This window comes from Stenotrophomonas sp. YJH_SMC_8 (assembly GCF_059371315.1).
In genome coordinates, this window is the sequence record NZ_JCAFUL010000001.1 from 281034 (window position 1) to 338396 (window position 57363).

Annotated in this window: 49 protein-coding genes, 1 other RNA gene and 1 riboswitch (2 of these 51 running past the window's edge); of the genes, 36 read left to right on the top strand and 14 right to left on the bottom strand. The window is 67.0% G+C overall.

Translation table 11 applies throughout. From position 1 onward, the window contains the following. On the bottom strand, nt 1–254 hold the 5' portion of the coding sequence (locus AC5P88_RS01250; protein ID WP_033834854.1) for a hypothetical protein. The gene continues 112 nt to the left of window position 1, outside the view; 254 of the gene's 366 nt are visible here — the first part of the coding sequence; its start codon is at nt 252–254; its stop codon lies beyond the left edge, outside the window. 457 nt (nt 255–711) lie between these two features. Between AC5P88_RS01250 and AC5P88_RS01255 the strand changes: the two genes are divergently transcribed. The 12 genes from AC5P88_RS01255 (at nt 712) to bcsZ (ending at nt 19929) form a co-directional block, all read left to right on the top strand. Continuing rightward, complete coding sequence (locus AC5P88_RS01255) at nt 712–1251, top strand: fimbrial protein (RefSeq protein ID WP_033834853.1); 540 nt, start codon at nt 712–714, stop codon at nt 1249–1251. An 85-nt stretch (nt 1252–1336) separates the two neighbouring features. Next, nucleotides 1337–2065: a fimbrial biogenesis chaperone gene (locus AC5P88_RS01260; RefSeq protein ID WP_049402407.1), complete on the top strand. Its 729-nt coding sequence runs from the start codon at nt 1337–1339 to the stop codon at nt 2063–2065. Between the two features lie 92 nt (nt 2066–2157). Next, a complete protein-coding gene (locus AC5P88_RS01265; protein ID WP_495224151.1) occupies nt 2158–4722 on the top strand; it encodes a fimbria/pilus outer membrane usher protein in 2565 nt (854 codons plus the stop codon). Beyond that, nucleotides 4713–5750 carry a fimbrial protein gene (locus tag AC5P88_RS01270; RefSeq protein ID WP_049402403.1) on the top strand — a complete coding sequence of 346 codons (1038 nt, stop codon included), beginning with the start codon at nt 4713–4715 and terminating at the stop codon, nt 5748–5750. Before AC5P88_RS01265 ends, AC5P88_RS01270 begins: the two co-directional genes overlap by 10 nt. Nucleotides 5751–5963: 213 nt before the next feature. Beyond that, entirely contained in the window at nt 5964–7502 is a 1539-nt protein-coding gene (locus AC5P88_RS01275) for a BcsE family c-di-GMP-binding protein (protein ID WP_111113687.1), read from the top strand. After that, complete coding sequence (bcsF, locus tag AC5P88_RS01280; RefSeq protein WP_033836073.1) at nt 7499–7678, top strand: cellulose biosynthesis protein BcsF; 180 nt, start codon at nt 7499–7501, stop codon at nt 7676–7678. Before AC5P88_RS01275 ends, bcsF begins: the two co-directional genes overlap by 4 nt. After that, a complete protein-coding gene (bcsG, locus tag AC5P88_RS01285) occupies nt 7675–9306 on the top strand; it encodes a cellulose biosynthesis protein BcsG (RefSeq protein ID WP_495224068.1) in 1632 nt (543 codons plus the stop codon). The genes bcsF and bcsG overlap by 4 nt, the downstream gene beginning before the upstream one ends. Next, a complete protein-coding gene (gene bcsR, locus AC5P88_RS01290; protein ID WP_495224069.1) occupies nt 9306–10247 on the top strand; it encodes a cellulose biosynthesis protein BcsR in 942 nt (313 codons plus the stop codon). Before bcsG ends, bcsR begins: the two co-directional genes overlap by 1 nt. Continuing rightward, nucleotides 10247–12871 carry a UDP-forming cellulose synthase catalytic subunit gene (gene bcsA / locus AC5P88_RS01295; RefSeq protein WP_495224070.1) on the top strand — a complete coding sequence of 875 codons (2625 nt, stop codon included), beginning with the start codon at nt 10247–10249 and terminating at the stop codon, nt 12869–12871. The genes bcsR and bcsA overlap by 1 nt, the downstream gene beginning before the upstream one ends. Next, nucleotides 12868–15231, top strand: a complete 2364-nt coding sequence (bcsB, locus tag AC5P88_RS01300; protein ID WP_495224071.1) for a cellulose biosynthesis cyclic di-GMP-binding regulatory protein BcsB — start codon at nt 12868–12870, stop codon at nt 15229–15231. Before bcsA ends, bcsB begins: the two co-directional genes overlap by 4 nt. After that, nucleotides 15231–18812, top strand: a complete 3582-nt coding sequence (gene bcsC / locus AC5P88_RS01305) for a cellulose synthase complex outer membrane protein BcsC (RefSeq protein ID WP_495224073.1) — start codon at nt 15231–15233, stop codon at nt 18810–18812. Before bcsB ends, bcsC begins: the two co-directional genes overlap by 1 nt. Further along, nucleotides 18796–19929: a cellulose synthase complex periplasmic endoglucanase BcsZ gene (bcsZ, locus tag AC5P88_RS01310; RefSeq protein ID WP_495224075.1), complete on the top strand. Its 1134-nt coding sequence runs from the start codon at nt 18796–18798 to the stop codon at nt 19927–19929. The genes bcsC and bcsZ overlap by 17 nt, the downstream gene beginning before the upstream one ends. 60 nt (nt 19930–19989) lie before the next feature. Here the strand turns inward: bcsZ and AC5P88_RS01315 are convergent, their stop codons facing one another. Continuing rightward, nucleotides 19990–21306, bottom strand: a complete 1317-nt coding sequence (locus tag AC5P88_RS01315) for an NCS2 family permease (protein WP_005408048.1) — start codon at nt 21304–21306, stop codon at nt 19990–19992. Between the two features lie 83 nt (nt 21307–21389). Then, nucleotides 21390–23054, bottom strand: coding sequence for an energy-dependent translational throttle protein EttA (gene ettA / locus AC5P88_RS01320; RefSeq protein WP_005412220.1), 1665 nt, complete (start codon nt 23052–23054; stop codon nt 21390–21392). A gap of 253 nt (nt 23055–23307) precedes the next feature. Between ettA and AC5P88_RS01325 the strand changes: the two genes are divergently transcribed. From AC5P88_RS01325 to ribD, 8 genes are all read left to right on the top strand, one after another. After that, complete coding sequence (locus AC5P88_RS01325) at nt 23308–23784, top strand: RcnB family protein (protein WP_106549192.1); 477 nt, start codon at nt 23308–23310, stop codon at nt 23782–23784. Nucleotides 23785–23955: 171 nt separating this feature from the next. Then, nucleotides 23956–25473: a hypothetical protein gene (locus AC5P88_RS01330; protein WP_495224077.1), complete on the top strand. Its 1518-nt coding sequence runs from the start codon at nt 23956–23958 to the stop codon at nt 25471–25473. 142 nt (nt 25474–25615) lie between these two features. Beyond that, nucleotides 25616–26869: a serine hydroxymethyltransferase gene (gene glyA, locus AC5P88_RS01335; protein WP_010481990.1), complete on the top strand. Its 1254-nt coding sequence runs from the start codon at nt 25616–25618 to the stop codon at nt 26867–26869. 66 nt (nt 26870–26935) lie between these two features. Beyond that, complete coding sequence (locus tag AC5P88_RS01340) at nt 26936–27409, top strand: hypothetical protein (protein ID WP_495224079.1); 474 nt, start codon at nt 26936–26938, stop codon at nt 27407–27409. 6 nt (nt 27410–27415) lie between these two features. Beyond that, nucleotides 27416–27832: a hypothetical protein gene (locus AC5P88_RS01345; protein WP_495224080.1), complete on the top strand. Its 417-nt coding sequence runs from the start codon at nt 27416–27418 to the stop codon at nt 27830–27832. A gap of 27 nt (nt 27833–27859) precedes the next feature. Then, nucleotides 27860–28309 (top strand): hypothetical protein, encoded by a 450-nt coding sequence (locus tag AC5P88_RS01350; RefSeq protein WP_447386544.1) that lies wholly within the window; start codon nt 27860–27862, stop codon nt 28307–28309. Nucleotides 28310–28460: 151 nt separating this feature from the next. Then, on the top strand, nt 28461–28982 hold the full coding sequence (gene nrdR, locus AC5P88_RS01355; RefSeq protein ID WP_004143350.1) for a transcriptional regulator NrdR: 522 nt from the start codon (nt 28461–28463) through the stop codon (nt 28980–28982). 161 nt (nt 28983–29143) lie between these two features. Then, a complete protein-coding gene (gene ribD, locus AC5P88_RS01360) occupies nt 29144–30229 on the top strand; it encodes a bifunctional diaminohydroxyphosphoribosylaminopyrimidine deaminase/5-amino-6-(5-phosphoribosylamino)uracil reductase RibD (RefSeq protein WP_106549196.1) in 1086 nt (361 codons plus the stop codon). Between the two features lie 83 nt (nt 30230–30312). Here ribD and AC5P88_RS01365 read toward each other — a convergent pair whose 3' ends face one another. Together AC5P88_RS01365 and AC5P88_RS01370 are read right to left on the bottom strand one after the other, a co-directional pair. Further along, nucleotides 30313–31197, bottom strand: a complete 885-nt coding sequence (locus AC5P88_RS01365) for a hypothetical protein (RefSeq protein ID WP_106549197.1) — start codon at nt 31195–31197, stop codon at nt 30313–30315. 153 nt (nt 31198–31350) lie between these two features. Beyond that, entirely contained in the window at nt 31351–31971 is a 621-nt protein-coding gene (locus tag AC5P88_RS01370; protein WP_106549198.1) for a hypothetical protein, read from the bottom strand. A gap of 187 nt (nt 31972–32158) precedes the next feature. Continuing rightward, a riboswitch (FMN riboswitch) is annotated at nt 32159–32304 on the top strand. Between the two features lie 74 nt (nt 32305–32378). Between AC5P88_RS01370 and AC5P88_RS01375 the strand changes: the two genes are divergently transcribed. The 9 genes from AC5P88_RS01375 (at nt 32379) to AC5P88_RS01415 (ending at nt 42383) form a co-directional block, all read left to right on the top strand. Beyond that, entirely contained in the window at nt 32379–32981 is a 603-nt protein-coding gene (locus AC5P88_RS01375; protein ID WP_111111055.1) for a riboflavin synthase, read from the top strand. Then, on the top strand, nt 32978–34078 hold the full coding sequence (gene ribB / locus AC5P88_RS01380) for a 3,4-dihydroxy-2-butanone-4-phosphate synthase (RefSeq protein WP_495224082.1): 1101 nt from the start codon (nt 32978–32980) through the stop codon (nt 34076–34078). Before AC5P88_RS01375 ends, ribB begins: the two co-directional genes overlap by 4 nt. A gap of 283 nt (nt 34079–34361) precedes the next feature. Beyond that, nucleotides 34362–34829, top strand: a complete 468-nt coding sequence (gene ribH, locus AC5P88_RS01385) for a 6,7-dimethyl-8-ribityllumazine synthase (RefSeq protein WP_010481977.1) — start codon at nt 34362–34364, stop codon at nt 34827–34829. Next, nucleotides 34826–35305 (top strand): transcription antitermination factor NusB, encoded by a 480-nt coding sequence (nusB, locus tag AC5P88_RS01390; RefSeq protein WP_495224083.1) that lies wholly within the window; start codon nt 34826–34828, stop codon nt 35303–35305. Before ribH ends, nusB begins: the two co-directional genes overlap by 4 nt. Nucleotides 35306–35778: 473 nt before the next feature. After that, nucleotides 35779–36741, top strand: coding sequence for a thiamine-phosphate kinase (thiL, locus tag AC5P88_RS01395; RefSeq protein WP_495224084.1), 963 nt, complete (start codon nt 35779–35781; stop codon nt 36739–36741). Between the two features lie 501 nt (nt 36742–37242). After that, the gene (locus tag AC5P88_RS01400) at nt 37243–37980 is read left to right on the top strand and encodes a fimbrial biogenesis chaperone (RefSeq protein ID WP_495224085.1); all 738 of its coding nucleotides are present in this window, start codon (nt 37243–37245) and stop codon (nt 37978–37980) included. Between the two features lie 111 nt (nt 37981–38091). Next, entirely contained in the window at nt 38092–38589 is a 498-nt protein-coding gene (locus tag AC5P88_RS01405; protein ID WP_495224087.1) for a CS1 type fimbrial major subunit, read from the top strand. Between the two features lie 61 nt (nt 38590–38650). Further along, a complete protein-coding gene (locus AC5P88_RS01410) occupies nt 38651–41161 on the top strand; it encodes a TcfC E-set like domain-containing protein (protein ID WP_495224088.1) in 2511 nt (836 codons plus the stop codon). Nucleotides 41162–41195: 34 nt separating this feature from the next. Further along, the gene (locus AC5P88_RS01415; RefSeq protein WP_495224089.1) at nt 41196–42383 is read left to right on the top strand and encodes a hypothetical protein; all 1188 of its coding nucleotides are present in this window, start codon (nt 41196–41198) and stop codon (nt 42381–42383) included. 309 nt (nt 42384–42692) lie between these two features. Here AC5P88_RS01415 and AC5P88_RS01420 read toward each other — a convergent pair whose 3' ends face one another. The 5 genes from AC5P88_RS01420 to AC5P88_RS01440 all read right to left on the bottom strand — a co-directional run bounded on the left by AC5P88_RS01420 (nt 42693) and on the right by AC5P88_RS01440 (nt 47860). Continuing rightward, the gene (locus AC5P88_RS01420) at nt 42693–43103 is read right to left on the bottom strand and encodes a hypothetical protein (RefSeq protein ID WP_495224091.1); all 411 of its coding nucleotides are present in this window, start codon (nt 43101–43103) and stop codon (nt 42693–42695) included. Nucleotides 43104–43781: 678 nt separating this feature from the next. Further along, the gene (locus AC5P88_RS01425; RefSeq protein ID WP_495224093.1) at nt 43782–45167 is read right to left on the bottom strand and encodes an FAD-binding oxidoreductase; all 1386 of its coding nucleotides are present in this window, start codon (nt 45165–45167) and stop codon (nt 43782–43784) included. Then, complete coding sequence (locus AC5P88_RS01430) at nt 45164–45781, bottom strand: metal-dependent hydrolase (RefSeq protein WP_495224094.1); 618 nt, start codon at nt 45779–45781, stop codon at nt 45164–45166. The genes AC5P88_RS01425 and AC5P88_RS01430 overlap by 4 nt, the downstream gene beginning before the upstream one ends. Next, nucleotides 45781–46149 carry a YraN family protein gene (locus AC5P88_RS01435; protein ID WP_495224095.1) on the bottom strand — a complete coding sequence of 123 codons (369 nt, stop codon included), beginning with the start codon at nt 46147–46149 and terminating at the stop codon, nt 45781–45783. Before AC5P88_RS01435 ends, AC5P88_RS01430 begins: the two co-directional genes overlap by 1 nt. Further along, entirely contained in the window at nt 46139–47860 is a 1722-nt protein-coding gene (locus AC5P88_RS01440; RefSeq protein WP_049459446.1) for a penicillin-binding protein activator, read from the bottom strand. The genes AC5P88_RS01435 and AC5P88_RS01440 overlap by 11 nt, the downstream gene beginning before the upstream one ends. Nucleotides 47861–47941: 81 nt before the next feature. Between AC5P88_RS01440 and rsmI the strand changes: the two genes are divergently transcribed. Continuing rightward, nucleotides 47942–48760 (top strand): 16S rRNA (cytidine(1402)-2'-O)-methyltransferase, encoded by an 819-nt coding sequence (gene rsmI / locus AC5P88_RS01445; protein WP_106549210.1) that lies wholly within the window; start codon nt 47942–47944, stop codon nt 48758–48760. A 222-nt stretch (nt 48761–48982) separates the two neighbouring features. On the opposite strand, the gene AC5P88_RS01450 is transcribed toward rsmI, so the two are convergent. Both AC5P88_RS01450 and AC5P88_RS01455 read right to left on the bottom strand, forming a co-directional pair. Then, nucleotides 48983–49852: a nucleotidyl transferase AbiEii/AbiGii toxin family protein gene (locus AC5P88_RS01450; RefSeq protein WP_495224096.1), complete on the bottom strand. Its 870-nt coding sequence runs from the start codon at nt 49850–49852 to the stop codon at nt 48983–48985. Beyond that, a complete protein-coding gene (locus AC5P88_RS01455) occupies nt 49849–50508 on the bottom strand; it encodes a type IV toxin-antitoxin system AbiEi family antitoxin domain-containing protein (protein ID WP_258179474.1) in 660 nt (219 codons plus the stop codon). Before AC5P88_RS01455 ends, AC5P88_RS01450 begins: the two co-directional genes overlap by 4 nt. A gap of 195 nt (nt 50509–50703) precedes the next feature. On the opposite strand from AC5P88_RS01455, the gene rnpB reads away from it, so the two are divergent. After that, nucleotides 50704–51055: RNase P RNA component class A (rnpB, locus tag AC5P88_RS01460), an RNA gene on the top strand. Nucleotides 51056–51197: 142 nt separating this feature from the next. Here the strand turns inward: rnpB and AC5P88_RS01465 are convergent. Both AC5P88_RS01465 and AC5P88_RS01470 read right to left on the bottom strand, forming a co-directional pair. Further along, nucleotides 51198–51668, bottom strand: coding sequence for a DM13 domain-containing protein (locus AC5P88_RS01465; protein WP_106549213.1), 471 nt, complete (start codon nt 51666–51668; stop codon nt 51198–51200). Between the two features lie 101 nt (nt 51669–51769). Continuing rightward, nucleotides 51770–52546 (bottom strand): NRDE family protein, encoded by a 777-nt coding sequence (locus AC5P88_RS01470; protein ID WP_106549239.1) that lies wholly within the window; start codon nt 52544–52546, stop codon nt 51770–51772. Nucleotides 52547–52869: 323 nt separating this feature from the next. Here AC5P88_RS01470 and mraZ point away from each other — a divergent pair, with 323 nt between their 5' ends. The 5 genes in view from mraZ to AC5P88_RS01495 are tightly spaced (at most 14 nt apart) and all read left to right on the top strand, a layout consistent with a single transcriptional unit that may run on beyond the window. Next, complete coding sequence (mraZ, locus tag AC5P88_RS01475) at nt 52870–53316, top strand: division/cell wall cluster transcriptional repressor MraZ (protein ID WP_004143635.1); 447 nt, start codon at nt 52870–52872, stop codon at nt 53314–53316. 14 nt (nt 53317–53330) lie between these two features. Continuing rightward, nucleotides 53331–54299 (top strand): 16S rRNA (cytosine(1402)-N(4))-methyltransferase RsmH, encoded by a 969-nt coding sequence (gene rsmH, locus AC5P88_RS01480; protein ID WP_010481940.1) that lies wholly within the window; start codon nt 53331–53333, stop codon nt 54297–54299. Further along, nucleotides 54296–54559 (top strand): cell division protein FtsL, encoded by a 264-nt coding sequence (gene ftsL / locus AC5P88_RS01485; protein WP_005408074.1) that lies wholly within the window; start codon nt 54296–54298, stop codon nt 54557–54559. Before rsmH ends, ftsL begins: the two co-directional genes overlap by 4 nt. Continuing rightward, nucleotides 54556–56400 (top strand): peptidoglycan D,D-transpeptidase FtsI family protein, encoded by a 1845-nt coding sequence (locus tag AC5P88_RS01490; RefSeq protein ID WP_106549214.1) that lies wholly within the window; start codon nt 54556–54558, stop codon nt 56398–56400. The genes ftsL and AC5P88_RS01490 overlap by 4 nt, the downstream gene beginning before the upstream one ends. After that, nucleotides 56397–57363, top strand: partial view of a UDP-N-acetylmuramoyl-L-alanyl-D-glutamate--2,6-diaminopimelate ligase gene (locus AC5P88_RS01495; RefSeq protein ID WP_106549215.1) — the 5' portion only. Its footprint extends 542 nt past the window's final position; 967 of the gene's 1509 nt are visible here — the first part of the coding sequence; its start codon is at nt 56397–56399; its stop codon lies off the right edge, out of view. Before AC5P88_RS01490 ends, AC5P88_RS01495 begins: the two co-directional genes overlap by 4 nt.

Sequence of the window (57363 nt, forward strand, 5' to 3'; positions counted from 1 at the left end):
GACACCGACAGCTTCTGCCCCTGGCGCTTGCCATCGCGCAGCGTTGCGGCCTGGCCATCGGCCAGCGCCGTCACAGCCACCGTCGAGCCCTTGGCGGATGGCGGGCAGGCCGCCAGGCTCAGCTCGCCCTGGGACAGGTTGGTCGTGCAGCCCGGTTCGACGATGCGGCCGCTGAAGCGGATGCTGCCGCTGCTGGCCTGGGCCACGGCACTGATGGACATCAGGGCCACGCACAGCAGAAGGGAGGTTCTCATGGCACGTTCTCTGGTTCGGTGTGTCCTAGTTAGCGACAGCTTCGATCAGCCTTTAATAGGACGATTCCGAATCTGCTAGGCCCATCACCAAGAAAGAGTGATGCGCATCAAAGAAGCCGATTTCCACCTGAAAAAGGCCTGTTTCCGTGCATGCCGAACGCGCCACCCGAAGCGTCATCCAAGGTCGTTTCCGACCTGATCCGGCGACCGTCAAATCCCCGCACCTTTGAGGCCATCATTTCGCCTAACACGTCACATTTGTAGCGTCAATGAATTGGCGTTCAGAAAAATAATGAGACTTTCATCACACTTGTGCATATACTTGCGTCACGGATTCAGGGGAACGTATGTCCGAATCCGGCCACAGGTGAGACGCAAGGATGGGTCTTGTTCGCCCGGCAGTGCTCCTTGCTTCCTCCTCTACTTCCATCTCTTCAGTAGGGTTAGGTAAAAGCGAATGCACAAGATCAACCTCATCGCCGCTCTGATGCTGGCCGCCGCTCCGCTGGCCGCCAACGCCGCCGACGGCACCATCACCTTCACCGGCAAGGTGACCGACAAGACCTGCACCATCTCGACCCCGGGCGGCAAGGACTTCGCCGTCAACCTGCCGACCGTGTCGAAGAACACGCTGGCCGCCGCCGGCAACGTTGCGGGCCGTACCCCGTTCGCGATCAACCTGACCAAGTGCAGCGCCGGCAACGTCGCTACCTACTTCGAGCCGGGTTCGACCGTTGACTTCAACACCGGCCGCCTGCTGAACCAGGCCTCGGCCAACGCTGCCACCAACGTGCAGCTGCAGCTGCTGGGCTCGAACAACCAGGTCCTGCCGATCAAGGCTGCAGGCGCTGGCCAGGCCCAGACCAACTCGCAGTGGGTCACCGTCGGCACCGACGGCTCGGCCGACCTGAACTACTACGCCGAGTACTACGCCACTGCCGCCGCCACCCCGGGCGACGTCACCAGCAGCGTCAAGTACACGATCATCTACAACTGATCGCAGCCGTACCCGCATTGGCCGGCGTACGCGCCGGCCAGTGCCTCGCGGCCTCTGGCCCCATACCTCGAGCGTAGTACTTCCGATGAAAGCATTCTTTCCCCGGGCGCTGCTGCTGGCAGCGTTCACGCTGCCCTTCTGCCAGAACGCTCTGGCCGGCGTGGTGGTCAATGGCACGCGGGTGATCTACCCGGCGCAGGCGCGCGAAGTCACCGTGCAGGTCGACAACGTCGGCGACTCGCCCGCCCTGGTCCAGGCCTGGATCGACAGTGGCGACGCCAACCAGACCGCCGATACCAGCGACGCCCCGTTCGTACTGACGCCGCCGATCGCGCGCGTCGAACCGGGCCGCAGCCAGGCGCTGCGCGTGATCTTCTCCGGCGCGCAGCTGCCGACCGACCGCGAGTCGGTGTTCTGGCTCAACGTGCTGGACGTGCCGCCGTCGCCGGACAACGCCGACAGTGGCGACCAGAACTACCTGCAGGTCGCGTTCCGTTCGCGCCTGAAGCTTTTCTACCGGCCGCAGGGCCTGAAGGGCGTCGCCAACGACGCGCCGGCAGCGCTGCGCTGGACCCGTTCGGGCGACCGTCTGCGGGTGGAAAACCCAAGCCCCTTCCACGTCACCCTGGCCGAAGTGCATGCCGTGACCGGCAGCACTGAAAAGGCTGTCGAGGACAAGGGCGCAATGGTCGCGCCGAAGCAGAGCCTGGAGTTCGCCGCACCGGCGGGCACCGACCAGGTCCGCTTCATCACCATCAACGACTACGGCGGCCGGGTGGAACACACGATCCGCCTCGGCAGCACCGGGGGCTGAACGCGCCGCGCTGGCCCACGGCCCGCGCATCCCGCCACCGCCGCCGTGCGGCGAACTGAAGGAATGTCAGTGTGATCGGAAACAGATTGACATTGTCGATCCATCAGGCGCTTTGCCTGCTGGTTGCTGGCGTGGCCTGCCCAGGATGGGCGCTGGCTGCTCCGGCCAATCTCGGCGAACAGGCGCTGATGGCGCAGAGTGGTGCGGCCAATGCGCGTGCCCCGGAATCGGCCCAGTTCAACTCCAGCTTCCTGTCTGGCCAGGCCAAGCAGGTCGATCTGGCGGCCTTCAGCAACGGCAACCCGATGGTGGCCGGCAACTACCGTGTCGACGTCTACGTCAACGGAGCCTGGCAGGGCCGCCGCGACCTGCAGTTCAAGGCCGATGCGCAGGGCCGCGTAGACGCCTGCCTGCCGCTGCCGATGCTGGAAGAAATGGGCGTGGACAGCGAGGCCGTGCTGTTGCAGCAGGACCCGTCCGTGCCGACCGACAAGACCACTTGCGTGCCGGTCCAGCAGCGCATGGCCAATGCCTATGGTGTCTACGACAGCGGCAACCTGCGCTACGACCTCAGCATCCCGCAGGTGTTCCTGCGCCGCGAGGCGCGTGGCTACGTCAACCCGGCACTGTGGGACCGTGGCATCAATGCCGGCTTCGTCGGCTACAGCTTCAATGCCATCGACAGCGACAGCCGCGTCGAAGGCGGCCAGCGCAACCGCAGTGCCTACCTGGGCCTCAACGCGGGCCTCAACCTGGGCGGTTGGCAGTTCCGCCACGACTCGAACCTGACCTGGTCCGAGGGCGACGGCCGCCATTGGCAGAGCATCGCCACCTATGCGCAGCGCGGCATCCCGCAGGTGCGCGGCATGCTCACCATTGGTGAGGCCTACACCACCGGCGAGCTGTTCGATTCGATCGGTTACCGCGGCGCCAGCCTGGCCAGCGACGACCGCATGCTGCCCGATTCGCTGCGCGGTTACGCGCCGGTCGTGCGCGGCATCGCCGAGACCAACGCGCGCATCGAAGTGCGCCAGAACCAGCAGCTGATCTATTCCTCGACCGTATCGCCGGGCAGCTTCGTCATCGACGATCTTTATCCGACCGGCTATGGCGGCGACCTGGAAGTAAGCGTGATCGAGGCCGATGGCCGTCGCCGCGAGTTCAAGGTGCCGTTCGGTTCGGTGCCGCAGATGCTGCGCGAAGGCGTGTCGCGCTACTCGCTGACCGCAGGCCAGGTGCGCAACAAGCTGCTGGCCGATGAGCCGTGGCTGGTGCAGGGCACCTACCAGCGCGGTATCGGCAACCAGCTGACCCTGTACGGCGGCAGTGCACTGAGTGATGGCTACCTGTCGCTGCTGTACGGCGTCGGCCTGTCCACGCCGGTCGGCGCGTTCGCCGCCGACGTCACCCATGCGCGTACCTCGTTCGACCACTACGGCAACCACACCGGTGCCAGTGTGCGCCTGAGCTACAGCAACATGATCGGCGAGACCGGGACCAACCTGACCCTGGCCGCCTACCGCTACTCGACCGAGGGTTTCTACAGCCTGCAGGACGCACTGTACGGTCGTGATTCGGACAAGCGTGGCATCGATCCGACCACCCGCGGCCGCCAGCGCAGCCAGTTCCAGGTGACGCTGAACCAGCCGCTGGGTCGTCGCGGCGGCGCGCTGTACCTGACCGGTTCGGTGCGCGACTTCTACGATCGTCCCGGCACCTCCAAGCAGTACCAGGTTGGCTACAACAACGCCTGGCGCTCGGTGAACTACGGCTTCTCCGCGCTGCGTACCGAAGAGGGCGTGCTGGGCCGTTCCGATACCCAGTACCTGCTGTCGATGAGCGTGCCGCTGGGCCGTGGCACCCACCCGGTGTCGTTCAGCGCCGACCTCGGCGTGCGCGACCGCGATGGCTACGACAACAGCCGCGTCGGCATCACCGGTTCGGCCGGCGTCGACAACAACTTCAGCTATGGCGCAGCCCTGTCCGACTCGCGCGAGGGTGGCACCACCGCGGTCGGCAACGTCGAATACCGCAGCCGCTACTCCGCGTTGAACGCCACCTACAGCCACTCGCGTGATTTCCGCCAGGCCTCCGTCGGTGCCAACGGCAGCGTGGTCGTGCATCCGGGTGGCTTCACCTTCACCCCGCAGCGTGGCGACACCATGGTGCTGGTGGAAGCGCCGGGCGCGCGCGATGCCATCGTCAGCAACGCACCGGGCCTGCGTGTCGATGGCCGCGGCTACGCGGTGGTCCCGTACGTGTCGCCGTACCGCCTCAACACCGTCACCCTCGACCCGCAGGGCATGGCCCACGACGTCGAACTGGAGAGCACCAGCCAGGCGATCGCGCCGTTCGCCGGTGCCATCAGCTACCTGCGCTTCGATACCCGCAAGGGCAACGCGCTGCTGATCCAGGTACGCAACCCTGATGGCCGCACCATGCCGTTCGGTGCACAGGTCAAGGACGAGCAGGGCCAGCCGGTGGGCATGGTCAGCCAGGGCGGCCGCCTGTACGTGCGCAGTGAAAAGAACCAGGGCCGCCTGCTGGTGGAGTGGGGCGCAGGTGCCGACCAGCGCTGCACCGTCGATTACCAGGTTCCGGCGGACGCCGATGCGTCCAAGACCGGCTTCATCCCGCTGGAGGCAGCATGCCGATGATTTCTTCCCGTGGTCGCAAAGTGCTGGCCGCAATGGCACTGCTGGGCAGTGTGTTGATGGCGCAGCAGGCCAGCGCGGCCTGCCGCATCCAGATCAACGGTTTCGTTGCCCAGGATGTGCAGATGGACATGGGCCAGATCGTGATTCTGCCGAGCACCCCGGTGGGTGGCGTGATCAAGGAAATCAGTGTGCCGATCAACCAGCAGAACAGCGTCGCCCGCTGCGACTATTGGTATGGCGGCAGCTCGACCGGCGAGTATGTCAATGCCCCGCAGAAGCGGCCAGTGGCCGGCTTTGCCAACGTCTACGAGACCGGTGTTGCAGGCGTGGGTATCCGACTGTTCCGCGACTCCGGCGCGATCCAGACCTACTACCCGCATTCCATCAACTTCGGTGCCAACTCCACCATCTCGCTGATCGGTGGCCAGTTCCGCATCCAGCTGATCAAGACCGCCGCGCAGACCGGTTCGGGGGTGATCGCACCCAATGGCCGCTTCACTACCTATTACTTCGATGGGGATGGTCCCAGCCGCCCGGTACTGACCTCGACCTTCAGGGGCTCGGGCACCACCGTGGTCAGCCCGACCTGCGAAGTGCAGGCCGGCAGCCGCAACATCGCGGTCGATTTCGGCAGCGTGGCCAACACCACCTTCACCGGCGTCGGCTCGCGCGCGGTCGACCGTGACTTCGAGATCCGCCTGAACTGCCAGGGCAGCAACGTGGCCGCCTACCAGAGCAAGATCGGCATCCGCCTGGATGCCGATCAGGACAGCTCGAACATGCCCGGCGTGCTGAAGCTGAGCGCAGCCACCAACAGCGCCACCCGCATCGGCATCCAGATGGTCCAGCGCGACGGCAGCACCGAACGCGAGGTGCGCTTCGGCCAGACCATCAGTGTCGGCACGACCACTACCGGTACCAGTGTCATGAGCCTGCCGCTGCGGGCCCGCTATGTGCAGACCCAGGCCGGCACCGTCGGTGCCGGCACCGCCAACGGGCAGGCGACGTTCACGATCCAGTACGAGTAGTACGCGCTTTCCATTGCTGAGTTTCGAGCCTCACGTCGCCCGTTCCGCGGGCGGCGTTGACTGCGTCTTGATCCCGCAAACGTGAAGATCAGGGCTATCATTGCCGTACAGAAACATGAATGTGATGTACGTCATGAAAGTGACCTCCTTTTCACCGCAGCGCCTCCACTGCCGGGCTTTCCGCCCGGTTGAGGGGCAATGAAAGGATCCGGCGTGCCTGCGACCCACCTTGCCATTGCCGGATTGCCCGCCGAGTTCGTCGAGATGCGCAGCGGAGGCCTGTACTGGGTGGTGGCTGCCGGCAGCGCGCCGACGGACCTGCTCGGCGCCGGCGTGCTGGCAACGGCCGAGGCACTGGACGAGGCCGTGCTGGTCACGCTGGGGCGCGGGGCCGAATCGATGCTGGCGCTGCTGCCTGCCGACCAGGGGCCGGCCCGCCTGCGGCTGTTCCAGCGCTCGCACCACGGCATGCAGCAGGCGTTGCGCGGGCTGACCGGCGATCTGCCGCGCACCGCCTCGGCGCGCACCCGGCTCAGCCTGGTGCAGTTCCCGGTGGCGGCGCTGGACGGCTGGGATGATGCCCGGCTGGCACGCTGGTGCCAGCAGCTGCAGGAATGGGCCGGGCAGGCGCAGCAGGTGCTGCTGTTGCTGTGCCACGGCGAAGTGGCGACCCTGGCCCCGCGCCTGTTGTCACTGAGCCGGAACTGCGCCGGTGTGGCCCAGCTGCATCCGCATCGTGGTGCCCTGCAGCTGCTGCTGCATTACTGGTCCAACAGCCATGGCGTGGTGGCCCAGCGATCATTCGGCGTCGAGCAGGAAAGCCGCGGGCTGCGCCACCTGGCCGAGGCCGATGCCGCCGAGACTGGGATCGATGCGACCAGTGGCAGCGACCGCGATGTCTTCCTGGCCCAGGCCGAAGTACTGGAAGGTGCGCCGCCGTTGTCGGCGGCCTGGCGCCTGTATGACGGCTGGGCCGGATTGCTGCCGGCCGCGCTGCAGGCGCGCGAGGCCACCGTGGTGCTGGCCATCGACGAGAATGCCAAGGTGGATGCACTGGCCCGCCTGCTGCACCGCCTGCGTCGAGAACGTGGCAATGCGCTGAAGCTGGTGGTGCGCGAGCTGCAGCCCTGCCTGCGCTACGCCGATGAGCGGCTGCTGATGCAGTGCGGTTGCAGCCTGGTGGTGCCGTCAGCGACGCCTTTGCCGCGACTGCTGACCCTGCTGGAAACCGTGCAGCGGCAGCGTTGGCAGGGCCAGCTGGCGGAAGAACCAGAGCCGCTGATCCGTTCGCATCGACCGCCATCGGTGAGTGGCCTGGTCAGCGCCGCACGCTTCCGCCAGATCGCAGGTGATCGCATCGACCAGGACGGCAGTGCGGTGGAAAGCGCCGTGCTGGCGCTGCAGCCGGTGGCCGGCCTGCGTGCCGAGCAGACCCTGCAGCAGCTGCGCATCCGCCGCCAGGGCGATCTGGCCTGTGTCTACCGCGGGCAGGTACGCCTGTTCCTGTTTGGTTGCCGGCGTGATGCGGTCGAGCAGGCCCTGGGCAATCTGTTCCGCCTGCCCTGGCGCGAGCTGTTCGATGGCTACCAGCGCCTGGCCGAGTACGACATTGCAGCGATGAACGCCCGCAGCAGCGATCCGGAGGCCGAGGTACTGCCCGAAGCACCCGCGACCCTGCCGGCCGTGGCCCCGGCGCTCGAGGCGCCTGTTTTCACCGCCCCGAAGCCGCTGCGACTGGGAGATCGCGCATGACCACCGACCAGCAACTCTGGACCCTGATCGTCGCCTGCGCGCTGGTGATGATTCCCTTCGGAGCCATGCTCGGCACGCTGTGGCGCGGGCTGCGCCGCCGTGTCGCGCGCTGGCTGCCACCCCGCCATCTGCGCCGCGCCGGTGTACGCCAGCGTGCGCCGCGGAGGGCTGCATGAGTCCACAGATGGCACCCGCATCTCCCTTCGCCTGGGCCGACCTGCGCGGCTGGAACCTGTATTTCCTGTCCAAGGTGGTACTGGCCTGGATGGGCGCGCTGGATCTGAAGATCCTGCCCAACCTGCTGTTCCTTGGCGCACTGCTGATTCCACTGCGCTGGCGCTGGGCACGCATCGCGCGCACCGTCGTCGCGATACCGGTGGGCGTGGCCCTGTACTACCAGGACACCTGGTGGCCGCCGTTCCGGCGCCTGTTGGTGCAGCCTGGCGTGCTCGACTTCTCGGCGGACTACTGGCTCGAGCTGGCCCAGCGCTTCATCAACTGGCAGATGGTGGCGGTGCTGGCGATGCTGGTGCTGGCCTACGTACTGCTCAAGCCGTGGCTGCGCATCACCACCCTGAGCGTGCTGGGCATGCTTGGCCTGGCTGTGATGGCGATACCGATGCCGGCGGGCTGGAACTGGGGGCAGGATACCGCCACCGCGGCCACCGCCAGCGCCGCAGGCACCTCGGGTGGCGGCCTGCCGCCGGCCAACAACGAGACGCTCAATGCATGGCTGGCCAGCTTCTACCAGCAGCAGGCCAGCCTCAAGACCAGCTTCCCGGCACCGGGCAGCGGCGCGCCGTTCGACGTCATCATCCTCAACATCTGCTCGCTGGCATGGAGCGATCTGGATGAAGTGGGGCTGCGCCAGAACAACCTGCTCGATCACATGGACGTGGTGTTCGACGACTTCAACTCGGCAACCGCCTACAGCGGCCCGGCGGCGATCCGCCTGCTGCGCGCCAGCTGTGGCCAGACCTCGCATACCGCGCTGTTCGATCCGGTGCCGGCCGAATGCCAGCTGTTTTCGAACCTTCAGCATCTTGGCTTCCAGAGCGAGCTGGCGATGAACCATGACGGTCACTTCGACGATTTCATCGGTGAACTGCACCAGTTCGGCGGGCTGCAGGCGCAGCCGATGGACATCAGCGCATTTCCCAAAGCGCTGGTGGCGTTCGACAAGTCGCCGCTGCGCCGCGATGGCGATGTGCTGATGGCGTGGTGGAAACAGCGGCTGGCCGGGTCCAGCCAGCAGGTGGCGCTGTTCTACAACACGATCTCGCTGCACGATGGCAACCGCATCGTCGGCGCCGATGGCCGTTCGAATGCCGCCGACTACAAGGCACGTGCGGAAATGGTGCTGGGCGACATGGCCGGTTTCGTCGATGCGGTGGAGAAGAGTGGTCGCCGCGCGATGATCGTGGTGGTGCCCGAGCATGGCGCGGCCCTGCATGGCGACCGCATGCAGATTCCGGGCATGCGTGAGATCCCCAGCCCGTCGATCACCCACGTGCCGGTGGGCGTGAAGCTGATCGGCATGGGCGCGCCGGCGGCCGGCGGCCCACGTCATGTCCCCGAGCCGAGCAGCTACCTGGCGGTGTCCGAGCTGGTGTCGCGCGTGTACGCGCTCAATGCCCAGTCGCCGCCGAGCGAGCGCAACTGGGACAGCCTGCTGAAGGGGTTGCCGCAGACACCGTCGGTATCGGAGAACGAAGGCGCCAAGGTCATCGAGTACGCCGGCAAGCCCTGGCTGCAGCTGCAGGGCAGCCAGACCTGGAGCCCCTACCCGGAGGAGGCGCGCTGATGCCTGCCGACATTCTTGCCGTGCCGGTCACGCTGTCCGTGGAAGAGGATGACATCGACCTGCTGCGCCGCAGCCTGGGCATGCCGGGGTTGCCCTACGTGGACTTCTCGGCCCAGCAGGAACGTGCACGGGCGCTGGCGCGCTGGCCGTTGCTGGCCGTTGCTGGCCGAACTGGAGCCGCGCCGATGAGCACCATGTTGTCGCTGCAGGGCATCCATGGCGGAACCGGCGTCACTACGGTGCTTGCCGCGCTGGGCCAGGGCCTGCACGCCCAGGGGCAGCGCGTGCTGCTGGTCGAATGCAGCCCGGACCAGATGCTCGGCCTGCACCTGGGCCTGCCTGCCGACGTGGACAACGGTTGGGCGCGCGCGCAGCTGGACGGTACGGATTGGCGTGATGCCGCCTACGCCATCGCAGCAGGACTCGCGGTGCTGCCCTACGGTCGTGTCGACGCCGAGGCCGCGATGCACATCGAACAGCAGCTGCAGCAGGCACCGGCCACCTGGGCCGAACGCATTCCACTGCTGGAGGCCCAGTTCGACTGGATCCTGTTCGATCTGCCGCAGCGCCTGCCGGCGCACGCTGCGGCCATCAACCAGCACGCACGCTGCACGCTGCCGCTGCGCCTGGCCTGTGTCGATCCGGTCAGCCATGTGTTCCTGCAACGGCAGCCGGATGACACCCGCCTGCTGCTGGCCAACCGCTATGACCCGGTCATTCCGGTGCAGCGCGACCTGATGCAGCTGTGGCTGCACGCGCACGGCGCGCGGCTGGTGCCGCAGCCGCTGCACGAGGATGCGCGGGTACCCTCCGCATTGGCCAGCAAGCAGCCACTGGGCCGCTATGCGACCGATTCGCTGGCTGCTGCCGATGTCGATGGCCTGGTGCTGTGGTGCCTGGCGGAGGCCGCACGGCGCCAGGCCACGGCGGGGGCACGCTGATGGGCGCCCGCGTCTACTACCTGGGCTGGGGGCGCCTGCGCGAACGCGTGCATGCGTCCTGGCCGACACGGTCGCTGCTGTGGCTGCTGCAGTGCGTGGGCTGGGCGTTCCTGCGCCTGGAAGGGCCGGCGTGGCAGGCGCAGGCCCCGCGCCTGCGCAACGCCTTCCCGCAGATCCAGGGCGACCGTCGCTGGCGCCCGGGCGATCCGCTGCGGTTGCTGATCCAGGCCATGTGGCTGTCGGTGGTGCGGTTGGTACCGCAGCCTTCGCTGAGGCGGCAGCGGTTGGCCCAGGCCCGGCGCGAACGCATTGCCGAACTGCGTGGCGCGGCCGGTCGTGGCCGCCTGCGCTATCTGCGCGCCATGCGCGATGCGCCCAGTGAATTCTGGAACAGCCGCGTGGCGGCCTGGTTCGGCCGGAAGATGGGCAGCCTGTCGCCACGTTCGCGGCACCTGCTGACCCTGCTGGTCGGGTTGGCCACGCTGGGGCTGGCGGCGCTGTGCATCACCCAGCCGTTCACCTATCTGGCGCAGTTCGTGTTCGTCGTACTGCTGTGGGTCATCGCGCTGCTGGTGCGGCGCATGCAGGGGCGCTATGCGACGCTGGTGCTGGTGGTGCTGTCGATCACCGTGTCCTGCCGCTACCTGTGGTGGCGCTACACCGCCACGCTGAACTGGAACAGTACCTTCGACCTGGTCTGTGGCGTGGTGCTGCTGGCGGCGGAAACCTATTCGTGGCTGGTGCTGATGCTGGGCTACGTGCAGGTGGCCTGGCCGCTGCGTCGCCGCCCGGCGCCGTTGCCGGCCGACATCCGCCAGTGGCCGACGGTGGATGTGCTGATTCCCACCTACAACGAAGACCTGGCGCTGGTGCGGCACACCGTGTACGCAGCAATGGGCCTGGACTGGCCGGCCGACAAGCTGCGCATCCATATCCTCGATGATGGCAAGCGCGAAGAATTCCGCGCATTCGCCGAGCATGCCGGGGTCAACTACATCACCCGCTCGAACAACCATCACGCCAAGGCCGGCAATCTCAACCACGCCCTGACCCTGATCGACGGTGAGCTGGTGGCCATCTTCGACAGCGATCACCTGCCGGTGCGTTCGTTCCTGCAGATCACCTGCGGCTGGTTCCTGCGCGACCCGAAACTGGCGCTGGTGCAGACCCCGCACCACTTCTTCTCGGCCGATCCGTTCGAACGCAACCTGCAGGTGTTCCGCAGCGACCCCAACGAAGGCGAGCTGTTCTACGGCCTGGTGCAGGACGGCAACGACCTGTGGAACGCGGCGTTCTTCTGCGGTTCCTGCGCGGTACTGCGGCGCGAGGCCATCGATGCCATCGGCGGGTTTGCCACCGAGACCGTCACCGAAGATGCGCACACCGCGCTGCGCCTGCATCGCAAGGGCTGGAACTCGGCCTACCTGCGCATTCCGCAGGCGGCCGGCCTGGCCACCGACAGCCTCGGCGCGCACGTCAACCAGCGCATCCGCTGGGCACGCGGCATGGTGCAGATCTTCCGCATCGACAACCCGCTGCTGGGCAAGGGCCTGAGCCTGTTCCAGCGCTTCTGCTACGCCAACGCGATGCTGCATTTCCTGGCCGGTATTCCGCGCCTGGTGTTCCTCACCGCGCCGCTGGCGTTCCTGCTGCTGCACGTCTACATCATCTATGCGCCGGCGCTGGCCATCCTGCTGTTCGTGGTGCCGCACATGGCCCACGCCAGCCTTACCAACGCACGCATCCAGGGCAAGTACCGGCGGCCGTTCTGGGGCGAGGTGTACGAGACGGTGCTGGCCTGGTACATCGCACGGCCCACCACCGTGGCACTGTTCAGTCCGGGCCGCGGCAAGTTCAACGTCACCGACAAGGGCGGCACCCAGGCCGGCGATCGATTCGACTGGCGCGTGGCGCAGCCCTATCTGGTGCTGGCGCTGCTGAACGTGCTCGGCCTGTGCTTTGCCGTGTGGCGCTTCATGCACGGGCCGCTCGATGAACGCGGCACGGTGGTCGTCAGTTCGTTGTGGGTGCTGTACAACCTGCTGATCATCGGCGGTGCGCTGGCGGTGGCCGCTGAAGTGCAGCAGGTGCGGCGCACGCACCGCGTCACCACCCACCTGCCGATGGCGCTGCAGGTGCCCGATGGCCGCCGCCTGCGCGGCGTGCTGCAGGACTACTCCAACGATGGCGTAGGCGTTGAACTCGGCGAAGACGCACAGCTGGCCGAAGGCCAGCGCGTGCAGGTACTGCTGGGGCGGGGCCGCCGCGAGTTCGCGTTCCCGGCGCGGGTGCAGCGCACGATCGGCCAGCGACTGGGCCTGCTGCTGCTGTTCGAGGACGAACGCCAGCGCGTGGAGTTCGCCCAGTGCACCTTCGCCCGCGCCGATGCCTGGCTCGACTGGCACGCCGGTTACCAACCCAAGAGCCTGCCGCGCAGCCTGTGGAGCGTGCTGGTCCTGGGCTGGCGCGGCTATCGGCGGATGGGTGATTTCGCGCCGTTCGACCTTGACCGCCCGGCACACTGGAACCGTCGCCTGCTGCGATGGCTGGCCAGCTTTGCTCCGCAACGTCCGCTTCCTTCCCACCCGGCTGACCCAGCCGCTGATCCAGGGCTTCGTCCATGACCCTTCCGTCCTCTCTGCGTTGGCTGCTGCTGCCCCTGCTGGCCCTGCCCGTGGCGCCAGGCAACAGCGCGCCTGCTCCGGCACCGGTCGCCCCTCCCACCACAGCGCCTGCCGCGCCGCCGGTGCCGAGCGTGCCGGCCGCACCCGCCACCACTCCCGCCGCCGGTACCGAGCCCGCGCTGGCGCAGACCTGGACGGGCAGCGCCTGGCCCTGGCAGCGGCAGAACACCTTTGCTCAGCTGGGGCGGCGCCAGGACACGCTGCTGTCGGGGGTGCGCAATGCCACCACCTTCGAGTTCCAGGTCCGCCGCGACCGCCTGGTCCGCGATGCGGAACTGGATCTGAGCTTCACGCCGTCACCGTCGCTGCTGCCGACCCTGTCGCACCTGCGGGTCTACCTCAACGACGCGATGATGGGCGTGGTGCCGATCAGCAACGACCAGCTGGGCCGCCCGGTGCAGGCCAAGCTGCCGCTGGACGCACGCCTGATTGCTGATTTCAACCAGGTCCGCCTGGAGTTCGTCGGCCACTACACCGACATCTGCGAAGAGCCGACGCACAGCTCGCTGTGGGTCAACCTGTCCAGCAACAGCACGCTGCGCCTGGGTGGCCAGCCGCTGGCGATGCAGGACGACCTGGCCAACTTCCCGCTGCCGTTCTTCGATCCGCGCGATACCGCACGGCTGGAACTGCCGGTGGTGTTCGCCGCCGCACCGAGCCTGGCGCAGCAGCGCGCGGCAGCGGTGATGTCCTCGTACTTCGGCAGCCTGTCCGGCTGGTGGCGCCAGGCGCGCTTCCCGGTCAGCTTCGGCACGCTGCCGGACAAGGGCCACGCGGTGGTGCTGGCGGTCAACGGCAGGTTCCCGCCGGTGATCGCCAACCATGCCCCGGTGAAGGGCCCGATGATCGAACTGATGTCGCTGCCGGAGGATCCGCAGCGCAAGCTGCTGCTGGTGCTGGGCCGCAACGATGACGACCTGCAGAAGGCGGTGGCCGCGATGGCGGCCGGCAACGTGCTGTTCCGCGGCCGCCAGGTCAGCGTCGACGAGATCAAGCCACTGGCCCCGCGCAAGCCGTACGACGCGCCGAACTGGGTACGTACCGACCGCGCCGTCCGCCTGGCCGAACTGCTCGACTACCCGCAGCAGTTGCACGCCAACGGTGTGTCACCGCAGCCGATCACGGTCAATCTCAACCTGCCGCCGGACCTGTTCATCTGGCGCAACCAGGGCATTCCGCTGAACCTGCGCTACCGCTACACGCCGCCGTTCGGCAGCGATGAGTCGCGGCTGGGCGTGGCGATCAACGACCAGTTCATCTCCAGCTTCCCGCTGGTGCGCCGCAACGGCAAGCAGGGCCTGGAGGAAATCCGCCTGCCGGTGCTGGCCGGCGATGCCGGTGCCGACGACGGGCGTCTGCTGATTCCGGCGCTCAAGCTGGGCGACCGCAACCAGCTGCGCTTCGATTTCAACTTCGCCAGCGTGATGGGCAGTGCGCAGCGCGACCACTGCCAGACCGTGCTGCCGCCCAACCTGCAGGCAGCGATCGAAGAGGACTCGACCATCGACTTCTCCGGGTTCCATCACTACATGGGCCTGCCGGACCTGTCCGCATTCGCACTCAGCGGTTTCCCGTTCACCCGCATGGCCGATCTGTCCGAGACCGTCGTGCTGGTGCCGCCCAGCGCCAGCGAAGCACAGGTCAGCCTGCTGCTGAACCTGATCGGTGGGCTGGGCGTGCAGAGTGGCTACCCGGCCTATGGCCTGCGCCTGTCCGATGACTGGAAGCAGGCCAGCGCACTGGATGCGGACCTGCTGATGCTGGGCGCCTTGCCGGCGGAGCTGCGCGGCAGCCAGCAGCTGTCGCTGCTGATCGACGACCAGCGCACGCGCCTGCTCAACGGCCAGTCGCCGTCGCCGCAGCAGGCGATGGAACAGGCCCGCCGTGGCAGCCGCGATGGCGACCCGGCGGTGACCGAAGTAGCAGTGAGCGCGCAGGCACCGTTTGCCGCGATCATCGGCATGCAGTCGCCGAAGCATGCGCAGCGCAGCATCGTTTCGCTGGCCGCCAGCAATGCCGCCGACTACGGCCTGCTCGACGATGCACTCAGCGATACCGGCAAGCGCGAAGCCATTGCCGGTTCGGTGGCGATCCTGCGTACCTCGGGCATCCACAGCCAGTTCGTCGGCGATCACTACTACGTTGGCGCGCTGCCGTGGTGGCTGCTGCTGTGGTACCACCTGGCCGACCACCCGGCACTGCTGGCGGTGCTGGCGACGCTGGTGGTGCTGATGGTCGCTTTCCTGCTGTGGCGCACGCTGCGCTGGGTCGCGGCCAAGCGCCTGGACCCGGGGCACTGATGGCACGTACGCGGCATCCGCTGGTCACCGCTTCCGGCCTGGTCCTGTTGGGACTGGCCGGTGCCGGGCCCTGCGCGGCGCAGGCCCTGCCCGATACACCGGGCGGAACCGTCGCCGAGCAGCGCCAGTGGCTGCTTCAGCAGGTGCGCATCGGAGAGGCCACCGGTCGCCAGAGCCTGATCGAAGACGCGCTGGCGCGGCTGCGCATGCTGGCGCCGGATGATCGCGGCACGCTGGTGGCGATCCTGGAAGTGCAGCTGTCGCAGCAGAAGCTGCAGGATGCCGAGGCGACCCTGAAGCGCCTGCGCGAGATCGGCACGGGCACCCGTGAACTGGCCGCCGGCGAGCGCCTCTGGCAGGCCTATCGCGGTGACCTGCAGCAGGATCTGCAGCAGGCGCGGCTGTTCGCTGCCGGTGGTCGCAGCGCCGAAGCGCTGGCGATCTACCGGCGCCTGTTCAACGATGATCCACCCGGCCTGCAGCTGGGCCTGGAGTACTGGCGCCTGCGCGGCGCCCAGGCGGATGGGCGTGCACAGGCGATCCGCGCGCTGGGCGAACTGGACCGCAGCTATCCCGGCAATGTGCCATTGCTGCAGGCGCTGTCACAGATGCTGTTCGCTGCCGGCCGCGATGCCGAGGCGCTGGCCGCGCTGCAGCGCATGGGGCGTAATCCGGAAGCCCGCGGCATGGCGGCGGACGCCGAGTGGGCCTACCTGAAGGATCAGCCGGCCGACGACCGCAGCGTGCGCCGGCTGCAGGACTTCATCACCCGCAACCCGACGTTTGCTGACATCGCATTGGTGCGCGAGCGCTACACCGACCAGCACAAGCGGGTCAGTGACCCGGCGTGGCGCGCCGGCCTGCGTGGCCAGCAGTTGCTCGACGCAGGCCGCAATGAAGAGGCCGAGCGCGCTTTCCTGCAGGCGCTGCGCGGCTATCCGCGCGAGCCCGATCTGCTGGGTGGGCTGGGCATGGCACTGATGCGCCAGGGCCGCCGCGAGCAGGCCATCAACTATTTCCAGCGTGCGGTGCAGGCCACCCCGGCCGGTGACAGCAACGACAAGTGGCGTGACCTGATTGCCAGTACCCGCTACTGGCTGCAGCTGGACCAGGCCGATGCGGCGCTGGCCGCCGGCCGGCTGGACGAGGCCGAGCGCCTGTATGCGCAGGCGCGTCGCCAGCAGCCCCGCGACGTCAATGCTGCACTGGGCCTGGTCGACGTGGCCGTGGCCCGCGGCGATGACGCCGCAGCCGAACGCCAGTTGCAGGTTGCCCGGCGGATGGCGCCCAACGATGCCAACGTGATCCGCAAGCTGGTGCAGCTGTACGGCCGAACCGATCCGCAGCGGTTGGAAGCCTTCATCAACGCATTGCCCGCTGCCCAGCGCAGGCTGTATGCCGAAGATCTGCGCCAGCTGCAGATCAGTCGACTGCGTGAGCGCCGCGAGCAGGCGTTGGCTGCCGGCGATGCAACCACTGCAATCACGCTGGGACAGCAGCTGCGCGGCGAACTGCCGGGCGATGCCTGGCTGGCCTATGCGCTGGGCAACGAGCTGCGCGCCGCCGGCCGGCAGGACGAGGCCGACGCGGTGGTGGCCGACATGGCCATGCACAACAACAGTGCCGAAGCGCGCTACGCGCAGGCGCTCTATCTGTCGGGATCCGATCGGCTGCCGCAGGCGCTGGCGGTGCTCGATGCGCTGCCGCAGGCGCAGTGGGACGATGACATCCGCGCGCTGTCGGCGCGCCTGCAGCGGCAGCAGCTGGTCGATCATCTGTGGGATCTGCGTGCGCAGGGCAGGGAGGCCGAAGCCATCGCGCTGCTGCAGCAGCAACCGCCCAGCACCGACAACGATCTGCTGATGGCCGAATGGGCGCGCCTGCGTGGCGATCATGCGCAGGCGCTGCACTACTACCAGCGCGTGCTTGCTGCACAGCCGGACAATGTGGATGCGCAGCTGGGTCAGGTACAGGCCTGGATCGGCACCGGCGATCTGGCCAGCGCACGCCGCCAGATGCACGACGCACCGCCGGCAGTGGACGATGCCGAGATCGGCCAGCAGCGCCAGCTCGCCACCATCTGGACCGACCTGCGCGAGGACAGGAAGGCCCTGGCGATCCTGCGCGCGCTGCTGGCGCGCAAGACCGGGCCCGATGCACAGTCCTGGCGTGACGCGGCACGACTGGTGCGCCGCGATGATCCACAGCAGGCGCTGGACATGTACGCGCAGGCGATGGCCGACAACGGCCTGTTGGCTTCCAGCCAGGCCACGCCACGCGACAACCGCGCGCTGACCCTGGCCAGCCGCGAGACGGCCGGCGATGACTGGTTGCGGCGCAGCCTGCGCAGCGACGTGGAAACCCTGTACCAGCAGGAGAATCCCACCCTGACGGTGATGCAGGACACCGGCCGCCGCAGTGATGGAACTCCGGGCATTTCGCGGCTGTCGCGTGATACCCGCATCGCGCACCTCGACGCACCGTTCGCCGGTGGCCTGGGCTGGGCGCGCATCGAGCAGGTGAGCTTCGATGCGGGCCGCTTCCAGACCGACGGAAACGGCGCCTACGACGAGGATTTCGGCAGCTGCGACCTGGATCTGCTGCAGGCCGACAACAGCCGCCTGCGCGCACCGGGTTGCACCCGTTTCGTCCATCAGCGGCGGACGTCCGGCGCCGGCTTCGCCGTTGGCTGGCGCACCCTGGATGACCGTTGGAACTTCGATATCGGCCACACCCCGTCCAACTACGTGGTCGGTAACTGGCTCGGCGGTGTCACCCTCAATGGTGACCTCGGGCGCTTCGGCTGGGGGGCCACGGTGTCGCGGCGGCCGATGACCAATTCGCTGCTGTCGCAGGCCGGTGCCGTTGATCCGCGCAGTGGCATTGCCTGGGGCGGGGTCACCGCCAACGGCGTGACCTTCAGCCTCGGCTACGACCAGGGCGGCCGCGATGGCGTATGGTCGAACTGGAGCTGGCATCGGCTGACCGGCCACAACGTGGTCGGCAACACCCGCGCACGCGCGATGGTGGGCTGGTACCACAAGCTGATCCAGCGCCCCGACATGCGGCTGGATGTGGGCACCACCGCGATGTACTGGCGCTACCAGAAGGACCTGGGCGGCTACTCGCTGGGCCAGGGTGGCTACTACAGCCCGCAGCGCTATGCGTCGCTGAGCCTGCCGGTCAGCTTCGCCTGGCGCAACGACGTATGGTCGGTGCGCGTGGATGGTTCGGTCAGCGTGTCCAGTGCGCGCACGTCCTCGATCAGCCGCTTCCCCGACCAGGCCTTGATCGAGCGCGTGATCGAACAGCTGGAGCCGCAGTATGGCCCGCTGCGGCTGGACGAGGCCGGCCTGTATATCGGCGACAGCAGGAGCACAGGCACCGGCTACCGCCTGTACGGCGCGGTCGAGCGCCGCCTGGGCGACCACTTCGTGCTGGGTGCCGCCGGCACCCTGCAGCGCAGCCGCGATTTCTCGCCGAATTCGTTCCAGCTCTACCTGCGCTACACCTTCAAGCCCTGGCAGGGAAACCTGCCGTTGCCCGTATCGCCACTGGTGCCGTATGGCGAGTTCCGCTGACCTGCAGCGCCGGCGCCTGCTGCAGGTGGCCGCCACGCTGCCGCTGCTTGGCTGGCGCAGTGCGCAGGCCGCGCCCGCACCGCGCTGGCCGGCGTGGCAGGTACTGGTGGACAGCAGCCTGAGCCGCGATGGACGCATGATCGATCGCAGCCAGGACGATCAGCGCAGCACCTCCGAAGGCCAGTCCTATGCGTTGTTCTTCGCCCTGGTCGACAACGACCAGGCGCTGTTCGACCGCGTCTTTGGCTGGACCCAGGACAACCTCGCCGAAGGCGACATGGGCAAGCGCCTGGCCGCCTGGTTGTGGGGGCGGGATGGCAAGGGAAGCTGGCGGGTACTGGATGACAACCCGGCCTCGGACTCCGATCTGTGGCTGGCCTATGCACTGCTGGAAGGTGCGCGGCTGTGGCGCCGTCCCGCGTTGAAGGCCATCGCCGAGGGCATGCTCGCGCAGGTGCGGGCACGCGAGATCGTGGACCTGCCCGGGCTCGGCCCGATGCTGTTGCCGGGCCCACAGGGATTCACCGAAGGGGACGCCACGCGGGTCAACCCCAGCTATCTGCCACTGCCGCTGCTGCGCCGCTTTGCGGTGGAGGATCGCAGCGGGCCGTGGCAGGCGCTGGCGCGCAACAGCGTGCAGCTGTTGCAGCAGACCAGCCCAAACGGGTTCGCACCGGACTGGGCGGCGTGGAAAGGCGATCGCTTCGTCGTCGATCCGGTGCGCGGTGCGGTCGGCGGCTACGATGCCATCCGCTGCTACACCTGGGCGGGCATGACCGCACCGCGCGATCCGTTGTTCCGTGCGCAGCTGGCGGCCCTGTCCGGGCCGCTGCAGCGCCTGCGCAGTGGTGCGCCGATGTGGGAGAAGATCGACACCCGCAGTGGCCAGGGGCAGGGCGAAGGCAACTACGGATTCCGCGCGGCACTGCTGCCGTATCTGATCGCGCAGGGCGAAGCGGAGCGTGCCGATGCATTGTTGGCCAGCCTGCCCAGTGCGGAGCAGCAGCGTGCTGACGCACCGGCCTATTACTCGCAGATGCTGGCGCTGTTCGGTCGAGGCTGGGCCGAGGGACGCTGGCGTTTCGCCGCCGACGGCCGCCTGCTGCCGCGCTGGTAGCTGCAGTGCTGGGGGGTCGGATCCCGTTGCATCGCAATGGGATCTGACCCCACTCAACGGTCACTCCAGCGCGTAGCGCAGGGTGAACAGCACCGCCACCAGCCACACCGCCGGATGCACTTCGCGCCAGCGCCCGGTACCGGCCTTCAGCGCGGCATAGGCGATGAAGCCGAACGCCAGGCCGTTGGCAATCGAGTAGGTGAACGGCATCGCCAGCGCACACAGCGCCGCCGGCACCGATTCGGTCAGGTCGCTCCAGTCCACTTCCACCAGCTCGCGCAGCATCAGGCCGGCCACGAACAACAGCGCCGGCGCGGTGGCATAGCTGGGCACCATCGCTGCCAGCGGCGAGAACAGCAGTGCGGCCAGGAACAGCGCCGACACCACCAATGCGGTCAGGCCGGTGCGGCCGCCCACCTGCACGCCCGAGGCGCTTTCAGCGAAGGCGGTGGTGCTGCTGGTGCCCAGCATCGAGCCTGCAACAATCGCGGTACTGTCGGCCAGCAGCGCGCGGCCGAAACGCTTCTGCGCACCCGGCAGTTTCAGCAGGCCGGCGCGGCCGACCACGCCGTACAGGGTGCCGGTGGCATCGAACACTTCCACCAGCACGAACACCAGCACCACCTGCAGCAGCACGGCGATCGGCGCGCCGCCGTCGTGGTGCAGCAGGCCCGGCAGGTCCAGCTGCAGGAAGGTCGGGGCCAGGCTCGGCGGCAGCGACACCAGGCCCTGGTACTGCACGTCGCCCAGCGCCCAGCCCGCGCCGGTCACGGCCAGGATGCCGATCAGGATCGCACCACGGATGCGCCGTGCTTCCAGCACCGCGATCAGCAGGAAGCCGGCCAGTGCCAGCAGCGGCGGCGCCGTGTTCAACGGGCCCAGTGCCACCAGCGTGTCTTCATTGCCGACGATCACGCCGGACTTCTGCAGCGCGATGATCGCCAGGAACAGGCCGATACCGGCCACGATGGCCGAGCGCAGCGATGAGGGAATGCCCGACACCAGCCATGCGCGCACACCGGTCAGCGACAGCACCAGGAACACCAGGCCGGAAATGAACACCGCACCAAGCGCCTGCTGCCAGGGCAGGCCGGCGGCACCGACCACGGTGAAGGCGAAGAACGCGTTCAGGCCCATGCCCGGCGCCATGCCCACCGGGAAGTTGGCGGCCAGCGCCATCACCGCCGAACCCAGCGCCGCCGCCAGGCAGGTGGCCACGAACACCGCACCTGCATCCATGCCGGTGGTGCCGAGGATCTCGGGGTTCACGAAGACGATGTAGGACATCGTCAGGAAGGTGGTCACACCGGCCAGCAGCTCGGTACGCACGGTGGTGCCGTGCTGCTGCAGCTGGAACAGGCGTTCGAACAGGGACATGGGGCTTCTCGCGAAGGTGTCGCCAGCAAGCGGGCGACCCACAGAAGGAGAAAGGCCGCGCGAGCGCGGCCTTTCCGGTTGCCTTACTTCAGCGCCTTGAAGCGCAGGCGCTTCGGCGCCGCGTCGTCGCCCATGCGGCGGCGCTTGTCTTCTTCGTACTCGCGGTAGTTGCCCTGGAAGAACTCCACGTGCGAGTCGCCTTCGAACGCCAGGATGTGGGTCGCGATGCGATCCAGGAACCAGCGGTCATGCGAAATGACGAAGGTGTTGCCCGGGAACTCCAGCAGCGCATCTTCCAGCGCACGCAGGGTTTCGATGTCCAGGTCGTTGGACGGTTCGTCGAGCAGCAGCACGTTGCCACCCTGCAGCAGGGTCTTGGCCATGTGCAGGCGGCCACGCTCACCACCGGACAGCGAACCGACCATCTTCTGCTGGTCCTGGCCCTTGAAGTTGAAGCGGCCGATGTAGGCGCGCGACTGGATCTCGATGCCGTTGATGTTGAGGATGTCCAGGCCGCCGGCGATTTCCTGGAAGACATTGTGGTTGCCTTCCAGCGCGTCGCGGCTCTGGTCCACGTAGGACAGCTTCACGGTCGGGCCGACCACGATCTCGCCGGTATCCGGCTTTTCCTGGCCGGTGATCATCTTGAACAGGGTCGACTTACCGGCACCGTTCGGGCCGATGATGCCGACGATGGCGCCGGCCGGCACCAGGAAGCTCAGGTTGTCGAACAGCAGGCGGTCGCCGAACTTCTTGGAGACGTTCTTGAACTCCATCACCGCATTGCCCAGGCGCTCGCCCGGCGGGATGAAGATTTCATTGGTCTCGTTGCGCTTCTGGTAATCGACCGACTGCAGCTCTTCCAGGCGGGCCAGACGGGCCTTGCCCTTGGTGCGGCCACCCTTGGCGTTCTGGCGCGACCACTCCAGCTCCTTCTGGATCGCCTTCTGGCGAGCCTTTTCCTGGTTGTCTTCCTGCTTCAGGCGCTCGTCCTTCTGGGTCAGCCAGTCGGTGTAGTTGCCCTTCCACGGAATGCCGCGGCCGCGGTCCAGTTCCAGGATCCACTCGGCGGCGTTGTCCAGGAAGTAGCGATCGTGGGTAACGGCCACCACGGTGCCGGTGTAGCGCGCCAGGAACTGCTCCAGCCATTCCACCGACTCGGCGTCGAGGTGGTTGGTCGGTTCGTCGAGCAGCAGCATGTCCGGCTTCTGCAGCAGCAGGCGGCACAGCGCCACGCGGCGCTTCTCACCGCCGGACAGCTTGCCGACCACGGCATCCCACGGCGGCAGGCGCAGCGCATCGGCGGCCACGTCCAGCTGGTTTTCCAGCGTGTGTGCATCGCCGGCGGCGAGGATCGCCTCCAGGCGCTCCTGTTCCTTGGCCAGCGCGTCGAAGTCGGCGCCTTCCTCGGCGTAGGCCAGGTACACCGCGTCCAGCGCGGCCTGTGCCTGCAGCACTTCGCCCACGCCTTCCTCGACCGCTTCACGCACGGTCTTGGTCGGGTCCAGCTCCGGTTCCTGCGCCAGGTAGCCGACCTTGATGCCCGGCTGCGGGCGGGCTTCGCCCTCGAAATCGGTATCCACGCCGGCCATGATCTTCAGCACGGTGGACTTGCCGGCGCCGTTCAGGCCCAGCAGGCCGATCTTCGCGCCCGGGAAGAAGGACAGCGAGATGTCCTTGATGATCTGCCGCTTGGGCGGGACCACCTTGGACACGCGGTTCATGGTGTAGATGTATTGCGAGGACATGCGGTCTCCGTAGGCGCGGCCCTGCACCCGACCCGTCACGGGAACATCCCGTTGCGGCAGCGGGCACAGACTGAAATGGAATACCGCCAATTATAGCCGGAACCGGTTCCGGGCCGCGCCGGGCAGGGGCCGCCGGGCTGGCCGCGGGCTGAATACTGCGTCACAGTCCAGCCGCGGGAAGCGTTTCCAGCCGGAAACGGTTCAGATCGGGTGCGCAATATGGGCTCACCACCCACCCAAGCAGAGGTCTGACATGCGCATCAATCGAGTAATGGCCGGCGCCGTGGCCTCTGTGCTGGCGCTGGGCGCGGTGGCCCCGGCCTTCGCCGACAACGACCACCGTGGTCGCGACCATGACCGCCGCGAGTGGCGGGAGGATCGTCGTGAGTGGCGCCAGGACCGCCGTGACTGGGAGCGCGACCGCCGCGAGGCCAGGCGCGACTACCGCCAGGATCGCCGCGAGTGGCACCGCGACCATGACCGCTACTACCGCCCAGCGCCGCCGCGCGTGGTGTACCGCCCGGCCTATGGCCCGGGTTATGGCTGGAAGGTCGGCCATCGTTACCGCGACTACTACCGTGGCCCGATCTACGTGGTGAACGACTACCCGCGCTACCACCTGCGCCGCCCGCCGTACGGGCACCAGTGGATCCGCGATGACCGCGGCAACATGCTGATGGTCGCAATCGCCACGGGAATCATCGCTGACTTCGTAATCAACGGTCGTTGATGCGGTGTTGATCGGTGCGGATTTTCCTCCGCACCATCAACGGCTTGCATCAACCTGCGATCGGCGTTGCTTCCCGTTGTTCTGCAAATCATGACGCATACGGCGCGGGCCTGATCTCGCCCCCGGGTTGCCGGGTTACGGTTCAGGCCCGTCGCTTCCAGGAGTTGCGTCATGCAGTCGTTCCAGCTCGGGCGAGCTGTTCCGTTGTTCGCTGCCGTGATGCTGGCAGGTGTTGCCTGCTGGCCGGCAACGGCCGTTGCCCAGTCCACCGTTCGTATCGAGACCATCACGCCCACGCATTTTTCGGTGCTGGATGGGGCCTTGCAGGGAGAGGTGAAAGGCTTCGTCAATGGGACCGAGCCGGTCAACCTGTTTGGTTTTCCCGGCATCAACCATGAAGAGGGATGGAGGGTTTCTCCGTTCCGTATCGGAGCGGGGGCCCGCGACTTCGGTTTCCCGCTGAGGGTAGAGCTGAATGCCCTGGTCCCGAACGGTGTGGCGACATTCTTCGCATCGCCGTCGGACGATGGCCGCTATCGACCGGGTCCCCGGGTGGTCTATCAGAAGCGCGTCGTCCTGCCGCCGCCCGAGATCACGTCGGCGACAGGCAGCCGACGGGCCGTCACCCTGCATGGCAAGGCGCTGCCGGGGGCGCGCGTCGCGCTGGCCGTTGCTGACAAGACGTTCACCACCATGGCCAGTGGCTCGGGAGGTGGTTGGTCGCACACGTTCTCCGATGTCGCGGCAGGTTCGCATGTGGCAAGGGCCAGGGTTGTCGACCTGCGTGGCACGTTTCCCGATTCGGTGGAGGTGACCCGGAGTGTCGAGGCCGAGGCTGACATCATCCGGCCGCTCGCCGTGACCGCCCCGGCTCCTGGCGGACGCGTGGACAGGATCATGAATGTCCAGGGTGTTGCCTCGCCTGAGCGCGGCACGGTGCGGGTGCAGGTCGGCGATGGCCCGGTCGTCGAAGCCACGGTCAACCGTGGTGACCACAGGTGGGGCGTGAATGTGGCCAGCCCGGTGCCCGGAACCGTGCCTCTTGTCGTTTCGCTTCCTTCCACCGGTGAGGTGATCCGGCAGAACGTCCAGGTGGCACCGTTTGGCAATCTGGTGGTTGACCGCTTGGTGTCCTATATCGACATTCCAGGCAAGGCAAATCGTCTCATCGCGAAGGGATTCGTTTCTCTGGATGCAGACGACTTCGACATCCGCTACTACAACAGGGGGCGCGACTGGACGACCCTGGCGATCGCTGATGACGAGGGGCGCTGGAGTCATGAGGGGGCTTACCCGGCAGATCTGTTCCTCGACGTGGCCTGGATCGATGGAACGTTCCACGCCCGGGCGGCCACCATCAGCGTTCCCAGCCGCGGGAATCACCCCATGGATGGCATCAAGGTGCCGGTGCTGTATGCCGGCCCGGAGCTGACCTCGCCACTGCGCGTGCAGTCGACGACAACGCTTGAAGGGTATGACCCCAGCCCGCAGTTCAAGGTGCCGGTTGAGATCACGCTGCCGGACGGTCGCCGGTTGACCGCGATGTCGGGTGCCGACGGTCGTTGGTCCATGCCTGTCGAGGGCCTGCCTCCGGGGCGTCTGGTCATCTCCCTCGGCAAGACGCTGGCACAGACTGGCCAGTACGTGGAGACCACGAGATACACGCTGGAGGTCGTGGGCACGCCGTAGTCCCTGGCTTTCAAAGCGAAACCATACGGGGCCGGATTCCTGCGGGAATGCCGGCCCCGTCTGTTTCGGCCCCAGCAGGTCGGTGCGGGGCTACAATCAGGGGCTGAGCCGTACCCCTTTTCCCTGCCTGCTGGAGTACCCGATGTTCCCGCGTGACGTCCGCATCGAATCCTACGATCCCGAACTGGCCAAGGCCATCGCCGCTGAAACCCAGCGCCAGGAAGACCACGTCGAGCTGATCGCCAGCGAGAACTACACCAGCCCGGCGGTGATGGAAGCCCAGGGCAGCCAGCTGACCAACAAGTACGCCGAAGGCTACCCGGGCAAGCGCTACTACGGTGGCTGCGAGTACGTGGACATCGCCGAGCAGCTGGCGATCGACCGCCTCAAGCAGCTGTTCGGCGCGGACTACGCCAACGTGCAGCCGCACAGCGGTTCGCAGGCCAACCAGGCCGTGTACTTCGCGCTGCTGCAGCCGGGTGACACCATCCTCGGCATGAGCCTGGCCCACGGCGGCCACCTCACCCACGGTGCCAAGGTCAATGCCTCCGGCAAGCTGTTCAACGCTGTGCAGTACGGTGTGAACGACCAGGGCCTGATCGATTACGACGAAGTCGAGCGCTTGGCCCTGGAGCACAAGCCGAAGATGGTCGTGGCTGGTTTCTCGGCCTACTCGCAGGTGATCGACTGGGCGCGCTTCCGTGCCATCGCCGACAAGGTCGGTGCCTACCTGTTCGTCGACATGGCCCACGTCGCCGGCCTGGTCGCCGCCGGCGTCTACCCGAGCCCGCTGGAACATGCCCACGTGGTCACCTCGACCACCCACAAGACCCTGCGCGGCCCGCGCGGCGGCATCATCGTCGCCAAGGGCGCCGACGAAGACCTGGTCAAGAAGCTGCAGTCGATCGTGTTCCCGGGCATCCAGGGCGGTCCGCTGATGCACGTCATCGCCGGCAAGGCCGTGGCCTTCAAGGAAGCGCTGGAACCGGGCTTCAAGGCCTATCAGCAGCAGGTGGTGAAGAACGCCCAGGCGATGGCCAACACGCTGATCGCGCGCGGCTACAAGATCGTCTCCGGTGGTACCCAGAACCACCTGATGCTGGTCGACATGATCGGCAAGGACGTGTCCGGCAAGGACGCGGAGGCAGCGCTGGGCAAGGCCCACATCACCGTCAACAAGAACTCGGTGCCGAACGACCCGCGTTCGCCGTTCGTCACTTCGGGCCTGCGCCTGGGCACCCCGGCGGTGACCACCCGTGGCTACGTCGAACAGGACTGCGTGGACCTGGCCAACTGGATCGCCGACGTGCTTGACGCACCGAACGACGACGCTGTCATCGCCCGCGTGCGCGACGCCGTCAGCGCGCAGTGCCGCAAGTACCCGGTCTACGGCTGATCGAAACAGGGGTCGGATCCCTTCCCGCAGGGAAGGGCTCTGACCCCAGCATCGGAGTGTTCGCGCATGGATGAGCGCCGCCTCAAATATGTGTACGCCGTGCTGGCCGCGCTGTTCGGCCTGCCCAGCCTTTTCGCGGGCGGCGTCGGTGCCTGCATCGCCCTGGTCATGGGGGTGATCGGCCTGGTCTCGCTGGATGCTGACAAGCTGTGGTTCGCTGCCGTCATGTGCGTCTGGGGAACGGCCGCGCTTGCCGGCCTGGTGGCCTGGGTCGCGCTCAGCGTCATCTGGTTGCGTGATGGACTGCAGGGCCTGCGCACGGCCTCACTACGCTGGTGGTGGTTGCTGGGCATGGGCGTGCTGGCGGGCCTGCCGTTGCTGGGATTGGCGATATATACCTTCTCCGGGCTGGGCCCGGCGGTGGTGAGCGGTCTCTTCGCTGGGCCGTCGCTGCTGGTGCCCACCGGCATGCTGATGCTGCTGCGTGCGCGTGCCGATGCCGTGGATGTGCCGCCCGTGCGAGCACGGGTATCGGAGTAACCGCGCATGGATGAGCGCCGCCTCAGATACCTGTACGCCGCGTTGGCGGTACTGCTTGGCCTGCCCAGCCTGGCGATGGGCGGCGCGGTCGCGGTGATGTTCCTGGTTGTTGGCCTGCAATCCTTCGGCGGCAACCGCTCCCCCGATCTGGCGCCACTGCTGTGGGGCCTGGCCGGCGTGGCGGGTTGCCTGGCCTGGCTGTGGATCAGCGCCGGCTACCTGCTGCAGGGCCGGGCCGGCCTGCAGGTGCGCGCGATCTGGTGGTGGCTGCTGCTGCTCGGTGGGCTGGCCGCGCTGCCGGTTCTATGGATGACCGCATGGTTCGGCTTCCAGCAGGGGGGCGCCGCGTTGGAACTATTGCTGCTGGGGCCGTCGATGCTGGTACCGGCCGCCATGCTGGTGTGGCTCAAGCGCCGCGCCTGACGCGGCCAATCAAAGGGAATGGAACGCATGGATGAGCAGCAGCACAAACGATGGATGGGGATAGCGGGCCTGCTGGTGGGCCTGCCCACCGCGGCGGCAGGAGGCACCGTGGCGGTGCTGGGCCTGATATACGTGGTGGACGGCAAGTACCTGGCCGGCAACGAGTCTACGGTGATCGCGCTGTGGTCGTTGGCCGGACTTCTCGGTCTGTTGTCATGGATGTGGCTGACCGGGCTCTTCCTGTGGCGCGGCCGCGATGGTCTGCGCCAATCCCCGCTTGTCGCTTGGATTGGGCTGCTACTGGGGACCCTCGCCGCGCTGGGCGTGGTCGCCGCCACGCTGTATTTCACCTTCAAGCATGGTGAGATAACGACGCTGGGCTTCCTCGGGCTTGGCCCGCCGTTGCTGGTGATGGCGGGGCACCTGGCGTGGCTGCGCTGGGGCGGGAATACTCCGGCGTCGGGGCCGGCCGGCTGAGTGGCGGTCCAAAGCGCGCATCGGGCGCCCATTCCGGCTTTCGCGCAGGCACATCCGCGCAGGCAGCATTTGCTGCTGGACCCTTTCTCAGGTACCTTTGCGACGCTGCCATGACCGTGGCATCTAGGTTGCCCCCTGAGCCAGGCGTTCCATGCATTGCCCCTTCTGCCAACATGCCGATACCCGGGTCATCGACTCGCGCGTCTCTGAAGATGGCGCGACGATCCGCCGTCGGCGTGAATGCGAAGCCTGCGGCGAGCGCTTCAGCACCATGGAAACGGTTGAACTGAAGCTGCCGGCCATCGTCAAGAGCGACGGCACCCGCGAGGCGTTCGACCAGCGCAAGGTGCGGGCGGGTTTCGACCGCGCGCTGCAGAAGCGTGCCGTGGCTGAAGACAAGATCGAGGCGGCGGTGCGCGCGGTGGTTCACCAGCTGCGCATCAGCGGCGAGCGCGAAGTGCCTTCGATCAAGGTCGGCGAGTTCGTGATGAACGAACTGCGCAAGCTCGATCACGTGGGGTATGTGCGCTTTGCATCGGTGTACCGCAGCTTCGAGGACGTGGCCGATTTCCGCGAGGAGATCGAGAAGCTGGAACGTGACCTGCCGTCCAGCACCGAACAGCTGCAGCTGCTGGGCGACGTGATTGCCCTGACCAAGAAGAAGAAGGGCTGACCGCCTCTGTCTTGGTGGGTGCCAACCTTGGTTGGCACTGATGGCATGGATCTCCTTTGCTCTGGTGGATGCCAACCTTGGTTGGCGCCGTACGCTCCATCCACGCATGGCGTGGATCTACCGATGGCGTGCATCCCCACCGGCGGAGGTACCATGGCGGCATGAGCACCTCGTTCTCCGTCCTCGACCACCTGCACATGGCCAACGCGCTGCGCCTGGCCGAGCGCGCCGCTTACACCACCCGCCCGAACCCGATGGTCGGCTGCGTGATCGCCCACGGCGAACGCGTGGTCGGGCAGGGCTGGCACCAGCGCGCCGGTGGCCCGCATGCCGAAGTGTTCGCCCTGCGCGAGGCCGGCAGCGAAGCACGCGGCGCCACCGCCTACGTCACCCTGGAACCCTGCGCGCACTACGGGCGCACGCCACCGTGCGCGCTGGCGCTGATCGAAGCCGGCGTATCGCGCGTGGTCGCGGCGATGCGCGACCCGTTCCCGAAGGTCGACGGCGGTGGCTTCGATCTCCTTCGCAATGCGGGCATCGAGGTCGCCGAAGGCCTGATGGCCGTGCAGGCGCGCGAGCTCAACAAAGGCTTCCTGTCACGCGTGGAGCGCAACCGTCCTTGGCTGCGGGTGAAGCTGGCCGCCAGCCTCGATGGCCGCACCGCGATGGCCGATGGCAGCTCCAAATGGATCACCGGCCCGGCCGCGCGCGAAGACGTGCAGCACTGGCGCGCCCGCGCCGGCGCGATCCTGACCGGCGCCGACACCGTCCTCGCCGACGACCCGATGCTGACCGTGCGCCTGGCCGATACCGAGGTGATGCCGCCGCTGCGCGTGGTGCTCGATTCGCGCCTGCGTTCGCTGGAATGCAGCCGTGTGCGTGAGGGTGGGGCGCCGACGTTGTACCTGCATGACGCAGCGGTAAGCGCACCGGATGCGGCCGACGCCGAATTTGCCAGCGTGCCCAGTGCCGGTGGACGGTTGGATCTGGGCGCGGTGCTGGCCCTGCTGGCCGAACGCGGCATCAACGAAGTGCATACCGAAGCCGGCGCGACCCTGGCCGGTGCACTGCTGCGTGGCGGATGGGTGGATGAGTTGCTGCTGTACCAGGCACCGACGCTGCTGGGCGACAACGGTCGTCCGCTGCTGGCGGGCCTCGGTATCGATGCGATGGACCAGCAGCGCCGGCTGCGCGTGGTGGATCAGCGGCAGGTGGGTGAGGACATCCGGTTGTTGCTGCGGTCGTAGCGCAATGACATGCGCCGGGCATTGTCCGGCGCATGTCGTGGGATGGAACCGCCGGGCATGGCCCGGCGCTACCACTTACCGTCTTACGCGCATTCGTCAGTCCACATCATCTCGGCGATCGGGCGCAGTGCCTTGCACTCCTGCGTCATCGCTTCGGCCGACTGCACCTGCGCCTTGGCCTTCAGTTCCTCGGCCATCGCATCCACGCCGCTGATCTGGTCCGGCGCGATCTTCGCCACGCAGGCGCGGTGCTGCTGCAGCAGCAGGTCGCAGCCCGGTACGCCGGTCACCTTCGGTGCGCTGGCGGCCTGCACGTCCTGCATCCAGTCTTCGAACGGTGCAAGTGCACCGGTCACGGTGCCCACCAGGTCATCGAAATTGCCGCTGTACCAATAGCCGTTGTCCTTGGCCGGGTACAGGGTGAAGGTGCCGCTGACCGGCACGCGCGCACCACTCTGCAGTGCCTGGGTATAGGCATCGGTGAACTGCTTGCGCGAGGCCGGGCTGGCATCGGCGGCCAGGCTGGCGGCGAACAGCGGGCGCACCTTGCCCAGGTCGGGCACCTGGCAGCTGAAGCTGATGCGCGCCAGCTTCTGGTCTTCAACGTATTCGTTGTCTTCGATCACGCTCTTGGTCGCGCGGCACTTCGAATCGCGCAGGGCCTTGGCGTACAGCGCTTCGGTGGCTGCAGCGTCGGTCTTGTCACCGGCGCTGGCCAGCACGGTCTGCCACGGTTCGGCCAGGGCCTTGGCCAATGCGCCCGGGGTCGGGGTCACCGCGTCCTGGCCTTCAAAGGCGGGTTTCAGCGCATCGTTGAGCGTGCGGGTAGCCGCCGCGTCGTCTTCCAGCAGGGTACGCGCGTACAGGTCGAACGCCTGCTCGGGGGTCAGCTGGGCCGATGCAGCGCCGGCCATCAGCGGGGCGCACAGCAGGGCGCTGGCCAGCAGGGTACGGGTGAAGGTCTTCATGACGGTGTTTTCCTGTTCCAGAGGCGCGCAAGCCTAGCGCATCCCGCCGTACTTTCGATGGCGACCAGCGGTCGCATGGCGGTTGCACTCCGGCCAAAAAAACGGGCCCCTTGCGGGGCCCGTTCGATCGCTCGACGAGAAGCGATCGTTGGATCAGAAGCTGGCGCGCACGCCAACCGAGTACTGGGTGACGTCGCGGTAGCCGGAGATCTCGCCCACCAGGCCCCAGGTCTTGGTGAAGTTGATCTGGCCGCCGACGGTGCCGACCCAGGTGCCCTTGAAGTTGTTGCCGCCATCCATGTAGCCGGCCTTGGCCCAGGCTTCGGTCATGCGCGACGGCTTGCCGCGGATACCCATGGTGACGCGGCCCAGGTTGGTGTGGTCCTTGCCGTGGTAACGCACGCCGTCATAGCGCAGGGTCGATTCGGCGTTCTGGCGCACCCAGGCGGCATCGGCGGTGAAGTCCACGCGGTCGGTCCACGGCATGTGGTAACCAATGCCCAGCTCCGGCTGGTTCAGTTCCAGCTTCAGCGAATCTTCGCCGTAATGGCGGGTCTTGCTGGTACGCGACCAGCCGCCGAACACGTAGACCTGTTCGGCCAGCGCGACCGAACCACGCAGGTAGCCGCCGTCGACCTTCGGGTCGTCCAGTGCGTTGTCGTCAACCTTGACCTGCGTCCAGCCACCTTCAACGTAGGTGTAGCTCAGGGCGTCGGCCGACGCGGTGAACGGGGCGGCGGCCAGCAGGGCGGCCACGATCAGGATCTTGCGCATGGGAATTCCTATGAATTTCAGTCCATTGGCGGGCCTGCCCTTGCGGCTGCCCGTGGCGACATCATGTCGTCCGGTGCAGGATTTTAATGAAAGTTTTACAAATTGCGAGCGACGGCCGTCACAGCTGTGGCATCCGACCCCGTTCAGCCCGGGCTGTTACACTGGCTACGCCGGTTCGCCGGTACACAAACGTCTTCAGGGCGGGGTGCAATTCCCCACCGGCGGTAGGTGCGCAAGCACGAGCCCGCGAGCGCCCCGGCCCACGGCCGGGGGTCAGCAGATCCGGTCCAATGCCGGAGCCGACGGTCATAGTCCGGATGAAAGAAGACGGTGCCACAGGGCGCATGCCCTGTGCGTGCCTGTTTGCCTTGCGGCGTTTTTCGCTCACATTCCGCGGAGAACGTTACTTGTTTACTGGAATCATCGAAGGCGTCGGCCGTCTGGCTGCACGCGACCCCATCGGCGGCGATGTCCGCTTCACCTTCAATGTCGGGAATCTGCCGTTCGACAACGTGCAGATGGGCGAGAGCATTGCCATCAACGGCGTCTGCCTCACCGTCATCGCATTCGACGCCAACAGCTTCCAGGCCGATGCCTCCACCGAGACCCTGGGCCTGACCACGCTGGGCCAGCTGGGCGAGGGTGCGGTCATCAACCTGGAGCGCGCCATGCGCCCGACCGACCGCCTCGGCGGCCATCTGGTCAGCGGCCACGTCGATGGCCTGGGCCAGGTGCTGTCCATCCACGAAGACGCGCGTGCCCAGCGCTGGCGTTTCGCCGCGCCGGCCTCGCTGCGCCGCTACATCGCCAAGAAGGGCTCGATCTGCGTGGATGGCGTCAGCCTCACCGTCAACGAAGTGGACGAGGAAGGCTTTGAAGTCGCCCTGATCCCGCACACCGTGGCCAACACCGCCTTCTCCGCCTCGGGCGTGGGCAGTGCGGTCAATCTTGAAATCGACCTGGTCGCCCGTTACGTCGAACGCCTGCTGGGCGAAGGAGCACGCGCATGAATTTCGCCCCGATTCCGGAAATCCTGGAAGACATCCGCCTGGGCCGCATGGTGGTCATCGTCGATGACGAGGACCGCGAGAACGAAGGCGACCTGATCATGGCCGCCGAGCTGGTCAAGGCCAGCGACATCAACTTCATGGTCACCCACGGCCGTGGCCTGGTGTGCCTGCCGCTGAACCGTACCCGCGCTGCCGATCTGGGCCTGGCGCCGATGGTGCAGGCCAATACCGCGCAGTTCCAGACCAACTTCACGGTCAGCATCGAGGCCGCCGAGGGCGTCACCACCGGCATTTCGGCGCATGACCGCGCCCACACGATCCGCACTGCGGTGAAGCCCAACGCCAAGCCGTCGGACCTGCACCAGCCGGGGCACATCTTCCCGCTGATTGCCCAGCCGGGCGGCGTGCTGACCCGCGCCGGCCACACCGAAGCCGCGGTGGACATGGCCATGCTGGCCGGGCTGGAGCCGGCCGGCGTGCTGGTGGAGATCCTGAACCCGGACGGCAGCATGGCGCGCCGCCCGGAACTGGAAGTGTTCGCGCGCGAGCACGGGCTGAAGATGGGCTCCATCGCCGATCTGATCGCCTACCGCCTGGCCACCGAAAAGACCGTTGAACGCGTGGACGAGCGCGAGATCGACACCGAATTCGGTCCGTTCAAGCTGGTGACTTACCGCGACCGCATCGCCCACGACCTGCATTTCGCTCTGGTCCGTGGCACGCCGGATGCCGATACCCCGACCCTGGTGCGCGTGCAGGTGGAAAACCCGCTGGCCGACCTGCTGCACTGGCGCCGTGACGATTTCGGCGTGGCCGCCACCGATGCCCTGCGTGCGATCGATGCCGAAGGCGCTGGCGTGATGGTGGTGCTGCAGGCCCCGCGTGATGGCGAATCTCTGCTGGCCCGCCTGCGCCAGCAGCCGGCGCCGGTGGTGCCGGGCAAGGACAAGGACGTGAGCCAGTGGCGCCGCAACGGTGCCGGCGCGCAGATCCTGTCCGACCTGGGCCTGGGCAAGCTGCGCGTGCTGGGCACCCCGCGCCGCCAGATCGGCCTGGCCGGCTACGGCCTGGAAGTGGTGGAGACGGTGGGCTGCTGAGGCCATCGAGAACCCTTGTAGAGCCGAGCCATGCTCGGCTCGCGCGCAGCGCGGGTTCTCCCGTCCGGTGCCAGACAGGGCAGCCGAGCATGGCTCGGCTCTACAGAAGGCCCTCTGAGGTTGCCGGCCAGCGGCCGGCACTACCTCCGCCAACGGTGGGTGCCGTCCACGCCCTCTCCGGTGGGTGCCGACCGTTGGTCGGCACGCTCCCGGGCCCCCGCCAGCCACGGCCGGGGCCCATCCACGCTAGAATTACCCCTTAATCGAATCCCCCAAGCCGCATATGAGCCACTACGAAGGCGATCTTCGCACTCCCGAGTCGGCGCGCTTCGCCATCCTGGCCAGCCGCTGGAACGCCCGCATCACCGATACGCTGGTCGCTGGCGCCCGCCAGAGCCTGGCCGGCAACGGCATCACCGAAGCCAACATCGACGTGATCCGCGTGCCGGGTGCCTGGGAGCTGCCGCTGGTGGCCGCGCGCCTGGCCGCCGCCCATGAACACGCCGCCATCCTCACCCTGGGCTGCGTGATCCGTGGCGACACCCGCCACTACGAACACGTGGCCGACCGCTGCGCCGAAGGCCTGATGCGCGTGCAGCTGGATTTCGGCGTGCCGGTGCTGAACGGCGTGCTGGCGGTGGAACGCGTTGAAGACGCCGAGGCCCGCGCAGGCGGCAGCCACGGCAACAAGGGCGAGGAAGTCGCACTCGCCGCATTGGAAATGGTCAATCTTCTGGAGCAGCTGCCATGAACAAGAACACCCAGGGCAAGCCCTCCGGTAAACCCGTCCGCCGCGATGGCGTCGACCCGGTGCTGCGCTCGCGCGCGCGCCGTCGTGCCGTGCAGGCCATCTACGCCTGGCAGATCTCCGGCGGCAACGCGCAGTCGCTGATCGCCCAGTTCGCGCACGAGCAGGCCCGTGAAATCGCCGACCTGGCGTATTTCGAGGCGCTGCTGCACGGCGTGCTCGACAACCGTCGTGATATCGACGAAGCCCTCGGCCCGTACCTGGACCGTGGTATCGAGGAAGTGGACGCAATCGAACGCGCGGTGCTGCGCCTGGCCGGCTACGAGCTGCGTTACCGCCTGGACGTGCCGTACCGCGTGGTGATCAACGAAGCCATCGAATCGGCCAAGCGCTTTGGTTCCGAACACGGCCACACCTACGTCAACGGCGTGCTGGATCGTGCCGCCGTGGAATGGCGCAAAGCCGAATCGGGTCACTGACCCGTTTCTGCTTCTGGTGGATGCCAACCTTGGTTGGCATGGCCGGGAACCTGTTCCGAACTCCGAACGGCGCGGAAACCTGCCTTGATCCTTGAACGGCGCGGGAACCGGCTTGGATCTTCGAATGGCGCGGGAACCTGCTTTGATCTTTGAACGGCGCGGGAACCGGCTTCGGACTTCGAACGGCGCGGGAACTTGCTTTGATCTTTGAACGGCGCGGGAACTTGTTTTGGTAGAGTCGACTGTTAGTCGACTGCCTTTTGATCAGCAGTCGTGGTGTCGGACGGGAAAGCAGTCGACTAACAGTCGACTCTACCCCGTCGGTTTCCCGCCGGTTCCATCCGTCAGGTTTCCCGCCAGTTCGATGCAGCAGGCTTCCCGCAGGTTCCATCCGATCGGTTTCTCATCGATTTCCCCACCGGCACGATTCAACCGCGCCCGCCGCCCATCCATGCACCCCGCCGGAGCGCCCCATGTCCCTGGCCGAATTCGCCCTCATCGACCGTATCCGCGCCCGCACCCTCGAGCGCGACGACATCCTGCTCGGCATCGGCGATGACGCTGCGCTGCTGCAGCCGCGTGCAAACGAGCAGCTGGTGGTCACCGCCGATACGCTCAACAGTGGCGTGCATTTCCCGGTGGAAACTCCGGCCTTCGACATCGGCTGGAAGACCCTGGCGGTCAATCTTTCCGATCTGGCCTCGATGGGCGCGCGCCCGGCGTGGTGCACGCTGGCCCTGTCGCTTCCGGAAGCCACCGAAGACTGGATCGAAGCTTTCGCTGATGGCTTCTTCGCCCTCGCCGACCAGCACGACATCGCACTGATTGGTGGCGACACCACGCGCGGCCCGTTGTCGCTGTCGGTCACTGCGATGGGCCAGGTCGGCCGTGGCCAGGCACTGCGCCGCGACCGCGCGCAGGTGGGTGATGACATCTGGGTCAGCGGCACGCTGGGCGATGCCGCTGGTGCACTGCGCCTGTGGCAGCAGGGCGCACTGAACGTGGCCACGGCCACGCTGCTGGCCGACTACGAAAGCCTTCGCCTGCGCCTGCTGCGGCCCACGCCGCGCGTCACCCTCGGCCTGCGCCTGCGTGCGTTCGCGCATGCGGCGGTGGACGTGTCCGACGGCCTGCTGGCGGACCTCGGCCACATCGCCACGCGCAGCAACGTAGCCGCGCATGTTGATGCCGATCTGTTGCCGATTTCGAATGCGCTGCGTGAGCTGCTCGGTCGTGAGGCCGCGCGTGAGTGCGCACTGCGTGGCGGCGACGACTACGAGTTGTGCTTCACTACTGCCGCCGACCAGCGCGATGCGCTGCATTACTTGGCCGAATCGCTGGATCTGCCACTCACCCGCATCGGCCGCATCGCCGAAGGGCAGGGCGTGCATGTGGATGGCGAAGCCGCCGACGGCGGCTACCAGCACTTCGCCTGAAGCACGGCGGGGGCGCGCTGCTGTGGTGGGTGCCAACCTTGGTTGGCACTGATCTGTCAGGCGTGTTTGCCAACGGTGTGTCGACCAAGGTCGACACCTACCAAAGCGAAACTGGTGTGCCGACGCACCGCTGTGGTGGGTGCCAACCTTGGTTGGCACCGATCTGTCAGGCCTCGTTGCTGCCTCCGTGTCGACCAAGGTCGACACCTACCAAAACGCGAGTGTGACAAGCGGAAACGCCGGGCATTACCTGGCGCTTCCGCGCTGCTGTGGTGGGTGCCAACCTTGGTTGGCTCTGATCTGTCAGGTGTGTTTGCCAACGGTGTGTCGACCAAGGTCGACACCTACCAGAGCGGAAACACGTGGCCCATGCCCGACGTCTTTGCCGCAAAATCAGGAAAGGTTGTAAATCGACAGCAGTCGCCCGCCATTGCAACTTGTTGTATGGAGCCGGGCGCTCGCCACGTGGAAACTGCGCGCTCTCCGTAAAACGGGCTTGCCATGTTGCGCGCTCTTTCCCTCCTGTTGCTCCTGTTCGCGGCGGCTCCCGACAGCCGCGCCAGCCCGCCACAGATCAATGTGGGCGCCCTGTTCGACTATCTGGCGCCGGGCAGCAGCAGCCAGCTCAAACGCATCCGCAATACCGGCGAGAACACCGCCTATGTGCGTGTCGAAGTCACCCAGATGCACTTCCAGGACGACGGCAAGGTAACCGAGACTGCTGTGGATGCAGCGGCCTTGTCGCGCAACGAGAGCGGCAGCCACGGCGTCATCGCCAGTCCCAATCGCCTGATCATCGCCGCGAACGGGCAGCAGGCCGCCCGATTGATCTATCGCGGTCCTCGTGATGTCGAGCGCTACTACCGCCTGCGCTTCATCCCCGTGGCCCCGAATGCCGAGGAATTCGCGCTCAGCGAAGAGCAGGCCCGGCAGGCCCAGGCTGTGAGTTCAACCGTCCAGCTGTTCACTGGATTTGGCACCGTGTACTTCGTTGCGCCTGCCAACGTGCGTTACCAGACCCGGGTTGAAGGCACGGTCGTGCACAACGAGGGCAACGCAACCGTGGTGCTGGACAACCTTCGCTACTGCGAGCGATCCAGGCCGGATGCATGCAGCGCGGGCATCATCGCCCACATCCGGCCGGGCAGGTCCTATCAGTTGCAGGCCGGTGCCGATCAGTACAGCCGCTACGACATTCGTGAAGGTGATATGCGCCGCAGGATCGACTCGCGGCGCTGAGTCGTTTTCTCTCTGCCGAACATACCCGCCAGGTCCGCCAGGAACCTGGCTGGGGAACTGTTGCCGTGTTCCTGGCGATCCCTTTCGTTCACCCAAACCCTGGAGCATTCCATGAACCTGAAGAACACCCTCCTTGCTGCTGGTGCAGCACTGCTGCTGGCACCGTCGGCCAGCTTCGCCGCGGTCGAGTCGAAGACCATCACCGTCAACGTTGTCGCCGAAGTGCAGAACACGGCTGGCCTGCAGGTGTCCACCCCCGACGGCTGGGAAGGCCTGCCGCAGACCCTGCCGTGGGATACCGCCACCGGCACGCTGAAGGAACTGACTGGCCGCGTGATCAACGTCAAGTCGCCGGCGGCAATCAGTGCCTACCTGACGGCCCCGGCACAGATGGCATCGGCAGCCGATGTGGTTGATCTGCAGGCGAAGATCAACAACGTCGAAGTGCCGGCCACTGCCGCGTCCAAGATCGTGGTGGCGACCGATACCCAGGCTGCCGCAGGCAAGTCGCTGGCCTTCGCCATCGCACCGGTGGCCCCGGCGGGCGGCTACGTGGCAGGCAACTATGCCGGCCAGTTCCACATGATCTTCGAAAGCGACATTCCCTGAGCACGCATGCTGCCTGCGGCGCGTGAGGCGCCGCAGGCAGCTCGTCTGGAATCCACTTCCCATGCGCTCCCGCATCCCCCAGCTGCTGCCACGGGTGGCCCGCCTGTCCGCCGCGATTGCCGCGCTCTTCGCCGCACCCGCAGCGTTGGCGGCCGGCGCCGCGCTGGGCGATCTTCCCAGCCTGTTGCAACAGCGCGAACGGATGCCGGCCGAGTTCCGCTCGCACCTGTTTGGCAGCCCGCTGACCGTGCGGGTGGAACTGGATGGCCGTTATCTGGGCGATGCCGAGGTACTGCTGCACGAAGACAATCGCGTGCAGGTGCTCGGCTTCAGCGACGTTGACGGCAGCGATGCATCGGCCGCTGAGCGCGCCCATTGGGGCGAAACGCTGGCCGAGCCAATGCTGCTGGGCCTGTGCAGCCAGCACTGCCGTGGCCTGGTCGGCCTGCACTACAGCCTGGCCAGCTCGCAGCTGAGCCTGTTGACGCCCGATGACGGCAGGCAGGCGCCCGAGCAGCGGCATCTCACCCTGCCCGAGCGCGGCAGTGCCGGTTTGATCGTGCGCAACAGCGTGGCCGTACATGCCGGCCAGCAACAGCAGACCGCCGCGCGCTACAGCGCCGAAATGCGCGGCAGCATCGGGCACTGGAGCACCGTCGGCAGTTACCAGTACTACACGCAGGAGGGCAGTGCAGAGCACTACCTCAGCGCACTGTATGCACAACGCGAGCACGGCGACCACTTCATCCGTGCAGGCTACTTCCTGCCGACGTTCGAAGGCATCATCCGCCAGCCGCGCGCACCAGGCACGCAGAACGACACTGCGCTGGGGCTGATGCTGGGCTCATCGGACGTGCTGCTGGCCGACAGCGGCAGTCCCAGCCTGTATCCCGTGTACGTTACTGCCAGCCGCGAAGGCGTGGTGGAGATCTACCGGGACGGGCGCCTGCTGTCCACCCAGGCGGTCACACCGGGCCTGCAGGAGATCGACACCCGGCGCCTGCCGGGGGGCATCTATGACGTTGAACTGCGCGTGGTCGAGGACGGCCAGGAGGTTTCGCGCGAGTCCGGCAGCATCCACAAGCCCAGCCGTTGGCGCGACCCTACGCGCCGCTGGCGTTACAGCATGTTCGCCGGGCAGCAGCGCGGGCTGCTGGACAGCCAGCGCACCACCGGCAACGGTGATGTTGCAGCGGGCGCCGTGGTCAACTATCTGCTGCATCCGCGCGCCGTGGTGGGCGCCACCGCGCAGCGCATCGGCGAGCGCCATGCCGCCGGTGTATCACTGGACTGGCAGGCCAGTGACAGCTTCAGCACCTTCACCAACTTCTATACCTCCCGCGATGCCGGCCGTGGCATGGACCTGCAGGCGCTGCACCGCTACCGCGCCGGTACGATCGTGGCCAACCACGCACGTAGCTGGGCCGAGCAACGCGACCGCCTGCACCCTGCCAACGGTGGCCCGCCACGCTGGGAAACCCGCGGCGGCTGGCAGGACACCACGTCACTGTCGATCACCCATCGCTTCAGCCACCGCGACAATGCCAGCCTGCGCGTGGCGCGCAGCTCCGGCTTCACCCGTGGCACCGGCATCGATGTGTCCTATGGCCGCCGCGAGACCGTGTTCGGCCGCCACGATGTGAACTGGCGCGTGTCGGCCTACGATCGGCCAGGCAGCCGTTTTACGCATTACCGCCGCCAGCGTGGTGTCGATCTGACCGTCAGCCTTTCGCTGGGCAATGAGCAGCGCAGCTACAGCGGCAGCCTGGGCAGCCGTACCGGCGATTCTGGCCGGCGTGATGCCTACGCCAGCGCCACGGTTACCCAGCGCGTCGACAATCCGGTGCTGCGCAGCCTGAACGGCATGGTCAGCGTCGATGGAGGCGGTGTTGCAGCAGGCGCCGGCGCGCAGATGCAGAGCCGGGTGCTGGAGGGCGACATCCAGGTGCAGCGCAGCAGCGGCCAGGGCCAGATCAGCGGCAGCGCCAACCTCGACAGCACCCTGGTGCTGGGCGGCGGTCACGCGGCGCTGTTGGGCCAAGGGCGCACCCACAGCGCCGACACCGGCATCATCGTCGATGTGCGCAGCGACTTTCCCGGCATCGCGCTGCGTGCCGATGACCGGCACGGCGGTGGAGTTTCGCTGCGCCCGGGGCGCAATTTCGTGCCGGTGGCCGCATATCGTGCCGGACATGTGCAGTTCGATTTCGAAGGTGCGCATGCACCGGCCGCCACCCTGCAGCCGGCGCTGGTCAGCTACCACCTCAACAAGGGCGGCGTGATGCATGCCACGGTGGATGTGCTGCGCACGTTCACCGTGATGGGCCAGGTGCTGGATGCTGACGGCAACGGTGTGCGCGGCGTGCATGTCATCAACCATGCCGGTCGCAGCGTCAGCCAGGACGAAGGGTTCTTCACCCTGGAGCTCAGCGCCCGTGCACCCACGGTGGAACTGCGCTACCCCAACCACATCCGCTGCGTGCTGACCCTGGAAGAGCAGCGCTATCCGCGCGAAGGCGACGTGCTGATGGTGGGCGGGGTGCTGTGTCCACCGGCTATCGCCACGCAATGACACCTATCCCTTCGGGTTGAACTGGAACATTTCCATGCGATACGCGCTTACGGCACTCCTGTTGGTCACCCTATGCTGGGCAGCGCCTGCCTCCGCACAGGTTGCGGAAGTCACTGTCACTGGAGCATTCCGGCCAAACGCGCTGCGACCGGGACAACGCGAGTTCGAGAACACCACGCCTCGCGGTAGTTTCTGCAACTGGCGGCCGGACGAATGTGCAAAGAGTGGTGCTTACATCTTCGATCTGGGTGGCGGCGAGTACTGGACAAAATCTGGTGAAGGGGACAACGCATCGCCACGCGATACCACCTATGTCCGATTCCCCGCAGCTCGCACGGTGACGTTCCGTGATGCAACCAGCGGCGCGAGTTTTGACGTACGCATCAGTTTCGTTGCCATCTCTCTGCGGCTGCTCTTCGGCAATGGCATCGATCCCTGGTACTACGGGATCGGCGGTGGTTGCACCGCGATTCGTGGCGCCGGTGGAGTGGGGTGGTCCAACGGCGGCTGGGGCCTACTTGACCCACTCGCGCCACAGGCCTGTTACAGCTCTCGGGCGAGAGACGGAAGGAGCTATTCCTATAGAAACGTTGGCATTGGCATCAACGTTGAGCTGCCGAATGCGACGTCGCTACAGGTTGGGAAGTATGAAGCGCAGGAGAGCTGGACCACAGGTGGTGCAGAAGCCGATATCGATCTTGGAGACAACATCACGGGCGTTCAGATGATCCGGATGAACTTCGTGTTCGATGTGATTCATGACTTTCAGGTGCGTTTCGCAAGCGATGCACCACGCGTCCAGCTGGCTCCTGAGGGAGGGTGGCCACAATGGACCGATCACGGTCGGCTGCCAGCCTCGATGCGGCAGGACCTGCCGTTCTATCTGACGTCGTCGCTGGATTTCAGCGTCAATCTGCGTTGCGAGCATGAAGCTGCCGGCCGCTGTGCGATTCGCGAGCGCGGCGGGGATGGCGGCGTGCCGCTGGATGTCGATATCACAATGCCCGGGATGCGCGACATGCGTGATAACCGTCCTGCACAGGACACTCCCCTTACCAGCGACGATGCGACGGCGCCACATTTCACCCCGGACAGCTATCTTGTCCAGCGGCGGTCCCGCCTGCGCTTCATCGCTGGCCGTGAGGCGGTTGCCAGGATGTTCGAGTCGCCGGGATCAATATGGGAAGGCAACGTAACCGTTGTGTTCGACGTTGATCCATAGCGCATGCGGAAAGCGATCAGCTGCCATCCATATCGGTCGAATCGCTGAAGGACAGGTCGCACGTGGGAATGACCTGGCTAGCGGCGCCGGTTGCCTGCGCTCCGGCTGATCAACGGCGCGGTCATGGCCCAGCACTGCCGTGCTGCCGTGGTAGGTGCCAACCTTGGTTGGCACTGATGTGTCAGGCCTCGTTGCCAGCCCCGTGCCGACCAGGGTCGACAGCTATCCAAACGGGGTTGCGACGAGCAGAAGCGCCGGACATTTCACTACGGACCTGAGCGCTTTCCGGCCGTTCTCGTGGCTGGTCGCTCAAGCCGCGCGCAACTGCACATCCACATATTCGGCCAGCCCACGGCAGGCCAGCAGCAGGCCTTCGCGTTCGCCATCGCCCATCGACTGGCTGACCTCGCCGTCCACCCGCACACGCTCGGTGGCGTGCAGCAGTTCCAGTAGAAAGGTCAGCCCAGCATTGGCGCGGTCGATGCGCGCCAGTGCAAGCCGCTGCCCCGGCGTGCGGCCATTGGCGGGCCACGGCTGTCCATCGGCGGCATCGCCCTGGCGGATGTGCTGCAGGCAGGCCTGCAGGGTTACAGGGTTGCTGTCGTCGCCATCCTGCAGCGAAATGAAGGTGTCTTCCAGTGTGCGCGCCAGATCGTCGGGCAGGCGCGCGTCGGCTTCGCCGAGGGTGGCGAACAGGTGCGGGTACTTTGACTTGGTCATGGCAGCTTCCTTGTGTGCGAAACAGGAAGCCACCCCGCTTAACAGCGAGGGTGGCGGACGGTGCGTGGTTGCAATACCGGTGATCAGTGTCGCCAAATGCCGGCGGGCACGAGGCCCCCACGCACCGCCCGCCAAAGATTCGCGGACAGAATGCCTGCCGACGCCACCCAGGCACGAGGGAAGGCGGTGACGCCGGCAGGCAAGCGTAAACGACACTAATCAAACGGGATTGCAAGCCCGTGCCACCCTTTGTCGGTGGCAGATGCATGATGCGCACGAAGGTGCTGCTGTACCAATCAGAAGAGTTTCAAATTCCAAATTGTTGCAATCTGCATGCAGGCGCAGCGTGGTCGAGCAGAGTGAGGCGAATGCGTCAGAGTTCATGCAGCATCGTTGTAGAGCCGAGTCCATGCTCGGCTTGCCGCGCGAAGCACGGCGCTTTTCGCAATGTGACCGGAAAGCAGCCGAGCATGGCTCGGCACTACAGAATGCGCATCGTGCATTCAAGGCGAGGACGGGGCGCTGGAGGCTACGCGGACGACTCTTGTAGAGCCGAGCCCATGCTCGGCTTATCGCGCGAAGCACGGCGTTCTTCGCGATCCGGCCGTAGAGCAGCCGAGCGTGGGCTCGGCTCTACAGGTGCGCGCCCCGGTAGCGCCGGGCCATGCCTGGCGGGCATCACACCGGCGGCAACACTTTGCCCGGGTTGAGAATCCCATCCGGGTCCAGGGCGGCTTTGATCGCGCGCATCGTCGCCAGCGTGGCCGGGCTGAACGCCTGGGCCATGAAATCGCGCTTGGCCAACCCAATGCCATGCTCGCCGGACAGCGTGCCGCCCAGTGACAGCGTCAGTTCGAAGATCTTCGGCAGTGCGGCATGCGCGCGTGCGTTCTCGTCGGCGTCGTCCGGGTGGTAAAGAATGTTGACGTGCAGGTTGCCGTTGCCAGCGTGACCGAAGGTGACGATGGTCAGCGTGTAGTCGCGCGCCAATGCCTGTACACCGGCCACCAGTTCCGGAATGCGCGACACTGGCACCACCACGTCTTCATTGATCTTGCCGGGCGCGACCGTCCGCAGTGCCGGCGACAGCGCCTTGCGCGCCGCCCACAGCTGGTCGCGCGCGCGGCCTTCCATCGCCACGTCCAGCTCGATCATGCCGTCGCCTTCGGCGGCGCTGGCCAATGCCTGCAACAGATAGGGCAGGGTGTCGTGGTCACCATCGGCCTCGACCAGCAGCATCGCACCGGCCTCCGGAACATCGGCGCCATTGAGCCGCAGCAGCTCCAGGCTGCGTGCGTCCATGAATTCCAGGCGGGTGGGTACCACCGGCTGCGACATCAACCGCGACACGGCGGCTGCGGCGGCATCCGCATCGCGGTACAACACGCGCAGCCCGGCCTGGCTGACCGGCAGCGGAGTGAGCTTGAGGGTGGCTTCCACGATCAGCGCCAGCGTGCCTTCGCTGCCCACCAGCAGGTGGGTGAGGTCGTAGCCGGTGGAATCCTTGGTGTAGGCACCACCGCAGCGGATCACCTCGCCGGTGCCGGTGACGGCGACCAGACCGAGTACGTTGTCGCGGCTGGTGCCGTACTTCACCGCGCGCGGGCCACCGGCGTTGCAGGCCAGGTTGCCACCCACGCTGCAGATCTCCGCGCTGGATGGGTCCGGCGCCCAGAACAGGCCATGTGGCGCCAGCGCCTGCTGCAGCGTTCCATTGAGCACGCCGGGCTGCACCACGGCGCAGCGATCACCGGCACGGATCTCCACGATGCGGTCCATGCGGGTGAACGACAACACGATGCTGCCCGGCAACGGCACGGCTGCACCGGTGGTGCCGGTGCCGGCGCCGCGCGCGACCAGCGCTACGCCATGCACGCGACAGGCACGCACCAGTGCCTGCACCTGTTCGACGCTGGCGGGCAGCGCGACGGCAGCGGGGCGCTGGTGGCGCCACGAGTTGTCCTGCGCGTTCGCCTCCAGCGCGTTGTCATCCATGCGCCAGCCCTCCGCGCCCAGCAGGGCAGACAGTTCGGCAATCAATGCGGCGGGCAGGGCAGTACTCATGACAGATCTCGTGGGGCAGCAGGAGCGGGTTGGATCAGTTTCCAGGCAACAACGACGCCGGCCAGCGGCAGCCAGACCCAGCGCAGTTCCGACAGCAGGGTGGCGATGCCGCGCGCGCTGAAGAACTGCGGGGCAAACGGTGAAACGCGGATCGGTCGCCATGGGGCGAAGAAGCGTTGGTCACTCCATGGCCAGGCCAGGGCAACGCCGAGGCCGCCGGAGGTCATCGCGTCGAGCAGGGGATGGCTGGCGGCACAGATGAAGACAAACACCGCCGCCTGTGTGGTGGGTGCCAACCTTGGTTGGCACGAAACCGCCGACCAAGGTCGGCGGCTACCGGGGCGGTGCGGGGCCGACCAAGGTCGGCCGCTACCAAAGAACGCCAACATCGCGGCCAACGCCGCCAACACCCCGGCAAACAACAACGAATGGCTGGCACCGCGATGGCCGAACGCATCGGCATAGGGAATATGCAGGGCAAAGGCCAGTACATCGGCATCGGGCAGCATCGCGGCGACCACACCGGCGGCCAGCAGCCATGCCGGAATGCGGCCACGATCCGCGGCGCACCACAGCGCCAAAGGCACAGCGGCATGGGTGATGATCGACGGCATCAGCAATCATCCAACCGGAACGCATCGCGCAGCCACTGCAGCTGCGGCGGCTCGCCCGTGGCTTCCACCACATCAAAGCGGCACGGCGCATCGGCCAGTGCGGGATGGTCCTGCAGGTACAGCGACGCGGCATGGGCCAGGCGCCGGCACTTGCGCACATCCACCGAGGCAGCACCGCCACCGAAATCGGATCGCGCGCGGTAGCGCACCTCCACGAACACCACGGTGCCGGCGTCGTCCATCACCAGGTCCAGTTCGCCGCCTCGATAACGTACGTTGCGCGCACGCGGCTGCAGTCCGGCCTGTTGCAGATGCTGCTCGGCGGCGGCTTCCACCGCCGAGCCACGTTGGCTGCGCTCAGCGACCACCGACGATCGGCATCGGCCGGCCGCCATTGAAGGTGGACCAGGCCGGCTGGCGCAGGATGTTGCCGTTGCTGTCCAGGAACAGGGTGCCGGTGGCGCCGTCCAGGCCACCTTCGTTGGACAGCTTGTCCAGGTAGGCGGTGATCTTCCAGGCATCGGCGCCGAAGGCGAACAGGCGGCCGGCCGCACCGCGTGCGCTGGGCAGGGTGCTGGCGACCTGGCTGGCCGACGGCAGGCCCGACACGCTGCGCACGTTCCAGGCTTCGTTCGGGTAGACGATGCCGTCCAGCGCCACGTCTTCTTCCATCTTGCCGCTGCCGACGGTCAGCTGCGAGGTGCCGACGCGGGTGGCGCCACCGGCACCGGCCAGCGCCAGCTGCGGCGCCAGCAGGCGAGCCTGCGGGGCGCGCACGGCGAGGAACACGGCATCGACCTGGCCGGCATTGCGCACCTGCGCACCGACATCGCCAACCGCATCGCTGACGCCGACCGTGGCCACCACCTGGCCGCCGCGCTGGGCGAAGCGCTGGGCGAAGGCGGCGGCGGCACGGCGGCCGGTATCGTCGGCGCTGTTGATCACCAGCGCCTTGCCGCGCTCGCGGCCACGCAGGTACTCGGCGGCGACGATGCCGTCGTCTTCCGGCGCCAGCGAGAAACCGGCGCTGCCGGCCGGCGGCGCGTCCTTGCCACGGTTCAGTGCCAGCACTGGCACCTGCAGCTGCTGGCGGCCGTACACCGCGTCCACTTCGTCGCGGCCCAGCGGACCGACCACGAAGTCGGCACCGGAGGCGACGGCCTTGTCATATGCGGCCAGCGCACCGGCCGGGGTACCGGCGGTGTCGATGAAGTTGATGTCCGGGCGGCGGCGGGTCTCGCCGTAGTAGGCGGCGAGCAGGCCATCGCGCACCGGCTGCGCGGCGGTGGCCAGGCGGCCGCTGAGCGGCAGCAGCACGGCCAGCTTGGCCGGCGGGCGGTAACCGTCGCTCATCGCCGGCGGGCGCTTGCTGGTATCGAACTGGGCGGCGCCGTCGCGGTCGAACGGGCGCGGCAGCGGCAGGCCGCGTGCGATCAGCGCACGGCCAGCGAAGTTGTACAGCGGGTCGTTGGCCGGCAGGGCGGCGGCACGGCTGCGCAGGGTAGCGTCGTCGAGCGTGCCGAGCAGGCCGGCAATGGCGGCCTGGTTTTCGCTGCGGGCGCTGCCGGTCAGGCTGGCGTGCGCGCGGGCGCGCTCGGCGGCGGCTCCGAAGCTGTCGCCGGTGCCTTGCAGGGCATTCGCGCGTGCCACGTACCAGCGCGTGCGCAGGGCCGGCAGTACGTTGTCGCCGCTGTCCTTCAGCAGTGCCAGCGCCTGCGCCGGCTGCTTGTCGGCCAGTGCCAGCTCGGCGCCGGTCAGCTGGTAGCGCTGCAGGCTGGCGCCGGTCAGCTGGCGGGCGGTGAGCTGGCCCAGCAGGCTGCGCGCGCGAGCGCTGTCGCCGGCCAGGTGCCAGGCCCAGGCGGCATCGGCCAGGGCGTTGCTGCGGGCGCCACCTTTCAGGGTTGCGGCCAGCGCTTCCAATTGCAGGGCGGCGTCGCGCGGCTTGCCCTGTTCGATCAGCGCCAGCGCCTGGCTCTGGGCCGGCGATTCGGGCGCGCTGGTCAGGCTGGTGGTGGCACAGCCGGCCAGCAGCATCAGCGACAACGACAGGGCGGAGATCCGTGCGGCGGGCTTGTTCATGATCGGGTCCATGCGATGAGGGCAGCGGCCTTGGCCGGGTACACGCTACGATTCTACCCTTGCCCCGTGAGTACCGCTGAAATGAGTGTCCCAACCCTGTACGTCGTCGCCACCCCGATCGGCAACCTGGCCGATCTGAGCCCGCGCGCGCAGGAGGTGCTGCGCTCGGTGGCGGCCATCTGTGCCGAGGACACCCGCCGCAGCGGCCAGCTGTTGTCCCATTTCGGCATCCAGCAGCCGCTGGTGGCCCTGCACGAACACAATGAAGAGGCCCTGTCGCAGCGCCTGGTGTCGCGCCTGCAGGCGGGTGAGTCGCTGGCGCTGGTGAGCGATGCGGGCACCCCGCTGGTCAGCGACCCCGGCTTCCGCCTGGTGCGTGCTGCGCGTGCGGCCGGCATCAAGGTCAGCCCGATTCCCGGTGCCTGCGCCGCCATCGCCGCGCTGAGCGTGGCCGGTCTGCCCAGCGACCGCTTCAGCTTCGAAGGCTTCCTGCCGGCCAAGGCCAGCGGCCGCCGCGACCGCCTGCAGGCGCTGGCCGGCGAAGTGCGCACGATGGTGTTCTACGAATCCTCGCACCGCATCGCCGAATCGCTGGCGGACATGGCGGCGATCTTCGGCGGCGAGCGCCCGGCGGTGCTGGCACGCGAGCTGACCAAGCTGTTCGAGACCGTGCTTGATGGTGACCTGGCCGGCCTGCTGGCCAAGGTGGAAGCCGACGAGAACCAGCGCAAGGGCGAGTTCGTGGTGATGGTGCAGGGCGCCGGCGATGATGAGGAAGCGCAACTGGCGCATGGCCGCCGTGTGTACGCCAAGCTGAGCGAGCATCTGCCGCCGTCGACCGCGGCGAAGCTGGCGGCCGAGTTGACCGGTGCGCCGCGCAAGGCGTTGTACGGCGGGTAGCGCCGGGCCATGCCCGGCGAGCGCGTAGCGCGGGGGATGGATCGTGCGGACCAAGGTCCGCACCCACCAATTCGGAATCCGCACCCGCCTGGGCAGCGGGATCGGTAGATCCACGCCATGCGTGGATGGATGAACCGCCAAGGTCCGCACCACCAGGGCGGAGCGGGTAGCGCCGGGCCATGCCCGGCGAGTGCACGGTGCCCCCGCAGGGGGCTCGCGGCTTCAGGACGGTGCGGTTGTGTCCAGAGCGCCCAGATAGTCTGCAATCTCGGCAACCACCGAGGAAAGGTCCGGCGCAATCAGGCGATTCCTCCGCAGGAAGGCGCGCCATTGGGTCTGCTTGTGGACATCCCTGGCGAATGCCGGGGTCAGCCCGTACGGCAGCGGCGTCGGTGCAGGGGTGCCGCGTCGATCAAAGGTCGCGGCAATGGCGGCTGCAAGGCCAGGACGATCCATGGCGTCCTCGCGCACCAGTGCCAGCAGGTCGAAGAAGTCCTTCATCCTGCTGTTCGCGATGCCCAGTACCGCAATGGCCTCCAGCTTTTCGGCAAACACGGTCTCTCGTGGATAGACGCGCAGGAAGGGTGGGGGAAAGCCATCCAGCATTACCGGATAGGTGATTTCCGGCGGTGGGGTAGTCACTGCATCGCCAAACCCCACGTCCCACTGCACGTGGCAGCGTGCGCTGCCCAGGTATGCCATCAGGCGCATGCGCAGCCCTTCATACGCAGCGTCTTCCCGGGTAGCTTCGATGGCGATGCTGTCTGGATCGAAACGCAGGCCGTCGTCGCTCGCCACCGCACAGAGCGAACATGCGATACGCAGGAGATGGTCGGGCTCAGCACTGCCGAATCTGAGGAAATCGGCATCCCGAGTGGGCCGGTGCGGTGCATCGAACCAGGTTGCGAACAGCAGGGCGCCCTTCAGCAGGAACTGGTCGCGGAACGGTGAGGTCGAGAGCCGGTAGAGCAGGCGCTCAACGGCGAACCTGTCCAGCACGAACTGAAAGTCCTCGCCTCGGCTGCGCGCGCGATCGAGCAGCCGTTGCCGGATGGAAGCAACGCGCTGGGGGAGTGGTGGAGAGTGGGTCACGCCAGGGCATCGAGGTACGGTCTCATCAGTCTGGCAACGCGGCAGATCCGCGCATATTCCATCAGTGCGTTCGGGGTGGTGGCGCGGCTGTGAAGCGCGTCACGCAGGGCTTCAAGTGCGACATCAAGTCCTACGAGATTGCGGAACTTGAAGCAATCGACGACGGTTTTCGCTGCGTTGCTGACGTATATGAGACGTCTGCCTACGCGACGTTCTTCCAGCCCCGCATTGAGGGTCGTTGCCGACATGCGGACCACACGGAGGGGGGGCCAGTCGATCCGCGGAGCGCGGTCGCTGTTGCCGATGGCGACCCAGTGTTCGAACGGCGCCTGGGTGGTCAGGCCATGCAGGCGCAGGGCACTCAACAGGCATAGACGGGGGTGCGGCAGGCGTTCGGCGATGATCCGCAGTCCATCATCGGTGTCGTTGCTGCTTCTTTCCGCCAACGCGTAGACGCCCCGGGACAACCGGATGAGTGCACCTGCCTCGACGAGTCGGGACAGTTGGGCGCGGGCGATCCCCGCAGTCACCAGTTCGCGCGCGCGCAGGGTGCCTGCGCGTCGCAATAGCTTTCGTGCCTTGGCTTCGGCGTTTCCCATGACGGCATTGTTCCATAACGTCGGGTGTTTTGAATATTGGCCGACAAAAGGGAACATCGCCGGCTATGGCGGGTGAATGGTGCGGACCAAGGTCCGCACCCACCAGAGCGGAATCTGCACCCACCAGAGCGGTGAGGGTTTTGCCGGCCCTGCCCTGTGAATCGGTAGATCCACGCCACGCGTGGATGGATGAACCGCACGTCGCGATCAACGCGGCAGGAACCACCCACGTGCGCTAGAATGCGCGCTGGCGGAGCCGGCCAGACAGTCGCGTCATCCCTTCGGGGGTGCCGAGGAAAGTCCGGGCTCCATAGGGCAAGGTGCCAGGTAACGCCTGGGCGGCGCAAGCCGACGGAAAGTGCAACAGAAAGATACCGCCTACGTCTTCTTCGGAAGGCCGGTAAGGGTGAAATGGTGCGGTAAGAGCGCACCGCGAGTCTGGCAACAGACCGGCACGGCAAACCCCACCTGGAGCAAGACCAAATAGGGATCCTTTGGCGCGGCCCGCGTTGGATCCGGGTAGGTTGCTTGAGCGTTGCGGTGACGTAACGCCTAGAGGAATGACTGTCCACGACAGAACCCGGCTTATCGGCCGGCTCCGCCTCTTTCTTCCATCCACGCATGGCGTGGATCTACTGATGCCGATGTGTGGCGTGGATTTACCGACGTCCATATGTGGCGTCGGTGCGCCAACATTAAGGGGTCGGATCCCTTTCCGCAGGAAAGGGATCCGACCCCTTTTCCGATCAGCGGTACTGCCCGGCGGAAATGAACTGCTCGAACCGTTCGCACCACACCACGACGGTGGTGTAGTCGTCCACGTTGATGCTTTCAGGCACGTCGACCAGGAAACGATTGAAGGTCTTTACCTCGCCGATGCGCTGCGCCTGCGCCTTGATCTTCAGGAAGTCGGCCTTGTTGTCGACGAAGTCGCGCACCAGGTAGACCTTGTAGTCCGGCCCCGGGCCCATCTTGCCGTCGAAGGCGACCTGGCGTGGGCTGACGCTGACCTTGCCTTCGGCCCAGTGCACGGCGTCGCTGCCCTTGAGGTCGCGACGGAAGGTGGTGTGGTAGCGGGCGTCGCCCATCGCTGCCTGCACCTGCGCGACCGGCGGGTCGTCAGGGGCGATCAGGATCGGCAGCAGGTAGATGCCCAGGCCGAAGCCCAGGCCGAGGGCGAGCAGGTGGGTGGCGGCAAGTACAAGAACACGGCGCATCGATGACTCCCTGTGGATCGGTGGGGCGCGCGGCAGGACCGCGCCGGGTCATCGTGTGGCGTGCGTGCAGACATTTATAGACACAGAGAACAGGTACAGGGTCAGAAATCGACCTGGCTCTGGCCAAGTGCGACGCCCTGTGGGCCGAAGCGGCGCTCGTGGATCTGGCCGTGGCCATGGGTGTCGATCAGCAGCACGGTGCTGGCGCGAGTGCCGTAGTCGTCGCCACGGATGAAGGCCGGGCTCAGCCAGCGCTCGCGCTCCAGGCCGATGCCGGTGTCGGGCAGGTCGCTGTCGGCCGGGCGGTGTTCGTCGGCGAGGGCCTGCCAGAGCGGGGTCAGATCCCTTTCCCCTTGGGAAAGGGATCTGACCCCGTCTTCCTCCAGCCAGGCGGAAAGCGCAGCCATCAGCCGCCGGGTCTTCGGCCACGGCGCGTCCAGCGCGCCGTTGGACATGCCGTGCACGCCGGGGCCCAGGCTCTGGCGTTCGGCCGGGTGGTTGCCCAGGTACTCCAGGCTGTCGCCATCGGCCAGCAGCAGGTTGAAGGGCGCATATGCGCCCGCCACGGTGGCCAGCCGGTCGATATGCATGGCGGCCGGGTCGCGGCCGCGCAGGAAGTCGGCCACCAGTGCACCGCGGGACGGGCCGGTCTGTGCGGCCAGCGGATCACGGACATTGGTGACCACGGCCATGCGGCCGCCGGCACCGACCCCGGCCCAGCCACCGCCGGAGCGCAGGTCGCGCCCCCCGATGACGGAGGTCTCATCTTGCCAGGGGGCCAGCGCCGCGGTCGGGCGGGCGTGGAACTCATCACGGTTGCCGGTCATCACCAGCCGCCAGCGCGGGTGGTGCATCCAGCCAAGAGCGAGCAGGCACATGGCCTCATTGTGCATCGTTTGCGCAGTCCGGCGGCGTTTCCGGCCGGTTCCGGATGAATGCGCGGGCGATGTTTCACGCGCTGTCCACAGCCCTGAACTTCCGTTCAATCTCAAAAATTGAGACGGATCAGCAACTTGTGGATAAGCCTTGAACAATTCTCTAAAGGTTGTTGCAAGCCATTGATGCGGCTGGCGATTTCCCCGCTGAAAAGTTGTTGACAACCCTTCGGCCGCTGCTAAGGTGGGCATCAGAGGGAAATCCGGGTGTTTTGTGGGTTTTCGTGGTTCAATGTTTCACCGGGCGAAGGATAGGTGCACGCGTCGTGTTCCAGGGCGAGACGGCCATCACAGTTGACGATAAAGGGCGCATGGCGGTTCCCACCGCTTACCGCGACCTCGTCGCGCGCGCCAGCAACAACCGTCTCGTGCTGACCTACAACCCGTTCGAAGCCGGCTGCCTGTGGCTGTATGCAGAGTCGGAATGGGAGCGGGTCCGCGACGACGTCATGTCCAAGCCCAACACCCAGCGCGTCGTGCGCCTGTTGCAGCAGAAGCTGGTCGGCTCGGCCGCCCATCTGGAGCTGGACGGCAACGGTCGCATCAGCATCCCCGCCAGCCACCGCGGTGCGGTGGGCATTGAGAAGAAGGCGGTATTGCTCGGTATGGGCGACAAGTTCGAATTGTGGAGCGAGCAGGCGCATCGGGCCCTGATCCAGCAGACGTTGTCTGACGAGGATCTGGGTGATGGGTTGCTCGACCTGAAGTTGTGAGCCGGGGTGCCCGGATGCGCCCAGAAGCGCAGGCCGGTCACCTTCCGGTGTCGCAGTCGCCGGCGGTGCACCTGCCGGTCCTGTACACCCAGGTCATCGAAGGCCTGAGGGTGATCGAAAACGGACGTTATCTGGATGGCACGTTCGGTCGTGGCGGTCATGCACGTGGCGTGCTCACCCAGCTCGGTCCCGAGGGGCGCCTGCTGGTCATGGACAAGGATCCGGAAGCCATCGCCGTTGCCGAGCGCGATTTCGCGCCGGACCCGCGCGTGTCCATCTTCCGTGGCAGCTTCGCCCAGCTGCTGCAGTGGGATGCGACGGCCGAAGGCCTGGACGGCGTGCTGTTCGACCTGGGTGTGTCGTCGCCGCAGCTGGACGTGGCCGAACGTGGCTTCAGCTTCGGCAAGGACGGCCCGCTGGACATGCGCATGGACCCGGACAGTGGTGAAAGCGCCGCGCAGTGGATCAACCGCGTGGAAGACCGCGAGATTGCCGACGTGCTGTGGACCTATGGCGAAGAACGCCAGAGCCGTCGCATCGCGCGTGCCATCGTGGCCCGCCGCGAGAAGCAGCCGTTCACCCGCACCGCTGAACTGGCCGAGCTGATCGCCTCGGTGATGCCGCGTGGAAAAGACAAGATCCACCCGGCCACGCGCAGCTTCCAGGCCATCCGCATCCACATCAACCGCGAGCTGGCCGATCTGGAAGCCGGGCTCGATGCGGCAGTGGAACGGCTCAAGCCCGGTGGCCGGCTGGCGGTGATCAGCTTCCACTCGCTGGAAGACCGCATCGTCAAGCAGTACATGAACCGCCTGGCCAAGGCGCCGCCGGCCAACCGCCGACTGCCCGAGGCGGTCGCGTTCGTGCCGACGCTGGACCTGATCGGCGGTGCCATCAAGGCCACCGACGAGGAACTGGCCGCCAACCCGCGCGCCCGCAGCGCCGTGCTGCGCGTGGCCCAGAAGCGGGAGGCCGACGCATGAGCCGGCTGCTGCTGATCATCCTGTTGGCCTCGACCGTGGCCTCGGCGATCGGCGTCGTGTTCGTGCGTCACCGTCATCGGCAGACGTTCATCGAGCTGTCGCGCGCCGAACGCAAGCGCGATGACATCAACCTGGAATTCGGCCGCCTGCAGCTGGAACAGGCCACGCTGGCTGAAGCCAACCGTGTCGATCGCATCGCCCGCGAAAAGCTCGGCATGAAGTTCCCCGAGGCCGGGGACATCGTGGTGGTGCGGCCATGAGCAAGACCGGCCGCAACCGCCCGCGCAACGCCTTCAACCTGCGCCAGCGCCTGCGCTGGGTCGCGCTGGCGCTCGGCCTGTGCTCGGTGTCGCTGGTCGGTCGTGCCGCCTACGTGCAGATCATCAACAGCGACTTCTACCAGCGCCAGGGCGAGGCCCGCTACCTGCGCGAGCTGCCGATCAAGACCTCGCGCGGCATGATCACCGATCGCAACGGCGAGCCGCTGGCGGTATCCACGCCGGTCGCCTCGATCTGGGTCAATCCGCAGGATCTGCTGCGTTCGCCTGAGCGCATCCCGGAGCTGGCCCAGGCGGTCGGCATGTCGGTGGACGAGCTGAGCAGCCGCCTGTCGCAGAAGTCGGACAAGGAATTCATGTACCTGCGTCGCCGGATCAATCCGGACGAGGCAGAAAAGGTGGTCGCGCTGAAGATTCCGGGCGTGGCCGCGCAGCGCGAGTTCCGCCGCTTCTACCCGCAGGGTGAGGCGATGGCGCACGTGCTGGGCTTCACCAACATCGACGACCGCGGCCAGGAAGGCCTGGAGCTGGCGTTCGACGAATGGCTGCGCGGCAAGGCCGGCGCCAAGCGGGTGATCCGCAACCGCAAGGGCGAGACCGTCGAAAGCGATCTGCTGCGCGCCGCCGAACCGGGCAAGGACCTGACCCTCAGCATCGACCGCCGCATCCAGTACCTGGCCTTCAAAGAGCTGCGCAACGCGCTGGTGGCCAACAAGGCGGCCGGCGGTTCGATGGTGATCATGGACGTGACCACCGGCGAGATCCTGGCCATGGTCAACCTGCCGACCTACAACCCGAATTCGCTGACCGGCGCGCTGCCCGATGCGCGCCGCAACCGTGCAGTGACCGACCTGGTCGAGCCGGGTTCGACGATGAAGCCGTTGACCATCGCCACCGCGCTGCAGGCCGGTGCGGTGACCAAGGACACCATCATCGACACCAACCCGGGTTACATGCAGGTAGCCCGCTTCACCATCCGCGACGTGCCGCGCAACAACGGCGTGCTGAACGTGACCGGCGTTATCACCCGCAGTTCCAACATCGGCGCGGCCAAGGTTGCGGCAAAGATGCCGGACCAGGTGTTCTATGACGGCGTGCGCCGCTTCGGCTACGGCTCGGTGCCGCACAGCGGCTTCCCGGGTGAATCCGGTGGCGTGGTGCGGCGCCCGGCCAACTGGGACGGTGCCACCAAGACCACCATGTCCTACGGCTACGGCCTGAACGTGACGCCGCTGCAGATCGCCACCGCCTACTCGGCGCTGGCCAATGGCGGCAAGTTGATCGCGCCGACCTTCGTCAAGGGCCAGCGCAACGAAGCGCATCAGATCATCGACGAGAACGTCGCCAGGCAGGTGGTGGCGATGATGGAAACGGTGGTTACCCAGGGCGGCGCCAAGCAGGCAGCGGTGCTGGGTTACCGCGTGGCCGGCAAGACCGGTACCGCGCGCAAGACCGGCCCCGGCGGTTACGAGCGCGGCCATTACAACGCGCTGTTCGCCGGCGTGGTGCCGGCCACCAACCCGCGCTTCGCCACCGTCATCGTCATCAACGACCCGCAGGCCGGCAAGTTCTACGGCGGCCTGGTGTCGGCGCCGGTCTACCACAACGTGATGGAAGGCACCCTGCGCCTGATGGACGTGCCGCTGGACGACCTGCAGTCGTGGCTGGCCGCACAACAGTCCGGCAAGGTCGGCCACTCGGCCTCGATCCTGCCCGCGCCGCCGGCCGAGGCCGCGCTGCCGGCCGATGCCGCCGCTGAATTCGATGCTGCGCTGCCCAGCGCGCATGCCCAGACGCCGCCCGCTACGGGAGGCACGCAATGAGTCCTTCGATGTTGCTTTCGCAGTTGCTTCCGGACGTGGCCCTGGCGGGCCATGATCCCGTTCTGACCGGCCTGGTGCTGGACAGCCGCGCCGTGCGCCCCGGCAATGCCTTCGTCGCCATCGCCGGTTTCGGCGCGCATGGCCTGGGCTTTGTCGAGCAGGCCCGTGCGGCCGGTGCTGGCGTCATCCTGTTCGAACCGCCGGCGCCTGCCGAGCTGCCGGCCCCGGCCGATGCGATTGCGGTGCCGGGCCTGCGCGCGCGCATGGGCGCGATGGCCGACCAGTTCCATGGCGCACCGTCGCGGGCGATGGCGATGGTTGGCGTGACCGGCACCAACGGCAAGACCTCCACCGTGCAGCTGCTGGCCCAGGCCTGGCACCTGCTCGGTACGCCCAGTGGCAGTATCGGCACGCTGGGCGCCGGACTTTATGGTGCGGTTGAACCGACGGGCTTCACCACGCCGCTGGTGCTGCAGATGCATGCGCTGCTGGCGCAGCTGCGCGACGCTGGTGCGCGCGCGGTGGCGATGGAAGTCAGCTCGCACGCGCTGGACCAGGGCCGCGTGGATGCCGTGCACTACGACGTGGCGGTGTTCACCAACCTCACCCGCGACCATCTGGATTACCACGGCGACATGGCCAGCTACGGCGCGGCCAAGGCGCGGCTGTTCCATCGCCCGGGCCTGAAGGCGGCGGTGATCAACCTGGACGACGCCTTCGGTCGCCAGCTGTTCGCCGGCCTGCCGGCGGGCGTGCAGCCGATCGGCCTGAGCTCGCGCGGTGCCACCGATGCCAGCGTGCGCGCCGAAGCGCTGCAGCTGGATGGCCGTGGCATCGCCTTCGAACTGGTCATCGACGGCCAGCGCGCTGCGGTGCAGTCGCCGCTGCTGGGCCGTTTCAACGTGGACAACCTGCTGGCGGTGGCCGGTACCCTGCATGCGCAGGGCCAGCCGCTGCCGCGCA

Coding starts and splice junctions, on each gene's coding strand:
- AC5P88_RS01350 (WP_447386544.1), top strand. CDS start 27,860: ATGGATGAGCAGCAGCACAAACGATGGATGGGGATAGCGGGCCTGCTG.
- AC5P88_RS01255 (WP_033834853.1), top strand. CDS start 712: ATGCACAAGATCAACCTCATCGCCGCTCTGATGCTGGCCGCCGCTCCG.
- nusB (WP_495224083.1), top strand. CDS start 34,826: ATGAACAAGAACACCCAGGGCAAGCCCTCCGGTAAACCCGTCCGCCGC.
- bcsC (WP_495224073.1), top strand. CDS start 15,231: ATGGCACGTACGCGGCATCCGCTGGTCACCGCTTCCGGCCTGGTCCTG.
- AC5P88_RS01315 (WP_005408048.1), bottom strand. CDS start 21,306: ATGTCCCTGTTCGAACGCCTGTTCCAGCTGCAGCAGCACGGCACCACC.
- AC5P88_RS01490 (WP_106549214.1), top strand. CDS start 54,556: ATGAGCAAGACCGGCCGCAACCGCCCGCGCAACGCCTTCAACCTGCGC.
- AC5P88_RS01455 (WP_258179474.1), bottom strand. CDS start 50,508: ATGTTCCCTTTTGTCGGCCAATATTCAAAACACCCGACGTTATGGAAC.
- AC5P88_RS01330 (WP_495224077.1), top strand. CDS start 23,956: ATGCAGTCGTTCCAGCTCGGGCGAGCTGTTCCGTTGTTCGCTGCCGTG.
- AC5P88_RS01270 (WP_049402403.1), top strand. CDS start 4,713: ATGCCGATGATTTCTTCCCGTGGTCGCAAAGTGCTGGCCGCAATGGCA.
- ribH (WP_010481977.1), top strand. CDS start 34,362: ATGAGCCACTACGAAGGCGATCTTCGCACTCCCGAGTCGGCGCGCTTC.
- AC5P88_RS01365 (WP_106549197.1), bottom strand. CDS start 31,197: ATGAAGACCTTCACCCGTACCCTGCTGGCCAGCGCCCTGCTGTGCGCC.
- AC5P88_RS01325 (WP_106549192.1), top strand. CDS start 23,308: ATGCGCATCAATCGAGTAATGGCCGGCGCCGTGGCCTCTGTGCTGGCG.
- ribB (WP_495224082.1), top strand. CDS start 32,978: ATGAATTTCGCCCCGATTCCGGAAATCCTGGAAGACATCCGCCTGGGC.
- AC5P88_RS01260 (WP_049402407.1), top strand. CDS start 1,337: ATGAAAGCATTCTTTCCCCGGGCGCTGCTGCTGGCAGCGTTCACGCTG.
- nrdR (WP_004143350.1), top strand. CDS start 28,461: ATGCATTGCCCCTTCTGCCAACATGCCGATACCCGGGTCATCGACTCG.
- bcsR (WP_495224069.1), top strand. CDS start 9,306: ATGCCTGCCGACATTCTTGCCGTGCCGGTCACGCTGTCCGTGGAAGAG.
- bcsF (WP_033836073.1), top strand. CDS start 7,499: ATGACCACCGACCAGCAACTCTGGACCCTGATCGTCGCCTGCGCGCTG.
- AC5P88_RS01470 (WP_106549239.1), bottom strand. CDS start 52,546: ATGTGCCTGCTCGCTCTTGGCTGGATGCACCACCCGCGCTGGCGGCTG.
- thiL (WP_495224084.1), top strand. CDS start 35,779: ATGTCCCTGGCCGAATTCGCCCTCATCGACCGTATCCGCGCCCGCACC.
- AC5P88_RS01440 (WP_049459446.1), bottom strand. CDS start 47,860: ATGAACAAGCCCGCCGCACGGATCTCCGCCCTGTCGTTGTCGCTGATG.
- AC5P88_RS01410 (WP_495224088.1), top strand. CDS start 38,651: ATGCGCTCCCGCATCCCCCAGCTGCTGCCACGGGTGGCCCGCCTGTCC.
- AC5P88_RS01425 (WP_495224093.1), bottom strand. CDS start 45,167: ATGAGTACTGCCCTGCCCGCCGCATTGATTGCCGAACTGTCTGCCCTG.
- AC5P88_RS01415 (WP_495224089.1), top strand. CDS start 41,196: ATGCGATACGCGCTTACGGCACTCCTGTTGGTCACCCTATGCTGGGCA.
- AC5P88_RS01340 (WP_495224079.1), top strand. CDS start 26,936: ATGGATGAGCGCCGCCTCAAATATGTGTACGCCGTGCTGGCCGCGCTG.
- AC5P88_RS01345 (WP_495224080.1), top strand. CDS start 27,416: ATGGATGAGCGCCGCCTCAGATACCTGTACGCCGCGTTGGCGGTACTG.
- AC5P88_RS01405 (WP_495224087.1), top strand. CDS start 38,092: ATGAACCTGAAGAACACCCTCCTTGCTGCTGGTGCAGCACTGCTGCTG.
- bcsB (WP_495224071.1), top strand. CDS start 12,868: ATGACCCTTCCGTCCTCTCTGCGTTGGCTGCTGCTGCCCCTGCTGGCC.
- ribD (WP_106549196.1), top strand. CDS start 29,144: ATGAGCACCTCGTTCTCCGTCCTCGACCACCTGCACATGGCCAACGCG.
- glyA (WP_010481990.1), top strand. CDS start 25,616: ATGTTCCCGCGTGACGTCCGCATCGAATCCTACGATCCCGAACTGGCC.
- ettA (WP_005412220.1), bottom strand. CDS start 23,054: ATGTCCTCGCAATACATCTACACCATGAACCGCGTGTCCAAGGTGGTC.
- bcsA (WP_495224070.1), top strand. CDS start 10,247: ATGGGCGCCCGCGTCTACTACCTGGGCTGGGGGCGCCTGCGCGAACGC.
- bcsZ (WP_495224075.1), top strand. CDS start 18,796: ATGGCGAGTTCCGCTGACCTGCAGCGCCGGCGCCTGCTGCAGGTGGCC.
- AC5P88_RS01420 (WP_495224091.1), bottom strand. CDS start 43,103: ATGACCAAGTCAAAGTACCCGCACCTGTTCGCCACCCTCGGCGAAGCC.
- AC5P88_RS01370 (WP_106549198.1), bottom strand. CDS start 31,971: ATGCGCAAGATCCTGATCGTGGCCGCCCTGCTGGCCGCCGCCCCGTTC.
- AC5P88_RS01400 (WP_495224085.1), top strand. CDS start 37,243: ATGTTGCGCGCTCTTTCCCTCCTGTTGCTCCTGTTCGCGGCGGCTCCC.
- AC5P88_RS01430 (WP_495224094.1), bottom strand. CDS start 45,781: ATGCCGTCGATCATCACCCATGCCGCTGTGCCTTTGGCGCTGTGGTGC.
- AC5P88_RS01465 (WP_106549213.1), bottom strand. CDS start 51,668: ATGCGCCGTGTTCTTGTACTTGCCGCCACCCACCTGCTCGCCCTCGGC.
- rsmH (WP_010481940.1), top strand. CDS start 53,331: ATGCGCCCAGAAGCGCAGGCCGGTCACCTTCCGGTGTCGCAGTCGCCG.
- rsmI (WP_106549210.1), top strand. CDS start 47,942: ATGAGTGTCCCAACCCTGTACGTCGTCGCCACCCCGATCGGCAACCTG.
- ftsL (WP_005408074.1), top strand. CDS start 54,296: ATGAGCCGGCTGCTGCTGATCATCCTGTTGGCCTCGACCGTGGCCTCG.
- bcsG (WP_495224068.1), top strand. CDS start 7,675: ATGAGTCCACAGATGGCACCCGCATCTCCCTTCGCCTGGGCCGACCTG.